The sequence below is a fragment of the Pectobacterium sp. HCp5_1 genome (assembly GCF_032905925.1).
Classification (GTDB): Bacteria; Pseudomonadota; Gammaproteobacteria; order Enterobacterales; family Enterobacteriaceae; genus Pectobacterium; species Pectobacterium brasiliense_A.
Genome location: NZ_JAUMIO010000020.1, coordinates 1 through 57,671, shown reverse-complemented (window position 1 = coordinate 57,671; position 57,671 = coordinate 1). Strand labels below are relative to the sequence as shown.

Below are 57,671 nucleotides of genomic sequence, written 5' to 3'. Positions count from 1 at the left end.
CGTACTGTGGGCGCTGGCAAAAAATGGCACGATAATAGATAAGATGAAAAATAACTGATTAAAAATCAGTGTGATAAAAATATTTTCGGGCTGGCACAAGGCTTGCTCTTCCGTTTTTGCCAATGAGGCACAACAACGGAGAGTCAGCAAATGGAAATGTCTACCCTGAAACACATCGAACAGACCCCTTCGCTTTACCCAGCGTTATCTGTCGATTGGGAACAGGTGTTTCGTCAACACGGAAAGAAATTGCATAACTTTATCCGCAAGCGCGTCAGCAACCGTGACGACGTGGAGGATTTACAGCAAATGACCTATCTGGAAGTGCTCAAACATCAGGATAAATTTGCGGGAGCATCGCGGCCGGAGACGTGGGTATTCGGTATTGCCCTCAACCTGGTTCGCAATTATTTCAAGCAGGCACGCCAGCGCGCTCAGGAAATGGGCGATGAGATGCTGGAACATATCGCGATAGAACTCGATCTCGGTGCTATCACCGAAAGTCAGCGGTCCTTGAAACGCGCGATGGATGCCATCGTCTCACTGCCTGAAGATACCCGTCAGATGCTGATGCAATTGCTGGATACCGATGCCAGCTATCAGGATCTTGCGTTGCAGTTGGAGATCCCGATCGGTACGGTGCGGTCGCGGCTGTCTCGTGCCCGAAGTGTGATTCGTCAGGCTGTTGAATCCTGACGGTATTTCACGGGACGAAAGGACGCGCCTGCACCCGCCGTTTTTCACTGACTGAGGTGGTGACCGCTTTATTTAATGATGGCGGTTGCCGTTCAGTTCGTGGTCGCACGCCGTGATATCAGGTCGCATTGATGCCGTTGCAGGGTTCCCTGTCCATCTTCTGGAATGTTGAGACGCCGTATTGCGCTACCTGCACGGCGGGTGGCTGCACAACAGTCTTAATTCAAATAAGGAGATGGCAATGATGTTCACCCAACCTTTTCGTCCCGATGAGAAAACCAAAGCCCCCGAGCTTGAACTGGTGGATTTTGCATTTGGCCGCATCAAGGACGCGATTTATATCGTCAACGAAGATCAGCGTTTTTGTTACGTCAATGAAGCTGCCAGCCAGACGCTGGGCTACAGCATTACGGAATTCATGCATTTGAGCGTTGCCGATATCGATCCCGAATGGGTCGCTGAGCATAGCTCGCCCGACTGGTTTCATGAATACGCATTGGGCGTCGGCACCACGTTTGAAACTAAGCACCTCACCCGCCATGGCATGACGATTCCGGTCGAGGTCAATCTCACGCATTTCCAACACAGAGGACGTAGCTACAACATGTGTGTCGTCAGAGATATCAGGGAACGTAAACATATCGAGCAGTTGGCTTACGCGCGAGAACAGGAATTTCGCGCGCTGGTTGAGAACACGCCGGATTTGATTATCCGCTTCGATGCCAACCTGAACTGCCTGTACGCCAACCCCGCCAGTCTGAAACATCTGGATTTCACCATAGAGCAACTTCGGGGCCGTATGATTACGGAACTGATGCCCGGCGTGGGCTGTGCGATCCGCATGGAACAGCTGGTGCGGCTGGTTGTCGATACCCGCAGCAGTGCAGAGGGTGAAGTCATGGAAGAGCTGGGGAGAGGTGAGCAGCGTCATCACCATATTCACCATATTCGCTGCGTGCCTGAGTTCGATCAGCACGGCGCGCTGGTGTCTATTCTGACCGTCGGACGGGATATTACGGCGATTCGCTATGCGGAGAAGAAACTGGCCGATTCGCACATGCAACTGCGTTTATTGGCGCGCCAGCGTGAGATTTCACGCGAAGAAGAGCGTAAGCATATCGCTCAGGAAATTCACGATGAGCTGGGGCAGCACCTGACCACGATCCGCATGAGCCTGTCGCTCATGCGCATGTGTTTTGCCAAGGAAAACCCAGAGATGCAGGCGCATTTGCAAAAGCTGATGCAACTGACTGACCAAACGATCCAGGTGGTGCGTAACGTGTCGACCCGGCTCAGGCCGAATGTGTTGAATATGGGGCTGACGCCCGCGCTGGAGTGGCTGTGTGACGAGTTTAACCGGCACTACAGTGCAACCTGTCTGCTGCGAACGTCGGGAGAACCGCTGGCGCTCAATGACGAGAGCACCACGGCGGCCTTCCGCGTCGTGCAGGAGTCGTTGACTAACGTGGCGCGCTACGCCGCTGCCACGCAGGTCATCATTACGCTGGATAACCAGCAGGACTGCGTGGTGCTGTGCACGAAGGACAACGGTAAAGGTTTTGATTCCCGCGCTAAAAATAAAAACGCTTTCGGACTCATGAGCATGAAAGAACGCGGACGGATGCTGGGAGGCGAAGTGGTTATTGACAGCGCGCCCGGCAAAGGCACGTTGGTGCAGCTAACGTTTCCTAAAAATGGCCATACCCGCTAACCGCGGGATAAGAATAACAAAAGGAAGAAATGAGCGATGAGCAAACCAATACGTTTAATGATCGCCGACGATCACGTCATCATGCGTGAAGGTCTCAAGCAGATCTTTGCGCTGGATGACTCGCTGAGCGTCGTCGCCGAAGCGGGAAATGGCGCACAGGTACTGGCGCAGTTGCGCAGCGTTACCCCTGATTTGCTGCTGCTGGATATGTCGATGCCCGGTATCAGCGGTGAAGCGCTGATTTCACGCGTAGTGGCGCAATATCCGCGTCTGCCGATTCTGGTGCTCAGCATGTACAGTGAAGCGCAAATTGCGCAGCATGCGCTGAAGAGTGGCGCCAGAGGTTACATCACCAAAGATAAAGACCCAGAAGCGCTGCTGTCGGCGATCCGACGCGTGGCGCAGGGCGCTCGCTATATCGATCATACGATTGCCGAGCAACTGGTGTTTTCCAGTTACACGGAAGGTGACAGAGCCGCGCACGATGTGCTGACGGCCAGAGAGCACCAAATCATGATTATGTTTGCGCAGGGGATGGGCATCAACGCCATCGCCAATGAGCTGGCCATCAGCAACAAAACGGTCAGCACTCATAAAGCGCGTCTGATGGAGAAAATGCAGTTCAGCACCAATGTGGAAATTGTGAAGTATGTCGTGAGTAAGAAGCTCATTCCCTAGTTGCGGAATAGTAGCGGAAATCCGCTGTGCGAGAAATAACAGATAAAAGGGATTCAACAGTCGGTGAATCCCTTTGCTGAGGTTTACGCTTTCCTGACGATATCTTTTCGTTTTCCTGCTAATTATTCAGGGAGGTAACAGACTGTTTTTACTTATATTGGCCATTTTTTGTAGGCATTTCCCTACAAATTCCTCTGGAATTCCTACCTGATGTTCAGCTATGCCTGATGGTTTCATTATTCAATGGCGGTAATGCTTATCATCGTTCTACCGGAGATGTATAGGTCGACGTTATGCGGAGAAACGCGGCAGATGCACGGTAGGGCACCACGTTATGGAAGGCAGTCAGTTAGCCCGTTTGGGCTTAAGGAGTAGTTAATGAATCATTATTACCGTCAGGATAGACAGCACGATTCGTTATTAGCGCATTCGTTATCGGAACATTCGTCATTAGAAAAGCCATCATTAGAAAAAGCTCGCTCGTCAGTAGACTATTTCCCGCCATCGTCGGGACATTCCACACACACAGCTGATGATATTCATTCATCGCTCGCCCCCATCATCAATGTTATTGCGCCTCTCAATGTCGACATCGTGCTGGAAGGTGAAACCGGTACGGGGAAAGACACGCTGGCGAACCGCATTCATCAACTTTCTCGATGCAGCGGCCCGCTGGTGGCGGTGAACTGCGCTGCCGTGCCGGAAAATTTGGCCGAAAGTGAACTGTTTGGCGTGGTTTCGGGTGCCTATACTGGCGCGAACCGCTCCCGCGCCGGCTATCTGGAAAGTGCAGATAAAGGCATTCTGTTTCTGGATGAGATCGACAGTATGCCCATGACGCTGCAGGCCAAGATGCTGCGCGTGCTGGAAAGCCGTGGCGTAAAGCGGCTGGGAAGCACCCAGTTCACGCCCGTGGATATGCGTGTGATTGTGGCGACGCAAACGCCGCTGCTGCAACTGGTGGAAAAAGGGCTGTTTCGCCGCGATCTCTATTTCCGTCTGGATACCGTAAAGATTCAACTGCCAACGCTGCGTTCCCGTAGCGATCTCATTCTGCCGCTGTTTCAGCGTTTTAGTCAGGAAGCCGCTGTGCGCCTGAAAATGACGCTGCCACCGATGACGGCGGAAATTCACGAACAGCTGTTGACTCACAGCTGGCCGGGTAATATCCGCGAGCTGAAAGCCGCGGCGGATCGCTGGGCGCTGGGACTGTCGCCTTTGGCTGAAATTCAGCCGCTGCTGCATCCGCGTCCTTTGCAGTTGAAAGACCGCTTGAAGCGGATTGAAAAATTTCTGATTCAGGATGCGCTGCGCCGCCACGACCACTGCATTGACGATGTGATTGTGGAGCTGGGGATCCCCAAGCGGACGCTTTATCACCGCCTGAAAGTGCTGAACGTGACGGCGCGAGAAATGTGCGCAGGGGGCGGAGAAGCCTGTCAGGCATGAGGGCAGACTCTCTGCCGTTTACCGATCGGGATACGGTAGCCAATGACGGCAGGCCTACTGGCAACAGTCGGCCTGCTTTCAGGTTATGCCGATTCTATTTACATCGTTTCTATCGGCATTTTTTCTATCGGCGGGCATGGATAGTGATGGATATCCGGTAGATCGTGCAATGCCACGGCCTTACTGAAATACCATCCTTGCATAATCGCCGACGGGCACTGTTGCAAGATATAGGCGGCTTGCTCGCGTGTTTCTACCCCTTCGATGATCACCGGGACGTCGAGTTTTTTGATGAGGGTAAATAACAGGTCGGCCATGGCGGCATTAACCGTGCCTGTGCCGATGGCGTCGACAAAAATCTTGTCGATCTTGATCATATCGAACGGTAAATGGCTCAGATAGTCGAGGTTGGAATAGCCCGTGCCGAAATCATCAAGCGCGACCTTATAACCCGCGCGTCGTAAGGTCTCAAGGCCATCTGCCAGCGTCTTATGGGATGTACTCGACCGCTCGGTGAGTTCCAGCATGATACGCGTTCTGTCTATCCCCAGTTCGTCACACATTTGCTGCAGGAAGTGATGATAATCCGGCGAAACAATGTCGGAGACGGACAGGTTAATACTCAGAAGAAAGGGCGTGTCCTGCGTGAGGTACGGTTGCATGTCATGCAGTGCCTGACGCGTAATGATGCGGGTTAGCTCATCTGAATAGCCCATTTCTTCCGCAATATTGATGAAATATTCCGGCGACACGCTGTCGCCGCGTTCGTTTTTCCAACGCGCTAGCGCTTCTACGCCAATAATGGCGCGCTGGGGCAGACTGATTAACGGCTGATAATGTACCTGAAGGCGCTGATTTTTGATCGCGCGTTTTAACTGTGATGGCAAAGCATGGTGCCGATCGTCATAGAGTTGATAGGACAGGGTAAAACTGGCACCGATGAGCGCCCCGACAAAAAACAGGGAAGCGATGATATACCACGGGCGTGACAGGAGACCGGCGGCGTCCAACTGTGCCAGCACGCAGATATCACGGTTGGGCGAGCAGAAAAACGTCTGACGTTTTCCCATGGTCAGCCACGCATTATGTTCTTGTCGCGTCTCCCTGAACGCCGGCAGGTCGACGTTGCCAAAGGTCTGATAGATATGTTCCAGATTACGCGTGATCAGCATCGCACTGTGCTCGGCTGGTGGCTGAACGAAACGGCGAAATGCGGCGGCAGCGGTGATGGTAACCACCCCGTTGAGGCTTGCCATATCGGCGGTAATCCGTGGATCGATCACGTCTTTCATTGCGGCCCACAGTTGCACGCCATCGGGCGTCGTTCGATTTGGCGGCAGCAGATAAATCGGTGGGTTAAGGATGCCCCAGCCCGCGGAACAGACGAGATAGTTGTCCTTGATACGCCCGATATCGCGCAGATAGACGGAATAAAAGGAAATCAGGCGTAGTTCTTTCAGATCGGCGCTGGAGCAAGGTGCGTTATTCAATGTCAGTACCCGATTCATGGTTTCTCTGCCTTCATTTGCGACGGCGAGACCCTGATCGAGCACTTCCTGACTATAGTGCTGCAACTGCGTTTGTTCTAATCTGGCTAAAATTCCCTGACCAATAAACAGCGCCAGCAATGCGCTGGCAAACGAAATCAAAATAAGTCTGAACCATAATCCGGTGTTGGTAGTTAAGGTGAGCATAGCGACCATCTGGCAGCGTGATGGGAATAGTACGGCATGGGTTCAGAGATCGCATCCTTGCCAGTTGCACAGCATAAAAACGTTTCTGCAAATCAGAAACAACGTACGGCCTTGCGGTAAGGTAATAACGCTTTTTATTATTTTAAAAGAAAATCTATGATAGCTAACGGCCGGAAACACAGCGAAAACTAGGCTAGTTCTTCCTCTTGAATTGCCATTGCTGAAAGAATTTCTTTTTCGTTGGAACTCACTGACCCGCTCTCCCACTTAATGAATGAACAAGATGACTGTATGTACAGCATGACAGTTCACTACCGTAAACTTTCATTATATTTGGAGATATATCATGAGCTTTGGACTTTCCCAGATTGCATCTCAGGCGGCTTCTCAGACTCTGGACACCGCGATGGCTGGCTCTCTGACACGTGCAGCAGGCGCTCAGGCACAGAAAATGGCGATAGATACGGAAAACTCCATTCTGGATGGTCAGATGGATTCCGCGTCCAAATCACTGAACTCCGGGCAGAAAGCGGCGAAAGCTATCCAGTTCTGATCGTGATGAAACGAGCCGGAGCCTTGCTCCGGCTTTATTTTTTACCCCGTCCGCGATGGAATCCACACCATGAAAATCAACCACGCTACCACGCTGCCCCAGCCGGGGGATGCTCCGCTGGCGGACAACGGCACGTTTTTTTCGTATTCTGCGACCAATCAGGATGTGTCCTGGTTTAGCGCAGCAATGTCGTCGGCACCGATGACGGCAGAAAGCGGCAACAGTCAGTGGCTGGGTGCACTGGCGGAAAAATCTCAGGGACTGAACGGCGTTTTTAAATCCGCCGAACGCGATGTGAGCCAGTCGATGCGATCCAATAATCCAAAAGATGTACTGGATGCGACCCGAACGCTGTCGTCGTTCTATCTGGAAAGTTTGCTGAGCGCCAAACTGGTGGCGAAAAGTGTGCAAAGTCTGGAAAAACTCACCAACTTACAGTAGCGGCCTATGAAAATCGATAAGCGAGTGTTTCTTCTGCTGATCGGGCTATTGACTGGCTGCGGCGAGCCGATTGAGCTGAATCGCGGGCTGTCGGAGAACGATGCCAACGAAGCGATTTCGATGCTCGGCCGCTATCAGATCGGCGCGGAGAAACGGGTAGACAAAACCGGCGTCACGCTGGCGATCGATGCAAAAAACATGGAACGTGCCGTCAATATTCTGAATGCGGCGGGTTTACCGAAGCAATCGCGTACCAATCTGGGCGAGGTCTTTCAGAAAAGCGGCGTGATCTCAACGCCGCTGGAGGAGCGTGCCCGATATATCTACGCGCTGTCGCAGGAAGTGGAGGCGACGCTGGCGCAGATCGACGGCGTGCTGGTGGCGCGGGTGCATGTGGTGCTGCCCGAGCGTATCGCCCCCGGCGAGCCGGTTCAGCCAGCCTCGGCGGCGGTGTTTATCAAATACCGTGCCGAGCTGGAGCCCGATGGGATGGAGCAGCGCATCCGCCGTATGGTCGCCAGCAGCATCCCCGGCCTGTCTGGCAAGGATGATAAAGAACTGGCGATCGTCTTTGTTCCGGCGGAACCTTATCAGGACACGATCCCCGTGGTCACGCTGGGACCGTTTACGCTTACGCCGGATGAAATGCGGCGCTGGCAGTGGGGCGCAGGGCTATTTGGCCTAATGCTGGCTGGGCTATTAGGCTGGCGCATTGGCACCCCTTACCTGCGACAATGGCAGCAGAAAAAAGCGGGGGAGTCGTCGTCACCATGATCACACAAGCGCAACGCCAACGGCATGAGTCGGGTGACATCACCCCGCTTGCCTGGCTGATCTGGTGGGCAGAGGATTGCCTGTTACAAGCCGATTCCAGTTGGTGGAATGGGAAGGTGAGGCTGCCGGATTCACCGCTGCGTCGCGATTGGCTGCATGTGAACGCCGTGCAGCTTCATCGCCATTTTTCTCTGCCGTCGGAGTTGCCGCCGGATCCGCTGGCTTCACTGATGCAAATGGGGGCGCTGGATACGGCACAGCGAGAAACGGTATTGCGCTTGATGGCGCGGGTGTGTCAGCCCGTACGCCATCCGGATCGCTCGGGCGCGGAGGACATATGGTGCGAGCGGTTGGCAAAGGCGCTGCGGCCGGGCTTATGGCTGCCGTCAGCGGTCACCTTTTCTGCCTTATCGTCGGCGTCACCCGCTGCGAGATATCAGGATGCGGTGACGCTGCTGCGCATTCGCTATGGTGAAACGTGCTGGCCGCGTCTGCGGCTGCTTTTTCCACGCGATTGGTCCTGTGGTGGGGATAACTCTTGCCATGCCCCGTCGATGTTATTGCCTGCCGCCCGGCTGAATGCGCTGTGCGATGCCCTGATCTGGAAGGCATCGACCCCCACATAACCCTCCTCATTTCTATTCATTTTGCTAAGGACGAAGCATGCTGACGACAAAGACGTTTGCGACATTACCCGGCGGCAGTCGGGATGAAACGGTGATTATTCCGGCAGAGCGCGTCGCGGCGCATCGGCGCAGTCGGACACTCTGGGAAGAGGCCAATGCGCAGGCCGATACCATTGTGGCACAGGCGCACGAACGTGCCCGAATGCTTGGTGAGCAGGCGGTCGAACAGGCAGAAGCGGAATTCTGGCAGCAGGCAAACGCGCTCTTACAGGGTGTTCGGCAAGACCGAATGGATCTGGAAAAGATCATGATTACGCAAGCCGGACAGCTGCTGCGCGATGCGCTGGCGCATTTGCTGGATAAAACGCCTGCGCCGTCGCGCCATCATGCTTTACTGCGGCAACTGCTTAAGCAACAGCAGGGAGAAAGCCGGGGAACGCTGTATTGCCATCCCGCCCAGCTTGCCGATGTACAGCACTGGCTGGATGCACATGCGCATCTTGAGTGGCGTCTCGCCAGCGATGACGCGCTGGATAGCGATGCCATGAAGCTGATTACGGCGCATGGCGTGATGTCGCTAAGCTGGCGGCAGGCGACGGCACAGCTGATTCCTCCTGAATATCCCGCTGCGATGTGAAATCACTGCCCGCGAAAGGGAACTGCTCGCCGGGGTTAACCACTCACTATTGAGTCAATGACGAGAACGCTCAGGTTTACGGCCAACGTTCTCGTCAACGACCCAAACCGTGTTGTGAGGAAAATACCCTATGAGGAGAGCGTGCTATGTCCCTTAACCCCATTCAGCGTCGCCTTGACGCACACCTGGTCGATTCGCAGCAACAGCTGGATGATATTGCGCTGAACGTTGCCGAAGGCGGAGCCAGTCAGGCAGACAGTTATGCCTTTTTTGAAGCCAGCATGGACTATTCCAATGCCAGTTGGGCGGTCGGGCAGCTGCTGAGCGTGAAACACGGTCTGGTAAAGGCCATCATCAATGACTTCAACTGAGTTGGCTGCGATGTTGGAGAGTTGGCTAAACGGCGGGACGCCGACCCTGAAGCTGGACATTGATGGCGGGGCGGTGGCGCTTGTGCGGCAGTCGTCGGGCGTGGCGTGCAACGCGGCTATTCCGCTGCGCATGTTGCCTGATGAGCCGATGCTGGCGCGCGCCTTACAGCTGGCCGATGCCGCCCGCACCCAGTTTCAGGATGACACCGCGATCCTGTCGCTCTCCCCGCAGGATGAACAGCTCTGGCTATGGATGCGGCCCGATGCCGATGACGTCATGCAGCTGTGCCGCAGCCTGGAAACCTTACTTAACCAACGGGACGTCTGGCTGAGCCTGCTCACGCCGCGTGCGAAAACGCCCGTTTCCGCTCCACTGAATCTGAACACGCTGGCTTTTTTGCAAGGAGAACGACATGCGTAAGGGACTGATACGTCATCGATCGTATAGCATTTTTCTGGCGGTCTATCGCTGGTTTTGCTGGGCGGTAGTGCTGATGGGGATTATCCCGGTGAATGGGATGATTTCGCTGGCGCACGCCGCCACGCCAGCTGACTGGAACAAGGGCGCGTATGCCTATTCTGCCGAGCAAACGCCGCTGTCTGCGATTCTGACGGATTTTGCCAACAGCCACGGCGTGGATTTGGTGCTGGGCAATATTGCGGACAATGAGGTTACGGCGAAAATCCGCGCGGATAACCCCACGCTGTTCCTCGACAGGCTGGCGCTGGAGCATCGCTTTCAGTGGTTCGTGTATAACAATGCGCTCTATGTCAGCCCGCAGGATGAACAAGCGTCGGTGCGGCTGGAGATTTCCCCGGATGCCGCGCCCGATATCAAACAGGCGCTCAGTGGTATCGGGCTGCTCGATACGCGCTTCGGCTGGGGGGAGTTGCCGGAAGAGGGGGTGGTGCTGGTCACCGGCCCGCAGGCGTATATCGATCTGATTCGTAATTTCAGCCAGCAGCGGGAAAAACAGGACGAACGGCGCAAGGTGATGATTTTTCCGTTGCGCTATGCCTCGGTATCCGACCGGACGCTGCAATATCGCGATCAAAAAGTCACGATTCCCGGCGTCGCGACCATTCTCAATGAGTTGATGGATGGTCAGCGTGCGGCGCCGGCAGGCGCATCCGGCCCGATGCCCGTGCAGCCGGATAACGGCATGGAAGCGATGCGGGAGAGTACGCGTTCGCTGATGACCCGGCTGGCAACCCGTAACAACCCAGGGCGCAACGGTGAGGCGTCAGGCCGTGTGACGCTAAGCGGCAAGATTTCCGCCGATGTGCGTAATAACGCGCTGTTGATTCGGGACGATGAAAAGCGCCGTGCGGAGTATCAGCAGCTCGTCGACCATATCGACGTACCGCAAAATCTGGTCAACATTGATGCCATTATTCTGGACGTGGACCGAACCGCACTGTCGCGGCTGGAAGCGAACTGGCAGGCGCAGCTTGGCAATGTGAGTGCAGGCAGCACCATGATGATGGGGCGGAGCACCCTGTTTGTCAGCGATTTCAAACGCTTTTTCGCCGATATTCAGGCGCTGGAGGGGGAAGGGACGGCCTCCATCGTTGCCAATCCTTCCGTGCTGACGCTGGAAAATCAGCCCGCTATTGTTGATTTCAGCCGGACGGCGTTCATCACGGCGACGGGTGAACGCGTCGCGGACATTCAACCCGTAACGGCGGGCACGAGCCTGCAGGTGACGCCGCGCGTGATCGGCGAAGGGGCGCAGCGCAGCATCCAACTGGTTATCGATATCGAAGACGGTCAGGTGGAGACAGGCCGCGAAGGTGAAGCATCGGGCGTGAAACGCGGCACCGTCAGCACGCAGGCGCTGATTGGTGAGAACCGTGCGCTGGTGCTGGGCGGTTTTCACGTTGAAGAGAGCGGTGACCGCGATCGCCGCATTCCGATCCTTGGGGATATCCCGCTGCTGGGGCAACTGTTTACCTCGACGCGTCATGAAGTCTCGCGCCGTGAGCGCCTGTTTATCCTGACGCCGCATCTGGTCGGCGATCAAACCGATCCCACGCGCTATGTGTCCTCCGTCAATCGTCAGCAGTTAAATGGTGCGATGAATCGCGTCGCGCAGCGTAACGGTAAAACGGATCTCTATAGCCTGATTGAAGGCGCATTTCGCGATCTCGCCAGCCGCCAACTGCCCGCCGGGTTTCAGGCAGACGCTAAAGGTACGCGATTGGGAGAGGTATGCCGCTCGCAGTCGGGTCTGATCTACGACAGTTCGCGCTATCAGTGGTATAGCAATGGTCAGGTGCGCCTGAGCGTCGGCGTCGTGCGTAACGGCGGCACACAGCCGCAGCGTTTTGATGAAGCAGCCTGTGCCAGTAGCCGCACGTTAGCGGTGGCCGTGTGGCCGAAAACGACGCTGGCACCGGGGGAATCCAGCGAGGTATTCCTTGCGTTGCAGCCCGCGCTAACGCCTCAGCCCGCCCGACGTAACCTGCTGACATCTCAGTAGCGATTCCAATTAAAACAGGAAATGGTCATGAATCATAAAGCACTGTCCGTTGCGCTGATCGCACTGCTGCTGAGCGCCTGCAATACCCCCCGACAGGTGGCCAACTGCGCCTCGGTGACTTGTCGTCCGCAGCCGGAAACGCGGCAGCTCATCATCTGGTGGCAGCCCGATCTGCGCAGCAGCCCGGCGGATTACAGCAGAGTCAGCGTAGATGAATGAACCCGTGGCGGTATTCGATAATCAGCATGACTTCCTCACCGCGCTGAAAACCGCGACGACGGCCTGCTGGCCGGTACAGTCGGGCGTCACGCTGTGGTTTACGGCGGTGTCGGCGGATAAGTCTATGCTCACCTTAACGCTGGCTCCCGCCCGACATTACCCCGGCATGTTGCGGCAAATGCTACAACGCCGCTTTCTGGAGGCTGATGCGCTGTTTGCCTGCGGCCTGAGCCTGGATGAACAGCAACATCTGCGGTTATGTCGCGCGTTATCCACATTAACCGAGTCGGTTGCGGCAATCGACGAACTGTGGCGTTTGGCCGGACTGCCGCCGCGCTGAGCCGTGAAAAAGTCATGCGTTTTCGTGCATAAGGCGGGAACTGAGCACGCAAGGAAATCACTTAATGGGGGAGTGTCACAATCACGCGGGTTGACCGCACATCATTGGCGCTTTCATAACCCATTTACTCATTGAGGAAACATTATGCTTAATTCTCTTGGTGGCGGAACCTCTCTGCAAATCACGATCAAGGCGGGCGGTAACGGCGGTTTATTTCAATCTCAGTCTTCACAGAATGGCGGATCGCCATCGCAGTCAGCGTTTGGTGGCCAGCGTAGCAACATCGCAGAAAAACTGTCCGATATCATGACAACCATGATGTTCATGGGCAGCATGATGGGCGGCGGCATGGGCGGTGGGCTCGGTGGTTTAGGCAGCAGTCTGGGCGGACTCGGCGGCGGTTTGCTGGGCGGTGGCCTGGGGGGCGGTCTCGGCAGTAGCCTTGGTAGTGGGCTGGGCAGTGCGCTCGGTGGTGGATTAGGCGGGGCGCTGGGTGCTGGCATGAATGCCATGAATCCATCGGCCATGATGGGTAGCTTGCTGTTTAGCGCGCTGGAAGATCTGCTGGGCGGCGGCATGTCGCAGCAGCAGGGGGGGCTTTTCGGCAACAAACAGCCGTCGTCGCCGGAAATTTCTGCTTATACCCAAGGCGTTAACGATGCGCTGTCCGCTATTCTGGGCAACGGCCTGAGCCAGACGAAAGGGCAAACGCCACCGCTGCAACTGGGCAATAACGGTCTGCAAGGCCTGAGCGGTGCGGGTGCGTTCAATCAACTGGGTAGCACGCTGGGGATGAGCGTTGGGCAAAAAGCCGGTTTGCAGGAACTGAACAACATCAGCACGCACAACGACAGCCCGACGCGTTACTTCGTCGATAAAGAAGACCGGGCGATGGCGAAAGAAATTGGTCAGTTTATGGATCAATATCCTGAAGTTTTCGGTAAACCGGAATACCAGAAAGATAACTGGCAGACGGCGAAGCAGGATGACAAATCCTGGGCGAAAGCGCTGAGCAAGCCGGATGACGACGGCATGACCAAAGGCAGCATGGATAAATTCATGAAGGCGGTCGGCATGATCAAGAGCGCGGTCGCCGGTGATACCGGCAATACCAACCTGAATGCTCGCGGCAATGGCGGTTCGTCTCTGGGTATTGATGCGGCCATGATTGGTGACCGCATCGTCAATATGGGGCTGCAAAAGCTCGCCAGCTAAAGCGAAAAAAACAACGGGGAGCAGGGCGGAAGCGCTGCTCTCTCGTTATGCATTAGGCCGAAATTATTGTTGCCGTAAGCGGCATTCGCATCGATTAAGCCAATTTCTCCTTATCCCCCGCCATTTATTTTAATAATTTCATCGAGATGAAATGAGAGACATCTTCCCCTCATTGGTTTATTTAATGAATGATTTTTTAAAACGCCATTGATTTTCACTCGACATAAAGTCACGCCCATGATTATTATTGTTATTAATCATTGAGGTTTAATTTCAACTTATTGATAATTAAGGTTAAAAATAATTTATAAAAATAAATAAAAATTACCTTTTCTTAACTTATACCTAAGGTTTATTCGCTAAATTATTCCCCGATGTCACAGATAAATTAATAGTCTTTTTATCAGACTGATTTTATTTATCACATTTCCGTGATTAAGAATAATCTTTGGGGGTGATTTATGAGCATTTTCAAGAATATGAGACTTGCCACCATGCTCGGTACCGGTTTTGTCCTTGTGTTGGGTATTAGTCTGCTTATTGCGCTCTATGGGCAATTTCAACTCCGGCAACAGAGTAATACCACAGAAAAATTGGCTAGCAACCAGATAGAAGGCTTATTGCTGATCCAGGAACTAAAGGACAATTTGAATAGTACAGCGATTGCGGTACGCAATCTGACATTATTTACTGCACCAGAACAAGTCGAGGCGGCAAAACAGCAGATTAATGAAGATTCAATTAGAATTACCGAAATTCTAAAACGTATCGCTGAACGGGCGAACACGCCCCAAGAAAAAACACTGCTTGACTCTATTAATCAGGTGCGACCGATAAGTCGAGCGGCCTCGCAAAAAGCCATTTCACTCAGTCTGGATAACAAACTGGACGAGGCCAAGAGTGTCATCATCAACGAAGCTCAGCCTGCCCAAATTGCCTACTTTAAAGTTATCAATGAGCTTCTGGCTTACCAGAAAAATGATACCCGCCAATCGGTAGATGCAGCCAGCCAGTCCGCTCAGACTGCGGGTATTCTGATGCTGACTTTTACGGGGGTCTCAGAGGTGCTGGGTATTGCCATCGCCTGGTTGATTACCCGCAGAATCAAAAAGTTGTTGGGCGGCGAACCTGCATATGCCTCCGACATTGCTCGTCAAATTGCTAGCGGTAACCTGGCCATTAATGTCGAACTGCAACCGGACGATACCACCAGTTTGCTGGCAGCCATGAATGAAATGCGCGTCGGGCTGGGCGGGATTGTGCGGCAGGTTCATGACAGCAGCGCCTCCATTTCAACGGGATCCAGCGAAATTGCGCTTGGCAGCAATGATTTGAGTCGGCGCACCGAAGAGCAGGCCGCTAGCGTACAACAGACAGCCGCTTCCATGGAGCAGATCAGCCAAACAATCCGCCAGAATGGCGACACCGTTCGCGAAGCGGCACAGCTTGCCAACACGGCTAGCCAAACGGCGACCAAAGGCAACGATGTTGTGCACAACGTCATCACGACCATGGACGATATTAGCTCCAGTTCCCGTAAAATTGGCGATATTATTACCGTGATTGATGGCATCGCCTTCCAGACGAATATTCTCGCGCTTAACGCGGCGGTTGAGGCTGCTCGCGCCGGTGAACAGGGGCGTGGCTTCGCGGTGGTGGCAGGAGAAGTGCGTTCGCTGGCGCAGCGTTCGGCCTCTGCTGCGCGTGAAATCAAAGAACTTATTACCAGCAGCATGGAAAAAGTCGAAAGCGGCTCCCGATTGGTGGCACACGCGGGGGAAACGATGACAGATATTGTCACTCAGGCACAGCATGTCGCCGAACTGATTAGCGAAATCGGCGTTACCACACAGGAACAGGAATCCGGTATTTCACAAATCAATCAGGCTATCGCTCAGATGGACAGTATCACGCAGCAAAATGCCGCATTGGTTGAAGAATCCGCCAGTGCGGCAGAGAGCCTGAACGATCAGTCGGCGAAGTTGGTGCAACTGATGAGCGTCTTTACCATTCAAAGCTCGCCAGAGGCCTCGTCTTCCCGTCGACAGCCTCACACGTCGGTAGTAAAAAAACCGGCTTCCCCTAGACTGGCGCTGGCAAATACCGGCAGCAGTGACTGGGAAAAGTTCTGAATCCTATGCGAGATAAAAAAAGCCAGCACAGGTTTCCCTGGCTGGCTTTTCCCCGGTGCGGTATGGCGCAGGTATTACAGTTGACGCACCGCAATAAAGCGATCGGCGATCAGGCGGGCAACCCAGAACGAGGTCTGCGCCACGTCGCTATGTAGCCCGTTCTTCGTGTGGATATCGGCCTGATGCAGGAAATCCTGCTCCAGCGAATCCACAAAGGCGTCGAACTCGAACTCACCCCGCCGCAGCGATCCTGACTGGCTAAGTACGGTGTTCAGTTGTGCTCTCACCAGATGGATAGCCTGAGTGAATGATTCGCGTTGAGCCGGCGTAATGTACCCGCCTTGTTTAGCGAGATCCGCCCAGCGTGTCGGAGTGGGAGAGGTCATCGTGTTTGGCATCTTAATTCACCTGCAAGTTAGCGGAATTCGGCACTTTGTAGTGATTATTGACATTCGTCAGGTTGATATTGCTGCCTTTAACGTTCAACCCTTCACTGTCGCTTTTCACGAATGAGAACTTGCCGTTTTCTGCATCAATGTTACTCAGGTTCAAATTCCAGTTACCCTGTTGTCCGCCGTTGGTGCGAACAAATGTACCGAAATCTTTCGCTTTGAAATTATCGATGGTCAGGTTGGCGTCTGCGTTCAACTGGAAAATCTTGTCGGCAGCGCCCTGAGCGCTACTGTTAGTGATTTCCACGTTAGCAGGTTTACCGGTATTGGATTTCACCGTCAGCGCATCTTCACCCACGTTGGTCCAGTGTACGTTATCAATTTTGGCATCGCCGCGAACGTGTACGCCATCCGCCGCATTATCACCAAACACCACGTTTTTCAGCGTTGCGCCTGGAGCCAGTTCAAAGACTGGTTTCTGGCCTTCAGCCTGGCCGCCATCGCCTAACTTGCTGCCAGCGGTAAAGGTTTTACCGCCGCCGTCAAAGACCTCTCCGGGGCCGACTTTGATGGTGTCATTGACCACGGTGGCATCACCGCTGGCGGTTGGGAAAGAGACGGGGCCAGCACCTGCTGTTGACGTGCTGGGCGATGCCGCAGAACCACCACCAACACCAGCAGGTGCGGCCGTCAGTGGGGCAGACGCGCCGCCGCCGTTACCGCCAATGGGTGAAGATGGCGCCGATGGTGCAGCAGGTGAACCCCCGCCACCGGCAGAAGGTGCAGACAGCGCGGCAGGCGATCCACCGCCACCGCCGGATGCAGCCTGCGGTGCGCCCACTGACGGCGAACCGCCACCTTGGGATTGGCCGTTACCTTGCGGCTGACCAAACTCACCTTTCTGCGAATCCATCAGATTGCCGATCAATTCCAGCAGCGCTTTTAACAGATCGTTACCGCTCAGTTGGCCGCCGCCGTCTGCCGTTGGGCTAATGGCATTATCTAATGCGCTGCCAGTTGAGTCTTGCAGCAGAGAGCGGCTCAGATCTTCTGGGTTTTGTGCACCACCTGCGCCACCAGGGCCAGATGATCCTGTCAGCGGTGAGGCGCCGCTGTTGCCGCCTGCCGCACCCGACGAACCGGAAGAGAGCGGATTTCCCGCTTCCTGCCCGTTTTTCCCCGGAATTAGCGCTTCCAACAGTTTCATCAGCATATCGGCAGGGTTGCCATTTTGTCCTAATGGCGAGCTGCCACCGTTGCCTGCGCCAGTCTGGCCCAGTGGACTGCCATCGGTTGATGACGGCGTATTGCCCTGCACATTAGGCAAGAGCGCGCTAAGTAAGGTGCCCAGCGCCTCCATGAGCTGGCTATCCTGCTGTGCAGAGCGTGGCGATGCCCCGCCGTTGCTGCCTGAAAGCGGGGAATTCAGACCTGTTGATGACAGGCCTGCGCCGGGTTGTATGCTGAGCGTGATCGTCATATCAGCCATAACATCTCCTTGAAAGTGAATAATGTGGGTCATTAACAGGCTTACGTCTGTTGCGTATTAAGTGAGGGAAGGTGTGATGCGGTTCCCGTTCAGGGAAGAGAAAGATGTCGGGAACCGGAAGGAGAAACTGACCACTTAACCGACACGATCACTTCATCACCCTTGGAACCTGTTATGCAGAAAATCCAGCATGTTCAGCCCGGTCTATCCGTGTCGGAAATTGCGCCCGCTACGCTAGCTAACACATCGCTATCGCAGGGCAGTAGCACCAGCGCGAGCCAAAAAGGCGCGCAATCCCTGATTCAGCAGGGTTTACATGATAAAAACAAACCGCCCGAACTGGAGCAGGGAAGCGGCAGTTCAGTGAAGAGTCAGGACTCGCGCTCGACGACCTTGCGCGAACTATTTTCAGCGGAAGGCGTGAGTCAGAGCGTAGCGCGCGCGCCGCGTGATTCGCTGGCATCGGGGGGGCCGATCCAGAGCCTGCCGCGTTTTGCCTCCACCGAAGCGGCTGAGATCAAAATAAATGGCAGTCATACCGCTACACCTGCCGCGAAACCCGATATCGCGCTGGACAGCCACGGTAAGCTTCAGTTTGGCAAAGGCTTGCCGGAGGCGCTGAGCACGCTGTTACAACAGACCATCGGGAAGAATAGCCAGCCGTTCGTGGCTCATCATGAAAATCAGGATGCACAGCAGCACGCGCTAGCTGACAAATCAGGGCGGCTGTTCGTGATTCAAAGCGATGACAATCAGCATATTGCGCTTCACAGCAGCGGCCGCAGCGCGATGCCAGCGGGCAAGCTGAGCGCGAGTAATGTACAGCTGGACTCCACGCCGGAACGTATTTCTCTGACAGCAACTTCGGGCGAATCTACCAGCGTGCCGCTCTCTGGACGCATGAACCACGAGCTGTTAACCGGTGTCCACCGACAGCCCGATTCAGCTTCAGGCGCGGGCGAGCAACTGCGTCTTCATGACGGCAAGCTCTTTGCACTGAATACCGAGTTTGGCGTCTGGCAGCAAAGCAGCGATATCGCCCACAGCCAGTTATCCCGGCAGGGCGATGGTCAACTGTATGCGGTCAAAGACGACCACACGCTGAGCAATTTGTCGTCAGGCACGGAGTCATCAGCCTTCAGCGATAAAATTACGGCGTTTTCCGCCAATCAAAACGGGCAGTCTGCCGTGCTGACCGAGCAGGATCACCTTACGCAACTGCATCTGATGAGCACGTTGGATGCTGCGCCGCAGCCGGTGGATCTCAAGCTGGACAATGGCGAACCGGTGTATGCGAAAGCAGTGGGATTAACCGCAGAACACCTGCTGATTGCCGACAATGACGGAAAACTTTACCACGCACCGCTGCCCGAGGCGGGTGCGTCGCACGCCACATTAACCCCGGTCAGCACGCCGGAACTGAATGCGGTGCTGGGTGACGACCATCGTATTACCGGATTTGCTCACGATGAACACGGCCAGACGCAGGCTCTCGCCACCGATCGCCAGGGACAAAAGCACGTCGCGCCTCTGGGGCTGAATGGGTTGTCCCCCATGCCGGGGTGGAACCTGAGCGACAGTCTGGTGGTGGATAATAAGCTGGGGCTGAGCACGACAGCACCCGAGGCGAAAGACACCTTAGATCTGGGACGACTGGGGCAAGTCGGTCTACAGGAAGGCAAAGTTCATTTTTACAACGGCAATACCAAAAGCTGGGAGGCATCCAGCGTTGAGGCCAGCCAGCTCAAGCGCGGGCTGGACAATCAGGCTTACACGCTAAAAGACGGTGAAATCAAGCCGCTGTCCATTAACCAGAAATCAGACTCGTTTACGCACGGTGACAATACCGTGTTTACGCTGCCGCAGGTGCGTATGACGCCGTCTGCGGGCACCGCACTCCCGGGAATTGCCAAGGACGATGACGTCTCGGCGATGGCGGTGATCAGCCGGAATAAATTTATTGCCGTCGATAAGCAGGGCGATCTGCATTTCCACCAAATCAAGCCGGGAACAGATAAGCTCGCTGCGCCGCCGCTGGCGCTGCCTAAAAATGGCTTGTCCGGTGAGATACAGGACATCGCGCTGGATCACCAGCAGACGCTCTTTGCCCTGAATAAAGACGGGCAGCTTTTCCAACTGCCGAAAGCCGACTGGCAAAATGCGGCGAATCACGACAGCGCGCACTGGCAGCCGGTGAAGACGCCGGCAGAGGGCAAAGTGAATTCACTGGGCACGAATGCGCAGCATCATGTGCAGGTAGCGCATGACGAGCATGAACTCCATACCCTGCAAGGGAGCGCGTGGAAAACGACGGTACCAAAAGGGGAAGCGCCGTTACCCGCTGAGCCACGTGCCGCAGAAACGGTGTTTGGTCGGCTGGATGTGGCGACCAAAGGGGGAAAAATACCGTTAACCGGGGTCACATTTAAAGCCGATGTTCAGGTTCTCGGTAAAACGGGCGAAGAGTCGCAGCAGGTGAAAAGCAAACTGTCAGATCTGCTGCGAGCCCATCTGGTCTCATTCACCCTGGACGTGCCGCGGCCGTTAAAAACCTTTGCCGACCATGTGCAACATCAGGTCAGCGGACGTGAAGGCCTGAAGCCTGTTTATGACATGCAAACCGAATTGCTGAAAAAGCTGGATGCCACAACGAGTCAACCGCAGGGCGCGGCGATGGATCTGGCAAGTAAGCTAGACAAGCTGGATCTGGGGGAAAAAGGGAAACCGCTGGTGAACCTGCTAAAACAGTTCCATACCGAACTGGAAAGCAGCTCGGCCAAAGCGGCGCTGCTGATCGGCAGGCAACAGGGCGTAGTGAACGATAACGGAGTCATGAACACGGAAGGCAAGCCCGCCAGCCTGCATGGCAGAGAAAAAGATCTGGCCCCGGTGCTGCTGGCGGCGATGGAAAATCATCCGTCATCGAAAACGAGTACGGCCGGTACGTTGATCAAAGCCTTTGTCGACAGCAAAACGCCGATAGCCCAAAAGCCGAATAGCGAGTCATTTGGGCAGCAGCGAGATACCAGCGATGCACTGTCACTGGCAAAAACGCGACTGGTACTGGATACCCTGGTGCTGGGAGACTTGCATAAGCTGACCGATCGCATCGATACGCTATCCGGTACGTCGCCGGGTGAGGCGGAACTGGCCTCGATGATGAAGGAGCTTAACGCGCTGCGACAGGGAGATTACGGCGAAAACCCGGTGAAGAAGATGACCGACATGGGGTTCACCAATCATAAGTCGCTGGAGGCGGATTACGATTCGGTTAAAACCTTTATGAAGGCGTTCAGGAAAGAGGACAACGCCATCAGCGTCACCTCGAAAACCGTGATGCAGGCGGCCAACCAGACGGACATGATCGATAAAATGAAGGCGACCGTCCTGTCATTGGACAGCAACGAAAGCATCGCGTTTAACCGGACCTATGGCGGCGGGGCATCTATGTCGTTTGTGGTCAGCGGCACGCCATTACCTTTCCCTCCGGTGCCGGGCGGCGGCGTCAGCGGCGAGCGCAATTACAATCTGAGCTTTTCTCGCGGTGAAAATGGCATCAACGTTGCCTTCGAGCGTTCAGGCGGAATTACCGGGAAAGTGAGTTACTCCGGCGGGTATGACGTCAGCCAGTATCTGACAGGAAAAACGTCGGCGCAGATGACGCAAAACATCAACAGCAAACACAGCTTCACACCGGACGTTCGAGCCTCCTTCGGCGTATCCGCCAGCCTGCAAATGGCGCAGCAAAATGCCTTGAACTTTACCCTCAGCGAAGAAGAACTGCCCGGCTTTATTGACGGCCTGTCGAGCGGCACGATCAACCCACTTGCCCTGCTGGATAAAGGGGAACAGCACAGCGTGAAGGCGGGAAAAACGGTCAGCTTCAATCTGGATGGCAATGCGGCGCTGGAGCTGCGCGGCGGAATCAACCTGACGGAAAAAGGTGCGGCGCCAACCAGCGCGACGCTGCGCGGATCGGTTGGCGTGACGGCGAGCGCTAACGTGTTGTCTGGCACCAGTTCGTCCAGCGTTTCACAAGGGGAGAAATCCACCACCTATACGGAATCCGACAACCGTCTGCGCTTCATGAATCAGGCTGCTGTGGGGGCAAACGCGACTCTCAGTGCCGGGGCGGCCAGAACGACACCGGAGGGTACCGTCCCGTTCTTCACTGCGGCCAGCGTTGGGGTGAATGTGGCGACCGATTCGCGTACTAACCAGTCAATTAGTCTGGGCATGAAAAAGGCTGAACCGTTGGAGAACAAAGACATTGAAGCGGTGACCAAGACGCTGGCTTCCGCCTTTAGCGATCCGGCCAGTCAGTTGTTGATCGACAGCGTGAAAGGCATGGAGGAACCGGGCGATCAACTGGCCATCCTGAATGCGCATTTTGCGGATAAACCGGCAAAAACCGACGATCAGCATCAGGGATTAATGAGTTTGAAAAAGCTGAACGTGCAGCAGGATGTTGCACAGCGCGACGGGGCAACGCTGGATAGCGTCAAACACACGACGTCCTATACCAACCTCAGCAAACTGACGGAAAATGGGCTATTTCAGGTGATCGGTAATCATTTGTTTTCTTCGCTGCCGCCAAGTAATGCCGATCGCATCAATCAACTGATCGCGGACAATCCGGCGCTGAAGGATATCGTGAGCCGCTTGCAGGATAACGACAGAGCGTCGGTGACGGTCTCGTTGGAACTGAAAGACGATGTGCGGGAAAAGATCGAGAAGGGCATTCAGAACAAGACGCACGGCAAGGATGACGTCATCGCGCTATTTAAAGACGGCAATAATTTGCGTCTCGCCAGCATTGAAGTCTCGAAGGCGGTGAAGAAGAGCGAAGGGTTCAATACCCCAGCGGTCATCATCAATGCGTCAAGCAGCGCGGGCGTTAGCATGAATAAACTGCTCGGTAACGTCAGCTTTAGCTACGGGCAGGATCAAACCGTACCGCAAAGTTACAAACTGAGCGGTGAGATTGCAAAAGCCAATCCCGCGACCGCCAACGCGTTGCAGCAGCTCCAGCAGGAAGGCTTGCAGCTAAACAGCTAATCGTAAATATCATGCGGTGATTACAGGAGAACAGAATGACACCCACACAACAGCATATTACTCGGCTATTACGCCATTACGGCGCGCTCAGCCGTACCCAACTGGGCTTGCAGGACGGCATCTGTGCGCTACGCGAACCGGGCGGTCAGGAGGCGGTGGTGTTGGAAGTCCCCGCCAGCAGCGGCATACTGCTATTACACAGCGATGTGATGCGATTTCAGGGGGAGGTTAGCACGGCGGTGTATCAGTTCATGCTGATGCTTAACTTTGAAATGGCGGCGATGAAAGGCTGCTGGCTGGCGCTGGATGAGAATGCGACGCTGCGTTTGTGCACTCAGCACACCGCTGAATCGCTCGATGAACCCAGCTTTACCGCGCTGCTGCCCGCATTTATCAGTCAGGCAAAAGAAACCCGACTGCTGATTCGCGGCTTGTTGCCACGACTCATGGCGGCGTAGCGCGGTTGAGCCACGTCATGCTATTGATCGATGGCAATAAAGGCCAGCATCGTTTCACTGCCGTCCAGAATATCGGATTGGATGGCCTGTCGAGCGGCGCTGGCATCGCGCTGCTGTAGCGCCGCGAAGACCTCTTCGTGATGTTCGATCGCCATTTGCACGGAAAAATGCGCATAGACCTGTGCAATCAGCGGGCCGGTGCGCATCCACAAGCTACCGATAAACTGCGTCAGCAGCGGCATACGCGCCGCCTGCGCCAGAAACAGGTGAAATTCGCTATTTAACCGCAGCGCTTCGCGTAGATTTTTCTCGTCAATCGCCAGACGATTCTGGCGAATATTCTCTTCAATCTGCTCCAGCATCTTCGGCGTAATGTGCGCAGCAGCCTGCTCGGCTCCCGTGCCTTCCAGCGCCAGCCGCAATGTGCGGATCTCGATAAACTGGGCCTCGGTCAATTGAGGGACGCGGATATCGCGCGGCGTCTTGAGCACCAGCGCCTGTTCTTTCGCCAGTTGCAGGATCGCATCTCGCACCGGCGTGACGCTGGTGCCCACCTGTGCGGCGAGTTCCCGTATTCTCAGGCGATCGTCCGGTTTGAGTTGGCCGGTAATTAACGCCTCACGCAGCATGGTATAAACGCTGGAACCCAGATAGCTGTGATTGATCTGCCCAATTGGATAATTCACTGTTCCCCCCAGAGAGAAGCGCTGCGCAACGTGATGAGATAAACATGAGTTCGCACCGCAACGACCCGCGGCGATGAGGCGTTAATATACAATATGATGCATCAACGAGGCTACGGGGAGGAGAGATCGCATGGGTGAAGAATCGACAAGAAAAGGTCATGAAATACGCAGTAGGGTATGACAAGGCGTAACCAACCTAAAATTATTGGTTAAGGAAGTATTTTATCGCGACTTAACGCAAACCCATTGTCATAAAATTATATATTACCTGACATATTGAGCTTGGTAATTAACGGTTCTACTATGCCGAAAAAATTATTATCAGGGATGAAACCATGCGTGGTTTTTTCAGGCTGATTTTTATCATGCCTGCGCTATTTTCTTATACCGTATTTTCCGCGTCGCTTAATCCGGCAGACCGAAATGACATTCAGCAGCGGCAGGCCGAAGTGATCGACCAGTCTCGGCAGCAGCGCGATGCCTTATTACAATTAAATCAACCTCAAACGACGATAAATCCCAATAGCAGAAGCGATGCCGGGCACTGCTTTTTCATTAAGGATATTACTTATCACAATAGCTCCCTGCTGCGTGAAAAAGATAAAAATAGGTTAAATAAAGATTATATTAATCGTTGTCTTAATGTTAATGATATAAATCAGCTGATTCATGACGTCAGTAATTGGTATATCGAACAGGGTTATATCACCAGTCGAGCCTTTATTGCTGAGCAAGATCTTTCTGGCGGCGTATTGCAGATTGATATTCTGGAAGGTCGCCTCGAATCTATTAATCTTAATAACCAATCAACGTGGGCATTAAAACTGGTTTTCCCAGGGCTGGAAGGCAAAATTCTCAATCTCCGGGATATCGAACAGGGCATGGAACAGCTCAACCGCATGCCGACGCAGCAGGTGAGCATCGAAATTCAGCCTGGCAGCCAGCCCGGCTATTCCATCGTCAACCTGACCAGTAAGAAACAGATTCCGCTGACGGCAAACATCGGTTTTGATAATAGCGGGCAGAAAAGCACCGGAGAGCGGCAGCTAAGCGGCGGTCTGTGGGCGGATAACGTGCTGGGGCTGGCCGACCAGTGGTTTGTCAACGGCGGGCACAGCAGCGAGTTTCGCGATAGCCGCAATGTCGAGAGCTTACAGGCGGGCGTGTCGTTGCCCTATGGTTACTGGACGCTCAGCTATGACTACTCGCAAAGCCGCTATCGCAATGACTTCATCAACCGGGATTTTCTCTGGCATTCAACCGGCGACAGCCAGACGCACCGCGCCACGCTGTCACGCGTGGTGTTCCGTAATGGTGACATGAAAACGAGCCTCTCGGCGGGCCTGTCGCACCGTATCGGAAAGAACTACCTGAACGATGTATTACTGCAAATCAGCAGCCGTAAACTCAGCAGTGCGATTATTGGCATCAATCATAGCCAGAAACTGTGGGGCGGGCTGGCGACGCTGAATCCGGCTTATAGCCGGGGAACGCGCTGGTTCGGTGCAGAAAGCGATGAAGGTAAATCTGACGATGCGTTCCGCGCTGAGTTCAACAAGGTAACGCTGGCGGCCAGTTATTACTACCCGATCGCAGACAACCTCCATTACCTCACCAACCTCTACGGCCAGTACTCACCGCAGCGCCTGTATGGCAGCGAACAGGTCACGCTGGGCGGGGAAACCTCCGTACGGGGTTTCAAGGAACAGTATATCTCAGGCAATCGCGGTGGTTACTGGCGCAACGAACTCAACTGGCGGGCGGCGCAGCTGCCGCTGTTGGGCAGCGTCACCCTGACGGCGGCGGTGGACGGCGGGCATCTCTCTTCACATCAGGCCGAAAGCGAATCGGCGGGTACGCTGTGGGGCGCGGCGGTAGGGGCTGGTGTCGCGAATCAATATCTATCACAACAAATCACGGTTGGCTGGCCATTGGCACATCCTGACTGGCTAAAACCGGATAGTGCCGTGGTGTATTACCGCGTTGGGCTGTCTTTTTAACTACTTTTCATTTTTCGTTGTTAATCGTTGAGACCGGGGTTCAGGGATGAAACCAATAAAAACCACACAGCGCCTGCTGGCGTATACGCTGATCCACCTGATTGCATTTCAGCCGCTGCTGCCGGCGATGGCGGCGGGCGTGCAGGTCGCGACGGGCAATACCGCGCTGGATCAGGCCGGCAACGGCGTCCCGGTCATCAATATCGCCACGCCAAACAGCGCGGGGATCTCCCACAACCAGTACCACGATTTTAACGTCGACAAGCCCGGTCTGATCCTGAATAACGGCACAGAACAGCTCAATCCCACCCAGCTCGGCGGGCTGATCCAGAACAACCCTAACCTGAAAGGCAAGGCTGCCGACGCCATCATCAACGAAGTGGTGTCCAGCAACCGCAGTACGCTGGCGGGCTACCTGGAAGTGGGCGGCAAGCAGGCCAGCGTGATTGTTGCCAACCCCAACGGCATTACCTGCGACGGCTGCGGCTTTATCAACGCCCCGCAGGTGACGCTGACCACCGGTAAACCACAGCTGGACGCGCAGGGGAACCTGCAGCATATCGACGTGAAGCGTGGCGATATCACGCTGACCGGGCAGGGGCTGGATGCGAGCAAGAGTGACTACCTCAGCCTGATTGCCCGTACCGCGCAGATTGATGCCGGGCTGAATGCTAACGATACCCGGATTGTGCTCGGTGCCAATCAGGTCGATGCCAATGGTACGGTCACCGCGCAGGCGGCGGACAGCGATGTGGCTGGCAGTCATGTAAAAGTCGCGTTGGATACGGGCGCACTCGGCGGGATGTACACCAACCGCATCAAGCTGGTTTCCAGCGATAAAGGCGTGGGCGTTAACGTCGGCAATCTGAGCGCGCGCAGCGGCGATATCACGCTGTCGGCCAACGGCAAGCTCAGCCTCGGCGATGCGGTGGCGAAAGGCACTATTCAGGCGGATGCGGACGCGCTGGCGCTGCGGGGCAAGCAGCAGGCGGGTGAAGCCCTGACGCTAACCGCGAAGCAGGACATTACGCTGCAGGACGCCACGCTGCGGGCCGGGAAGGATATCGCTCTCCGGTCTGACGGGACGCTGAACGCACAAAACAGCGTCATCAGCGCCGGTGTCGATGCGCAGGGCACGGTCAACGCCGCCAATCAACTCTCTCTCAAAGGTGACGGCGTCACGCTTAGCAATACCCGGCTTGCCGCGGGCAAGGTGACGGTCGGGGCGGGTCAGTCGCTGCAGCAGGATGCGAAAAGCGGCATCAAAGCGGAGTCGGCGCTCGATGTGCGCGGCGACGCGGTGTCGCTGGCGGGTAGCGCGGGCGCTGAAGATGTGCGACTGGAAGCAAAGACCCTTAACGGTGCCAGCAGCGCCCAGCTTCAGGCGAAAAACAATGCCACAGTGCGCGTCACGCAGCAGGGCGACTGGCAGGGGAACCTGACGGCCGGTAATGTGCTGACCGTTGACGGTGGGCGTCTGATGCAGCACGGCACGCTGGCAGGGAAAACCCTCACGCTGACGCTGGATGTGCTGGATAACCAGGGCGATATCGCTGCGTTGCAGGCACTGACGTTCAGCGGCGGTGACATAACGAACCGCGGCACATTAGCGGCGGCCGAGCGGTTGACGGTTAACGCGCAGCGCCTGGATAACAGCGGATTGCTCAGCGCCCGGCACGAGGTGAAACTTGAGCTGCAGACGGCGCTGAACAATCAGGGCAACATTCTGACTGATAATCAGCTGTTTTTGCTGGCCGGCAGCATCACCAACGGCGGGACGCTGCAGGCCGACACGCTGACCGCACAGGCTAACCAGTTCACCAGTCAGGGCGAGGTGACCGCAAACGCACTTGACCTGACCAGCCAAACGACAGAGAACCACGGCGTTATCAACGCCCGGCAGATGCTGGCGCTGCACGGCGGCAGTCTGGTGAACCGCGGCACGCTCAGCGCAGGTGAAAAACTGGCGCTGACGCTGGGTGATTCACTGGATAACCGCAGCCTGATGCAGGCGGGCAACACCCTGCAGATAACCGCCGACCGTCTCAGCAATGACGGCACGCTCACCGCCCCTGACTTACAGTTGCACACCGGCACGCTCGCCAATCAGGGGACGCTCCAGGCCGACAACGCGCTGCAGCTGGACGCCACGCGTTCACTGACGCAATCCGCCAACGGCATGCTGCTGGCGGGCACCGGCCTGACGATAAACGCGGGACAGGCGGAGACCGATGGCGACATTCAGGCGCAGCAGTTCCTGTTGAATGCCGAACGCTGGCTCAATACGGGCAAAACCAGTATTACCGGTGACGGACAGATTACCGCCGGGCAACTGGACAACCGCGGCAGCCTGTTGACGGCAGGCAACTGGACCATTCACAGCGATGTCGTCAGCCAGGCCGGGGCGTTGCAGGGCAATACCCTGACCCTCCAGGCCAGTACCCTCACCAGCAGCGGACAGGCACAGGCGCGGGGGGCGGTGAACCTGACCGTCGCCGATACCTTTACCAATAGCGGCGACTGGCTCAGTGGAGAGGCACTGCGCCTTCAGGCGGCGAAGACCGAGAACCGGGGCTCGCTGCAGGCGCTAACCCTGACGACAGACGGCGCGTCTTTCGACAACCGCGGCACGGTCAGCGGTATCAATAACCTGTCGCTCTTCCTGAGCGGCAACCTGACTAACTCCAGCACACTGCAGGGCAACCAGCTCCGGGCCGAGGCGGCACAACTGACCAATCAGGGCACGCTTCACGGCACCGACGCGCTGACGCTGGCGATAACCGGCAATCTGACTAATCAGGGAACACTGCTGAGTGACGGTGACAGCACCACGACGACCAAACGGTTTGATAATCAGGGCACCTTGCAGGCGAAAAACGTCACGCTGCAGGTCGATGAACTCGATAACGCGGGGAAAATCTTTGGTGTGTCCTCACTGGCGCTGACGGTGGCCAATCGGCTCACCAACCAGCAGGCGGGCAAGCTGCTGTCTCAGGGCGCTGCGGTGCTGACGGCGGCGGAGGGGGTGAATTCCGGAGAGTGGCAGGCGAAAGCGCTGACGCTGACGGCGAATAATCTCACCAATGACGGCCAGATCCAGGGCGATGATGCCTTATCCCTGACGCTGCCAGCGACAGACGGCAAAGGGACGTTAATCAACCGCGGCACGATGACGACGGGTGGGGACGCCACGCTGTTCGCGCGGTTGATGGAGAATCAGGGCACGCTCTCCAGTCTGGGTAACACTGCGCTGACTGGAACGTCGCTGATTAACGACGGCCGAGTGGTGGCGGCGACGGGGCTGTCGCTGCGCGGCGACTATCAGGGCCGTGGCCTGCTGAACACGGCGGGCACACTGACGCTGCACGGCGACACGCTGGTTAACGGCGGGCACTGGGAAAGCCGGGCGCTGTCTCTGCAAGGGAAGCACTTGACCAATCAGGGCACGGTGCTGGGGAACACGGTCGCGCTGTCTCTGGATCAACTGACAAACCACGGTGACATCACCGGTGTCGCTGCGCTAACGCTGTCGCTCGGCGACAGCCTGAATAATATCGGCACGTTGCGCAGCGACAGCCTGTCGGTTGCGGCGGCGGAGGTGAATAACCGCGGCGACATGCAGGGCATCAACACCCTGCAACTGAACACCACCGGGCTGCTGGATAACACGGGCGTCATCAGCGGCAGCCAGTCTGTGGCGGTGACAGCCGGTGACGTCAAACAGCGCGGCACGCTGGAAGGAAAAACCGTCACGCTGGACGCCGCCTCGCTGGCCAATCAGGGCAAGATACTGGGCGTGGATGCGCTGACACTCGCCATCGTGGGCACGGTCACGAACAGTGGTAGTGTGCTGACGCAGGGCAACGGTTCGGTTGCCGCCCAGCAGGTGGACAATAGCGGCCTGATGCAGGCGGGGAGTCTGACGCTGCAGGCCGACGATATCGTGAATGCCGGACAACTGCTGGGAATTGACGCGCTGTCCATCACCGCACAGCACGGGCTGACCAACCAGCAAACCGGTACACTGCTGACGCAGGGCGCGGCGGTGTTACAGGCTGCGCAGGCGGCGAACCACGGCGAGTGGCGGGCAGATAACCTGTCGCTGCAAACCGCCCATTTTAGCAATACGGGACGGGTTCAGACCGAAGGTAATCTGGACATCGCCGTAGAGCCTGCGGGTGCCCCTCATCAACGTTCATTCCTGCCGATGGTGCTGTCGCTGGCGGCAGATATCCAGCAACTCAACGCGCCATCCTCACGCCAGAGCGGCGGAGCAACCGACGGTGTGCTGGACAACCGCGGCACGCTGGTCTCCGGAGGCGACACGCAGTTACGCGCCACGCAGTTGGCCAATCAGGGCTCCCTCGCCAGCAACGGTACGGCAACCTTTATCGGTGAGACGGTGGCGAATGATGGCGATATCGTGGCCGTCACTGGGCTGTCACTGGCGGGCCATTATCAGGGCCGCGGGTCGCTGCAGACTGACGGGCTGCTGGACTGGTCCGGCACCACGCTCACCAACCGCGGGCGCTGGCAGGCGAATGCCATTCAAGCGAAAGGACTCACGCTGGATAATCAGGGCACGCTGCTGGGGCAGCGCACCGACATCACGGCCGCTAGCCTGTTTAACAGCGGTGAGATTGCCGGGGTTGACGCACTGCAACTGACCTTTGCCGATAGCCTGACCAATCAGGGGCAGATCTATGGGGCGACGCTGGGGCTGTCGGCGACTGACCTGTTCAATCAGGGGGAACTCTCCGGTGATACGCTGCACCTGACGCTGCAGGAGACGGTGCGCAACCGCGGTCTTATCAGCGGCAGCCAGCGGGTACAGCTTGAGGCAGGTCAGGTCGAGCAGTTGGGTTCACTGGAAAGCCGCCAGCTGCAGGTGCAGGCGAACGCACTGGACAATCAGGGCACGATGCTGGGCGTGGATGCGCTGACGCTGGCGATTAACACCACGGCGCGCAACAGCGGGAAGTGGCTGAGTCAGGGCGACAGCACGCTGACCGCCAGCCGACTGGAAAACAACGGACAATGGCAGGCGAAGACGCTGACGCTGACGGCCGATGACGTCGGGAATGCCGGCCAGCTGTTGGGACTGTCGGCGCTGACGCTGACGGCGAAAAACCGTCTGGACAATGCGAAAACCGGCCAACTGCTCACTCAGGGGCTGGCAGTGCTGAACGCGGCCGAGGCGATCAATGACGGTGAATGGCAGGCAGACAGCCTGACGCTCGACGCGCAGAACCTGATTAACCGCGGGCACCTTCAGGGCGACCAGTCACTGAAGATGACGCTGGCAAACGGCGACGTCACTAATCAGGGCACACTGTGGAGCAAGCTCGCCACGATTGCTGCCCGCACGCTGACCAACGCGGGTGAGATGACCGGCGTGAACGGTCTGCAACTGACGCTGGATGACGCCTTAACCAATCAGGGCACGCTGAGCAGCTATCACCTGACCGCGCAGGCCAACAAACTGGTCAATAGCGGGAAAATCAACGGCCTTGACCGGCTCGAACTGACAGTCGGTGACAGCCTCACCAATACCGGCACGCTGTACGGGGCGGCGCTGGCGCTGAACGCGAACGATCTGACCAATAGCGGTGCGATCACCGGTGTCAACAGTCTGTCCCTGGGGCTGAACGGAACGCTGAATAATACCCGTGACATCAGCAGTAATGCGCTGACGCTCAGGGCCAATGACGTATTCAACCGCGGTACCCTGACGGGCGTGAACGGGCTGACGCTGGAGCTCGGCAATCATCTGGATAATCAGGGTGCGCTGAACAGCCAGGCGCTCGCCATTGCCGCCCGCGATGTGACCAACGGCGGACAGCTTAACGGCACACGCGACCTGAAACTGTCGCTGGACGGCACCCTAACCAACACCGGAGACCTCACCAGCCAGCGTATGGGCATCACTGCGCAGGACGTGCTCAACCACGGGCAGGTGCTGGGCTCAGACAATCTGCAAGTCGATCTGCGTAATAAACTGGATAACCGCGGGCTTATCAGCGGCAGCACCGCGTTGGGTATCGTTGCGAACCATATCGACCAGCAGGGGACGCTGGAAGCGCGGGCGCTGACGGTGGACGCGCAGGCGCTGGATAACCACGGCAAGATGCTGGGCGTCGATGCGCTGACGCTGGCGATTACGGGGACGGCGCGCAATCAGGGGAAATGGCTGAGTCAGGGCGCCAGCACGCTGACGGCGGATCGGGTTGACAATCACGGGCAGTGGCAGGCGAGTGACATCACGCTGCAGGCCAGTGAGCTGACTAACCGCGGACAGATTTTTGGTCTCAATGCGTTGTCGCTGAGCGCCACCAACGGCCTGACGAATCAGCAAAACGGGAAACTCCTGTCGCAGGGTATTGCGGTTTTACGCGCCGCGAGCGTGACAAACGACGGCGACGCGCAGGCAGACCGCCTGACGTTTGACGCCCAGCAACTGACCAACCGAGGGCGGATGCAGGGTGACCACGGGTTAGCCGTTACGCTGGATCGCGCCAACCCCGCCAGCCAGTTAACCAATCAGGGCACACTGCTCTCCGGCGGCGACGGCTGGCTGAGCGCCAGCCTGCTCGATAATCAGGGCACCGTGTCCGGCGTGGGTACGCTGACGTTCGACAGCGGTGCGATAAACAACGCGGGCACTGTGATTGCCGACGGGGCGCTGTCGCTCAATGGTGACTATCAGGGCGCAGGCCTGTTGCATACCGCCGACACCCTGACGCTGCGCGGCAATCAGCTGAACAACAGCGGACGCTGGGAAAGCCGGGCGCTGACGCTGAACGGCGGTTCGTTCAGCAACACTGGCACGGTTATCGGTGAGCGTAGTATCACGCTGGAACTGCGTGATGGCCTGATGGTCGGCGACACCGGCCAGCTGCTGACCAACGGGGCTCTGCAGGCACAGGCGGGCACGGTCATGAACGACGGGCGCTGGCAGGGCAACACGCTGGCGCTGACGGCCGATGACGTCGGGAATGCCGGCCAACTGCTGGGGCTGTCGGCACTGTCGCTGACGGCGAAAAACCGTCTGGACAATGCGAAAACCGGCAAGCTGCTCACACAGGGCCAGGCGGTGCTGAACGCGGCCGAGGCAAGCAACGAGGGTGAATGGCAGGCGGACAACCTGACGCTCGACGCGCAGCAACTGACCAACACCGGTCATATTCAGGGCGACCAGTCACTGACGCTGACGCTGGCAAACGGCGACGTCACCAATCAGGGCACACTGTGGAGTAAGAACGCCGATATTGCAGCCCGCACGCTGACCAACGCGGGTGAGATGACCGGCGTTGACGGTCTGCAACTGACGCTGGATGACGCCTTAACCAATCAGGGCACGCTGAGCAGCTATCACCTGACCGCGCAGGCCGGCAGGCTGAACAACAGCGGGAAAATCAACGGCCTTGACTATCTCGAACTGACAGTCGGTGACAGCCTCACCAATACCGGCACGCTGTACGGGGCGGCGCTGGCGCTGAACGCGAATGACCTGACCAACCGCGGCACGATGACGGGCGTGGACAGCCTGTCTCTGAACCTGAACGGAACGCTGAATAACACGCGTGACATCAGCAGCAATGCGCTGACGCTCAGGGCCAATGACGTCGTCAACCACGGCACCCTGACGGGGGTGAACGGACTGACGCTGCAGCTTGGCAATCATCTGGATAATCAGGGCGCGCTGAACAGCCAGGCGCTCGCTATTACTGCCCGCGACATGACCAACGGCGGACAGCTGAACGGCACCCGCAGCCTGCAGTTAACGCTCGATGGTGGCTTGACGAACACCGGTGACCTCATCAGCCAGCGCATCGATATTACCGCGCAGGATGTGCTCAACCACGGGCAGGTGCTGGGCTCGGCCGATCTGCAAGTCGATCTGCGTAATGCACTGGATAACCGCGGTTTAATCAGCGGCAGCACCACATTGGGTATCGTTGCGAACGATATCGACCAACAGGGGACGCTGGAAGCCCGCGCGCTGACGGTGGACGCGCAGACGCTGGATAACCACGGAAAAATGCTGGGCGTGGATGCGCTGACGCTGGCGATTACGGGGACGGCCCGCAATCAGGGGAAATGGCTGAGTCAGGGCAGCAGCACGCTGACGGCGGATCGGGTCGACAATAACGGCGGCCAGTGGCAGGCGGGCGACATCACGCTGCAGGCCAGCGAGCTGACTAACAGCGGACAGATTTTTGGTATTGATGGGTTGTCGCTGAGCGCCGCCAACGGCCTGACGAATCAGCAAAACGCGAAACTCTTGTCGCAGGGCGTCGCGGTATTGCGTGCGGCGACGGTGGAAAACGACGGTGACGTGCAGGCAGACCGCCTGACGTTTGAAGCACAGCAACTGACCAACCGCGGGCGGATACAGGGGGATAACGGGTTAGCCGTTATGCTGGACCGTACCAACCCCGCCAGCCGGTTAACCAATCAGGGGACGCTGCTCTCCGGCGGCGACAGCTGGCTGAGCGCCAGCCAGCTCGACAATCAGGGCACCGTGTCCGGCGTGGGTACGCTGACGCTCGACAGCGGTGCGATAAACAACACAGGCAACGTGATGGCCGACGGGGCGCTGACGCTCAACGGCGATTATCAGGGCGCAGGTCTGTTGCATACTGCCGACATCCTGACGCTGCGCGGCAATCAACTGCGCAATAGCGGACGCTGGGAAAGCCGGGCGCTGGCGCTAAACGGGGGGACGTTCAGTAACGCTGGCACGGTTATCGGTGAGCGCGGTATCACGCTAGAGCTGCGTGACGGCCTGACGGTTGGCAGCACCGGCCAACTGCTGACCAACGGGGCCCTGCAGGCGCAGGCAGGCAGTGTCAGTAACGACGGGTTCTGGCAGGGCAAGACGCTGGAACTGTCCGCAAACGACCTGACAAACGGCGGCTCGCTGCTCGGTCAGGACGGACTGCGTCTTGAGTTGCCGGGCACCTATCAGGGGAATGCACAGTCACGTCTGCTGAGCGACGGCGAGGCTGTTATCACGGCTGACCGTCTGAGCCAGAGCGGTGAGATAGCCGCGGGTACGCTGCACCTGACCACCACCGCGCTGGATAACAGCGGGCGCGTGCTGGGCAGCAATGGTCTGACGGTCACCAACCGTGATGAACTGATTAACCGCGCCGGAGCGGAACTGCTGACCAACGGCGCAGGCCGCCTCGACAGCGGTTCGCTGCGCAATGCCGGTACGCTGCAGGCCAACGACCTGCAACTGCGCGCGGGTGAAATCGACAATCAGGGTCGCATTCAGGGTACCGACGCGCTACGTCTGCTCGACGTGCTGCGCTATGTCGGCAATAAAAGCAGTCAGCTGCTCAGCAAAGGCGTCGCGACACTGAATGCCAAACAGACGGACAACGCTGGTTTATGGCAGGCGGGCACGCTGACGCTGGACGGTGACACGTTCCGCAATAGCGGCACGGTGGCGGGGCTGAACCGCCTGTCGCTCAGCGGCGACGCACTCAACAATCAGGGCGAACTGTTCTCGCAGGGCACGGTGTCGTTAACCGGCACGACGCTGGAAAACGGCGGCACGCTGACGGGCGTTGGCGGCTTTACGCTGAATCTCACTGAACGCGTGGATAACCTGACTACGGGGCGATTGCTGAGCGGCGGCACGGGCGAACTGACGACCGGCGTGCTGCGCAATCAGGGGCTGTGGCAGTCGGATGAATTACACCTGACCGCCCGTGACCTTGAACAGCAGGGCAATCTGCTGGGCGTACAGCGCGGGACGCTGCAGCTGAGCGGCTCGTATCAGGGCGCTCAGGGCAGCCAGCTGGTCAGCGGCGGTGACCTGAGTCTGACGGCACATGACATTACCAACCGCGGGCAAGTGCAGGGCAACACCCTGACGCTGGGCGCGGAGACGCTCGACAATCACGGCTCCCTGCGCGGCGACCGCGCGCTTAACGCCACCGTCACCGGTCAGTTTACCCATGCCTCGCAGTCGCGTTTAAGCAGCGACGGCACGCTGAGCGTGCAGGCAACGGCGCTGGACAATCAGGGCGACATCAAAGCGGCCACCACCACGCTGACGGGCAAGACGCTGGAAAACGGCGGCACGGTGCAGGGCATCGCGGCATTGCAACTGGACGCAACAGACCGCATCGTCAACCAGCAGGGCGGGCAGCTGTTGTCCGATGGCACCACCACGCTGAACTCGGCGGCAGTCGACAACCTCGGCTGGCTACAGGGGCGCGGACTGGTGGTGAACACCACACAGCTGACCCAGCAGGGCAACCTGATGGCGCAGGATAAACTGACGCTGAAAATTCCGCGGTGGGTGAATAACGGGCTGGTGCAGGCCGGTGAACTGGAGATTATCGCCGATGAACTCGACAACCACGGCACGCTGCTGGGGCTGACACAGCTGGCGCTGCAGACGCAGCGGCTGATTAACCGGCAAGGGGCGAAGCTCTACAGCGCGCAGGACCTGCGCCTGAAAACGCAGGAGATGCAGCAGGACGGACAGCTGGTGGCGCTGGGTAACCTGAGCGCCGACATTACCGGGCCGCTGACCTTCACCCAAAGCATGGCTGCCGGGAAACAGCTGACGCTGAACGTGGCGGGTGACCTCGACCAGCGCGGCACCCTGCAGGGGCAATCGGTCCAACTGACCAGTACTGGCACGCTGACCCATCAGGGCAATATTCTTGCGGGCGGCGGCGAATCGCGCCTCAGCGCCAAAGACATTGTACAGGCAGAGGCGGGCAGCATTCAGGCGGGTGGCAATCTGACGCTGGTCACTGATAACACGCTGAATAATAAAGGACTGATTGGTACCACGGGTGACCTGCTGGTGCAGGCCGGCGGCGTGTTACACAACAGCAGCATGCTGTATGCGGGCGGCAATATGCGCCTGCTGTCGGACTCGCTGACCAACGTGTTCGGCACCATTCTGGCGGGCAATAATCTGTGGGTGCAGCGCGATGCGCAGGGCAATGCCAGTACCTCGCTGCTCAACAGCTCCGGCACTATTGAAACGCAGTCTGGGGATATCACAATAAATACCGGTACGCTGACCAATCAGCGCGAAGGGTTGGTGGTGACGGAGAGTGAATCAAGACCCGTTGATTTACCTAGCGGTGTCGGTGGAACTTCTATTTTAGAATATATTGATGTCTATAACATAGACCAAACAAAAATCGGATACTACGTTAGCAGTGAATATTTTCCTGGTAATGCTGATGAATCATCATGGTATGTAGATACTTATTATTTTGCACCATATAGAGACTACTCTTTGAAGAAGTTTCTTGTTAACTCTAAAGGTGTGAAATTTAATAATGAGATTTTAAACAGGCAAGCCGTTATTTCATCTGGAGAAGGGGTTTCTATAAGGTCTGACTATTTTAGTAATGTTATTTCAACTATTAATGCAAATGGAAATATTTTATTAAAAGGTAGTGTGCTAGATAATAAATCCTATCAAACGGGAGAGGTTAATGAGTATCTAACTTATAGTTATAAGGGATATAGTCCTATTATATCTATAAAAGAGGGAGAAGAATGGATGGATTATGGGGGGATGTATATTTACCCCAGAGATCGTTATATAACATATACGCTAGATGGCACCCCAACCTATGAAAAAACCGTTGGTGAAAGCTATAACGCGTTAATTCAGGCGGGCGGCACCATTACCGCCGACATTAAACAAGACATCAGCAATACCACGTTGCAGCCGGGCAGCGGCGGGTTTATGCCAGCGACCACCAAACCGGTGCTGGATGCCATCACCACGCTGTCGCCATTGCAGAAACAGACCACGCGCCAACTGGTCAGTCAGGATTCGTCGTTTAATGCCGGGGCGGTCGACGTCACCCAAGCAGGAAGCGGACCGGCGACGCTGGCGGGCAATGCCGCAGGCGTGGCGGCGACGGGCAAAACTGTCACGCTGACCCAGCAGTCTGGCACCGCATTGCAAACCGGCGCGCAGGCGGCCAACATCACCACGGCCATCGCGGCGCCGAATACTGCCGGGCCGCTGACGCTCAACACCGGTGACGCAGTGGTGTTATCGCCTTCTGCTTCCGGCCACGTCAGTAATCCTGATGCGGTCACGCTGACGCCACAGTCTGGCACTGCGCTGCAAACCGGCGCGCAGGCGGACAACATCACGGCGACGATTACGGCACCGAATACTACAGGGCCGCTGACGCTGAACACCGGTGATACAGTGGTGTTACAACCTTCAACCTCCGGCCACGTCAGCAACCCTGATGCCGTTGCGCTGTCGTCGACGGGTCAACGGCCTGATGCGGGCAAGAGCCTGACGCCGGTTAACGTGGACAACACCGCAACGGGTGTAACGATAGCAGGCACGGTAGGTACTCCCGCCACATTGACCACACCGGGCATGGCCGCGATTGATGCACCGAAGCCGACGGTCAGTGCAGACACCCCGCCGGGCGGGGCGACGCCTTCTGCGCCACCACTGCTTTCTGCCGCAGACCTGCTGAGCGCCATCGGCAACGGCCTGCAAAACCTGAGCACCAACCCGCTTGCCGAGTACCCGCTGCCGACCGGCAATAACGGGCTGCTGGTTGTCGATCCAAATGCCGACAGCCGCTACCTGATCCACACCAACCCGAAACTGGAACAGCTGGGACAGGTCGACAATGCGCTGTTCAGCGATCTGCAGACGCTGCTGGGGCAACAGCCGTCAACGGTGGTGCCGGTTGAGACGCGCTCGCAGTGGACGCAGGCCGACCGGGTGCTGGGCTCGTCCTATCTGCTGGACAAGCTGAATCTGGATGCGGATCACGATTACCGCTTCCTCGGGGATGCGGAGTTTGATACCCGCTACATCAGCCAGGCGGTATTAAAACAGAGCGGACAGCGTTACCTGAACGGCACCGGCTCCGATTTGGCACAGATGCAAATGCTGCTGGATAACGCGGCGGCAGCGCAGAAAGGCATGAACCTGCAACTGGGCGTCAGCCTGACGCCGGATCAGGTCGCGAACCTCAGCCAGAGCCTGGTCTGGTGGGAAAATATCGAGGTCAACGGGCAGACCGTACTGGCACCGAAGCTGTATCTGGCGCAGGCGGATAAAAGTAACCTGCAGGGCAGCGCGATTGTCGCGAACAAGGTTGAACTGAACGCCGGCGGCAGCGTCACCAACAGCGGTACGCTCAGGGCGGTCGACGTGCTGGCAATCGCCAGCGGCGACAGGATTGATAACCACGAAGGCGGCCTGATCAAGTCAGACGGCGGCCTGAATCTGGTGGCGCTCAACAACATCACCAACAGCGGCAGCCGGATTGAAGGCAGCACGCTGCAGCTCGCCAGCATCAACGGCGATATCATCAACCGCACCGAAAGCCGCAACTTCCAGACCGCGCAGCCGACCTCATCGCGCAGCGGCACCGGCTCGCTGGTCTTCACCGAACTGGGCAAAACCGCCGAAATCGTCGCGGGCAACAGCCTGACGCTCAGCGCGGGCAAGGATATCCGCAACGTGGCGGCCACGCTCAACGCCGGGCAGGACATGGCACTGAACGCCAAAGGCAATGTGGCGATGGAGGCGCTGACGCTGACCAACAACCGTGTCGATATCGGCTGGGGCAGCAGCACCGCGCTGAATACCTCTGTTTCAGGCAGTACCGTCACGGCGGGCGGTGCGCTGAAAGCCGTCGCGGGGCAGGATATTCAGATTGATGCCAGCGCGCTTTCCGGCGGCACGGCGCTGTCGCTGGCAGCGGGTAACGATATTCGCCTGACGGCGCAGGACACGCTGAAAGAGACGCTGTATCAGGGCGGCAGCACCGCGCAGCGTCGCACGCAGGACGTGGCAAACAGCCAGCTCCTGACCGGCGGCGATCTGAATCTGGTGGCGGGACGGGATGTGCTGTCCGAAGCAGCCAGCCTGAACGCCAAAGGCAATGCGACACTGGCGGCCGGACGTGACCTGAATCTGCTGTCTGAAACCGAAGAAACCTACAGCGGCAACTGGTGGAACCGTCACGCCGACTGGCAGCAAAACATCACCCAGCAGAGTACTGAGCTGACGGCTGGAAAAGGTCTGAACCTGCAGGCGGGCAGAGATATCAATCTGCAGGCGGCACAGGGCGTGGCGAGCGGCGCGGTGACGGTACAGGCGGGTAACGACATCAACCTGCTGTCGGCCACCGAAACGCAGCACACCTTCTTTGAAGAAACGAAGGTCAAGAAAAAAGCCTTCTCGAAGACGGTGACGCATACGCTGCAGGAAACGTTGCAAACCAATGAGAAAGGCAGTCTGTTGTCGGGTGACAGTGTCACGATGGCGGCCAATCAGGATATCAACCTGCAAGGCTCCTCCGTGGTCGGTGACAAACAGGTCTCGCTGCTGGCGAATAATGATGTCAACACCGCTGCCAGCGTCGAGAACTACCAGAACTATGAAGAGCACAGCAAGAAAAAAAGCGGGCTGTTTAGCGGCGGCGGCATTGGCTTTACCATCGGTTCAACCTCGACGAGCCAGAAACTGCGCGATCAGGCCGCGACACAAAGCCAGAGCATCAGCACCCTCGGCAGTACGACCGACTCGGTGACGGTGAAGGCCGGGAACGATGTCACGATCAGCGGCACCGATATGGTGGCCGGAAAAGACATCTTCCTGCAAGGCAACAATGTCACAATCGATCCGGGCTATGACACGCGTAAACAGCAGCAGGAGTTTCAGCAGAAAACCGCGGGTCTGACCGTGGCGCTGTCCGGAGTGGTGGGCTCGGCGCTCAACAGCGCGGTGCAGAGCCTTCAGGCGGCGAAAAGTGAAAGCGATGGCCGGCTGGCGCTGCTTCAGGGTATGAAGGCCGGGCTGGCGGGGTATCAGGCCTATCAGGGCAGCCAGTCCGAGCTGAACAACAAAGGGGAAGCGTCTTTTGTTGGCGTCAGTATTTCTCTCGGGGCACAAAACTCACGCTCCAGCCAGACCAGCGAGCAGAAGCAGAGCTTTGGCTCGACGCTCAATGCGGCGGGGGATATTGGCATTGAATCGCGCACCGGGGATATCACGGTCGCGGGCAGCCAGCTTAAGGCGGGCGGCGATGTCCTGATGAACGCGGCGCAGGATATCCACCTGCTCTCGGCGCGTAACAGCGAGGATATCAGCGGTAAAAACAGCAGCAGCGGCGGGAATATCGGCATCAGCCTGGGCTTAAGCAACGGGAGCGCGGGGCTCAGCATTTTCGCCAACGTTAATGCGGCGAAAGGGCGAGAAACCGGCACGGGCAACACCTGGTCAGAAACCACGGTGGATGCGGGCAACCACGTCACGCTGAAAAGCGAGCGCGACACGCGGCTGACTGGCGCGCAGGTGAACGGCGGGCGCATCGATGTTGACGCCGGGCGTAACCTGCTGCTGCAAAGTCAGCAGGACAGCGACCGCTATGATTCCAAACAGACCAGCGTGGCCGCCGGCGGCAGCTTCACCTGGGGATCGATGAGTGGCAGTGGTTACCTCAGCGCCAGCAAGGACAAGATCCACAGCAACTATGACAGCGTGCAGCAGCAGACCGGGTTCTTTGCCGGTAAAGACGGATTTGGTATAAAAACCGGTGAACATACCCAGCTTGACGCTGCGGTAATTGGCTCCACTGCCAGCGCAGAGAAAAACCGGCTGGAAACGGGGACGCTCGGCTGGAGCGGGCTCAACAACAAAGCCGAGTTCAAGGTGGAGCACAGTGGCATCGGCCTCAGCGCGAGCCCCTCTATGAGTGGCAGTATGCTCTCGACGCTGGCGATGACGGTCCCGTCGGCGCTGATGTCGCTGGGTAATAGCGGCAGTGCCGCCAGCACCACCTATGCGGCGGTGAGCGATGGCACCTTGTTGTTGCGGGATACGGCGAAGCAGGTGCAGGATATCGCTACGCTGAGCCGTGACGTTGAGCACGCGAACAACGCGCTCAGCCCGATCTTTAACAAAGAGAAAGAGCAGAAACGCCTGAAACAGGCGCAGCTGATTGGCGAAATCGGCGCGCAGGTGATGGATATCGTGCGCACGGAAGGCGAGCTGAAAGCGCAGAAAGCGGCGGAAGCCAAGGGCGACGCCAAAGTCAAGCGTCCGCAGGACGGTGATTCGGTGCAGGAATGGGAAGTCTATAAAAAGGCGCTGACGGAATCGCCGACCTATAAAGCCGAGATGCAGAAATACGGCACAGGGAGTGATTTCCAGCGTGCGGCACAGGCGGCCACGGCGGCAATTCAGGCCCTGGCGGGCGGGGACATTCAGAAAGCGATTGCCAGCGGTGCATCACCGTATCTGGCGCAACTGGTGAAAGACGTCACGCTACCGAAGGACGAAAGCAAAATCACGGCGTCGGATATCGCGGCCAACGCGATGGCGCACGCGGTGGTGGGTGCAGTAGTCGCGCAGCTGTCGGGGCAGGATGCGGCAGCAGGGGCGATTGGTGCCTCCAGCGGCGAACTGGCCGCCCGTGCGATTATGGCTGATCAATACCCCGGCAAGACGGCGAACGACCTGACGGAAGAGGAAAAGCAGTCGGTCAGCGCGCTTTCCACGCTGGCCTCCGGGCTGGTATCCGGTCTGGCAAGCAACAGCACCGCTTCCGCCGCCAGCGGCGCGCAGTCCGGGCGTAATGCGGTGGAGAATAACTCGCTGTCGCTGGTTGCGCGCGGTTGTGCCGCTCTCTCACCGTGCCGGACTAAGGTTGCAGAGCAGTTACTGGAGATAGGTGCTAAAGCCGGAATAGCTGGTCTTGCCGGAGCGGCCATCAAGGATGTTGCTGATAAGATGACCTCTGACGAGCTGGATCATCTTGTTACCCTAGAAATGATGGGCAATGATGAGATCACCGTGAAGTATCTGAACTCGCTTCAGGATAAATACGGTTCTGAAAATGCTTCCAATCCGAATTTAGGTAAGGATCTGACTAACGAGCAAAAAGCGGAACTGGGCGGTACAGGTTCAGGTACGCCGGGCGGTTGGGAGCCTCAGGATGAAGAGAATGCCCGTAATAGTGACTCTTCATCAGATCCTAAAAGTAGATCACAGTATGAGCAATATGTGGATTCGTTACGTGCATCAATGGAAAAGCCCAATGTTAAGGATGATAATCTTAAAAACATAATCAATGATTTATATAGGCCAAATGCCAAAGTTGGTAGTGGAAGTACCGCGGATGCTGTTCGCTATGAATTAGCTACGGGCGAAAAAGTTGGCGGAAGGGGGCATGTTGAAAAAGCGCAAACATACTCCAAGGCTCTTCAAGATTGGTTGAATAAAAATCCTCAGGCCTCTTCAAGTGATAGAGCTGCGGCGGAAAACGTTCTGAAAGATATGCAAAATGCTCTTAAGGGTAAGAAGTGATGGATAAGCATGTTAATGAGTATCTGAGTATCTTTACTCAGAAGTCGGAATATATAAAAAATGAAGTAAATAAGAGTGTCGAATATTGGTACCCAGATCCTCCGCCGACAATTTTATTATTTTCGCTAGTAGGTAAAGCGCTAGTGAGCCAATTAGCCTCATTAGAGCAGTCAGACAAATCAATTTTTTTCCAGCACATCGAAACCGGAATGGTGTCAGATAATGATGATTTGGCAACGGCGGTAGCAACTGGTCTTATTGAATCTTTAGTTACAGCTACCGATGAAAATGAGTCTGTGTGGAAAGAAGTTGAAAGTTGTCTCCATACTGAATCAAAAAAGCACGCACTATCGTGGAAAAATTTTGGGCAGTAATAGAATTTACCTGACTCAATAAAAGTAATCGTAAAAATCCCGGCCCCTAAAAAGGCTGGGATTTTTTTGCCTGTCACTCAGCCACAATGCGTATCACCAGTTGCCCCTGTTCAACGGTGATGATGACCGGGGTATCGGTCGCAAATCCTGCCGCGTCGAGCCAGTTGCCCTGAAGGTGCAGGCTGGGGCTGTAATAGCGCGTCATATTGTTGCGGTCGGCGTGACGACGGCACCTTGTTGTTGCGGGATACGGCGAAGCAGGTGCAGGATATCACTACGCTGAGCCGTGACGTTGAGCACGCGAACAACGCGCTCAGCCCGATCTTTAACAAAGAGAAAGAGCAGAAACGCCTGAAACAGGCGCAGCTGATTGGCGAAATCGGCGCGCAGGTGATGGATATCGTGCGCACGGAAGGCGAGCTGAAAGCGCAGAAAGCGGCGGAAGCCAAGGGCGACGCCAAAGTCAAGCGTCCGCAGGACGGTGATTCGGTGCAGGAATGGGAAGTCTATAAAAAGGCGCTGACGGAATCGCCGACCTACAAAGCCGAGATGAAGAAATACGGCACAGGCAGTGATTTCCAGCGTGCGGCACAGGCAGCCACGGCGGCGATCCAGGCACTGGCGGGCGGGGACATTCAGAAAGCGATTGCCAGCGGTGCATCACCGTATCTGGCGCAGCTGGTGAAAGACGTCACGATACCGAAGGATGAAAGCAAAATCACGGCGTCGGATATCGCGGCCAACGCGATGGCGCACGCGGTGGTGGGTGCAGTAGTCGCGCAGCTGTCGGGGCAGGATGCGGCAGCAGGGGCGATTGGTGCCTCCAGCGGCGAACTGGCCGCCCGTGCGATTATGGCCGCACAATATCCCGGCAAGACGGCGAACGACCTGACGGAAGAGGAAAAGCAGTCGGTCAGCGCGCTTTCCACGCTGGCCTCCGGGCTGGTATCCGGCCTGGCGAGCAACAGCACCGCTTCCGCCGCCAGCGGCGCGCAGTCCGGGCGCAATGCGGTGGAGAATAATCTCTTTGGTAAAGTGTTGGTTGAAGGATGTGCTATAGCGGCACCATGCCGAACTAAGGTAGCGGAGCAGTTACTTGAAATCGGCGTAAAAGCGGGTATTACTGCTGTTGTAGCGAAAGAAATCGCAGACAAGCTCTCGACGGAGGAACTGGAGCATCTCATCACACTGAAAATGATGGGTAATGATGAGATCACAGTGAGATATCTGAGCTCGCTTCAGGATAAATATTTGCCTTCTCATACAGGTGGTGACCAGATAGCGGAATCAGGTCCAACCAATACAGGAGGAAATCAGTTACCTGAACAGGGAGCAAATCATACTGGTAATGATAATGGTCAGATTAATACCGGGCCCAACCATACTGGTGGTGATCAGATTGTAGGGCAATTACCTAATAATACGGGTAATACTGAAGGTGCTCCTGATTTACCGAATAATATGATAAGTGATGGGCTTGATAATGGAGCAGAAAAACCATCTAATATAAAAGTGGCTGATGATAAATATTTGAAAAAAAATGGGGTGGATGCCCATCAAATTAAAAAAGACTTTTTGGGTTCTAAGGCCGAAATTAAGTTGTATGACATTTATGTCGATAAAGATAGTGGGCAGTTGTGGATTTTCAGGAAAGGTGGTAAAGGTGAGGGTGTTCCAACTGGTGAGTTCATAAATAATTAGGGTAATCGGATGGATAAGACAAAGGTAAAAGCAGAGTTCTCTGTTTGTGGTGATGTTTTTGACCCTGGTGAGATAACTAAGTTATTAGGGATTGAACCAGCAGAGGTTAATATAAAAGGTATCATCAGTGGAACAAGAAAAAGACCGAGTGTCGAGACTAGTTGGTCAATATGTACAGAGAAAGAAGAGTCATATGATGTCAATGAACAAACGAAAAAATTGTTGTTTTTACTGAAGGATAAAACTGATGTTTTAGATGAAATAAAAGAAAGATATGATGTCACATTCATCCTTTCACTTTTAGTCGAAATAGAGAATGGTGAAAAACCAGCAATTTACTGGACAGCAGAAACAAATCGATTCTTAGGGAAGATAGGTGCGGAAAGTTCAGTTGATTTATACATCTATAGCTAGAAATTAAAATCTTGTCCTCTAAAAGGGGCGGGATTATTTATTCACAATACGGATCAGAAGCTGGCTGTACTCAATGGTGGTAACTACCGGGGGATCTGTCCAATATCCTGCGGTTTCCAGCCAGTACCTAGATGAGTTGCAGCCTTGGTTGTCTGGATGAAAGACATTTGATGGTATTTCTGAATCTGTAGTGGATTTCTCACATAAATCAAAGGTCCAGCTTATTGATTTAAATAAATATAATGATGGTAGTGAATTAACGATATGAGTAAATATTATACAGAGAAACTATTTTCATATCCCGACAACGCGCCACTGGGAGATGATGAATTCTCAACCGCTGATTGGTGGAGAGTCAAAAAATTAAATGAACATCAATATATTTTTTCCTGTTTGTCAGGAGCTCAGGGAGTTGGAGAACAGAAAGTGAAAATTATAGAGAGTGAATATAATCAGTTGGTTAATGGTGAGTTAACAGCAAATGACATCTGTATGAAATATAAAATTGGCTAAGCTAATGTGTGTGACAGTAAGAATCCTGTTTGTGGTTATTACATCTAAGTTCTAAATTTTCAAATTTTCCTGCTCAGTGGCCGGTAATGTGCAGGATATCACCACGCTGAGCCGTGAAGTTGAGCACGTGAAAAACGTGCTTTAACAAAGAGAAAGAGCAAAAACGCCTGAACAGGCACATCGGTGCGCAGGTGATGAATGTCGTGCGTACAGAAGGTTAACCTTGTCTCAGGCAGATAAGGCAAAGATTGTTATCTTGAGGTAAAAATGGCTGGATTTTTGTATTTTTCAAAAAATAACGGTGTGTCATTGGGGTCTTCAGCAATTGATGTTATTGCTGAATATTTACGCTCCTACATCAGCCAGATAAGCAAAGAGATTATGGAGGAAATCTATGAAACATATGATTTATACGATCAAACCTTAGATTTCTCTAAACTATCGAAACCTGACTATATGCAATGCTATAGGAATATAGAAAAAGCAATAGAAATCGATCTTAAGGCCAATCCTGTGATAAATAATCGTCCACAAGACTGGATTTTTAAGGCTTGGCATGAAGAAATCAAGCCCAAAATGCAGGCATCACCTTTGTATGATCCTGAAATATTGGATAAGTAATTCTATATATAACAAGGTCATTCGCTAAAAATGGCTAAAATATCCTAATTGGCCATCATTTTTATAGTTTTCTATAGGTATGGTTCTCTTCAGTCGAAGGATGGAAATAATATGATCCCCATCGGATATTTAGCTAAAAGAGTCGCGTTAAAGCCGGACTGGCTTAACGCCGATCAGGTAAAGGACATTTACTCGGTGAGCTGCTGTGTCTCTGATGCCTTTTGTGAATATATTCAGTTTTGGCGACATAATGGCTACTGGCTGTTTGATTCACCGGAGGTAATTTATTCTCTTGCAAGAGAACAAGGAATTGATCTGGCTGATACTACGATGTTTTATTACGAGGCATACGAGTATCAGTATGATGAAGATACAGTAGAATGGAGTCTGTTCGAGCCGGAAGCATCTTTTGATACCGATGTGAAGATACCACAGCAAAAAGTGTTGCAGGGTTTTGATATTGTCTCTTTCCACCTTGAGCAATCACCGGAGTGTTCCTATTTATCCTGCAACCATATGGCACAGGATCTGGAGGTCAATGAGCATTGCCTGCTGGCGTCTTTTGATGAGGCAAAAAAACATCTGGAAAGTGGCGTTTTTTACGGCTGTGAACCGGGCCCATGCAGAATATTTGCAGTGTATTCGGTGCCGTACGCGCAATAAGTTGATATAGAATATGACGAAAATCAGACAGATTAGGGATGTGCATTATATGAATAGGGGATTGGTTCAGCAGGCATTTAACGCTTTTTTTAATCGAGCTGCCTGTGCCACCGTGGCTGATTTTGATCTGTTCCAGCGTTATTTATCTGAGCTTCGAACCTATATCGCCGAGCTTGAACTGGCTTACGATCCCGTCGACCAATGGTCGTTAGCGGAACTGGAAAAAACGGCGGAGTTTTTACGGTATAATCAGCAGTGGATTGCCGGTGCAGAACAAATAAAAGCGCCGTTGCAGCAAGCGTTCGCAATTATTGCGCAGCATCGGGTGTTTCTGGATGAATATGGTCTGCTCCCGGATTATCTTGACTTGACGTTATGCCAGAAAATGTATTCTCCGGTAATGTTTTTCCCTCTGTGTGAAAATAAATTACAATCCTAATATTATCATTTTGGCATGGTATTAATCAATATCATTGGAATTGAAATAATTTTATAAGATAAATAATTCCATCCTATGTTTTTATATTGCATCTATCCCTACCTGAAAGTGTCATCTCATTTTAGCTATTCAATATTTTTAACTATATTGTTCGCTTTTTCTTCGTATGTGTTTTTATTTAATCCTGTAAACTCAAGGCTAAATACCCCAATGGAAACGGGGGAGATGATCCTCGGATGGGAGATATATCAATGAAGGACTATGCGCTTTCTATTCTGATTTATTTTTGACGATCCTCTAACGTCGATCCAATCCTGCGCGTCGCTGACTCGCGATTCGCTGGCTACACCGTTGCCGTTTTAACGGCTGCTATCTGTCGTTTGTCGGTACGGGTTTTATTCATTAAGTGAAGGAAATCACAATGCAATACACTGGGAAGTACCTGAAGAAAACAGTGCTGATGCTAGCCATGATGGCCGGTCTCAGCGTCGGACAAAGTCAGGCGGGCGTCGAAATTGAGACGCGTTCGCTGGATCAAATCTATCAGAGTGCGTTGAGAGAAGGCGGTACGGTCACCGTGTATGCCGGTGGCGATGTGCAGTCACAGCAGGCTGGCTTCAAGCGGGCATTTGAGACGCGTTTTCCTGGCATGAAACTGAATGTGATTGTCGATTACAGCAAATACCATGATGCCCGTATCGATAACCAACTGGCGACCGGCACACTGATTCCTGATGTGGTGCAACTGCAAACGGTGCAGAACTTCCCGCGCTGGAAAAAGGAAGGCGTGTTGCTGAACTACAAAGCGCGTGGCTGGGACAAAATTTACCCGGAATTTCGTGATGCAGATGGTGCCTGGACTGGTGCCTATGTCATCGCATTCAGTAATTTGGTCAACACCCAGCTTCTCGATGAAAAATCCTGGCCGCGCGAGGTTAATGATTACCTTCGTCCCAATCTGAGAGGTAATTTGATTCTGGCTTATCCGAACGACGACGATGCGGTGCTGTTCTGGTACAAGCTGGCCGTGGATAAATACGGCTGGGATTTTGTTAAAAAATTGCAGGAGCAGGATCCCGTCTACGTGCGCGGCACCAACGTACCTGGTGCTGAGATCGCGACAGGAAAATATAGCGCGACGTTTACCAGTTCCGGAGCGCTCGTTCCGGCAGCCGATGCTGTGACCCGCTTTGTTCTGCCGAAGTCCGATCCTTTTGTTTCCTGGGCGCAACGTGCCGCTATCTTCAAACAGGCTAAACACCCGGAAAGCGCCAAGCTGTACCTAAGCTGGGTGCTGGATCCGCAAACGCAAACTCAGGTCTCGCGTATGTGGTCGGTGCGTACCGATGTTGAGCCGCCAGTGGGCTACAAACATATCTGGGAATACCGTAACACCCGCCCTCAGGCTTTCGCTGATTTCATGTACGATCGCGGTGCCGTAGAACGTTTTCGCTCACAGCTGAGTTTGTATGTGGGGGAAGCAAAAGGCGAACCGACTCCGGGATGGCTCGGCGTGCACCCAGAGGTGCCTCTGGTTAACTAACGCTTAAAATTATTGCGTTACTTCATGCTGGTCACGTTCATCGTGGCCGGCATTACGTTCTGTAAGCTCCACATGTTAAGCAGCATATGATTAAGAATTACATGATTAAGAATCACACCTGATAATGACGGTCTTGTTCGGTGAATAATTGAGCAGGATAACAAGAGGGGATTGCCAATGGCAGCGAACCACCATTGGCATGTTGAGGGTTAACGCTTATTTCTTGTTGTTGGGTTTCAAGGTTTCGCCAACGTTCAACAGAAAGATCTCGTTATCGCGAGTGGACACGCGGGTTGAGCCATCTTCCATACGGTAGCCGCCTTCGGTGAAGCCCGCACCATTCAGGAATGGTGCAACGGACTGTGGTTTATTGCGTACCGCCGCTTCCAGCGCTAACAAAGCGTAAGGCTCGATGGTATCGACATCGGCATATTGTCGGTTGGGATCGGCCATGAAGAAACCGTTTTGATAACGCGTGCTGATAATGTTATCGCCCACTTTTTCCGCCAGCGACAAATAGTCTTTCACTTTACTCGCCTGATACAGATCCAGCAGCGCGAACAGGGCGTAAGGATCGTTGTTCTTGGTAGCGAGATCCACTTTGACATCGTTACCCGGCGCTGAACCTAACTCACCCAGCCCCTGTGCGCGAGCGATGCCGCGTGCGACACGCCACAGCTCGGCGTCCGGTAAAACGGTATAGGCACGAGAATACGAAAGCAGGAATGAATTATCCGCAGGATAAGGCTTGATCACGGTGCCTTTTTTGCCGTAGTAGCCATCACGCGGCAGAACGTAATTGGAGAGATCTTTGCCGTTAGCGAGCATCGGGCGGAACGTATTATCGGACTCGTTGTAGGCATACTTGGCAAAGGCTTTCAGGCCATCGGTTGTCCACGTCAGAAGTTCCTTGCCTTCCGCCCCTAAATCTTTACCCAACTGGAGCTGCATGAGCGCATTTTCGGAATAGATCGTGCTGGTGCGTCCTTTCAGCATCATATTGCCTTCCAGCGCGGTAGGACCGAACTCTGGGCCGAATTGACGCTGGGCGCGATCGCCATATTTGGAATGCGTATCGGCATCGTCGGTGGTTTCATCGCGCTTCAGCGCCTGCGTAAACTGATACACGCCGAGTCCAGTCGCTTTATCCCGCGGCAGCACATACTGCTGTGCCAGACGTTTTGCCCAGACCAGCGCGCCGTCTTCTTTATTGTATTTGTACAGCAGCGAGGCGGAATAGATCAGATCGTTACCCGCATTCAGGAAGCTGAGGCCTTTGGTGGCGAAGAAGGGCGGCTGTTGCTCAAACGGGCTTTGCCAGAGCGCACCCATTTTTTGTCCGTATTTACCGTGGCGACTGGTTTCCATGATATTCCAGTCATAAACGTGCGCATTCCAGAAACCGCGAATAAAGCGTGCGGTTGCGTCTTTATCGACGCTGAACATCAAATCGTAGTAGGGATAGGCATTTTTCAGCTCATGCACCATCTCTTTTTCGCTCGGGCCTTCCGGCTGTAGCGTTTTTAGATCCACAAAACGGTGGCCGCCCCAAATCAGCAGGCCGCTCTCATCCTGATAATGTTGAAAGTGATACTTCACTATCGCTTCGGCACGCTGCTTATAGCTAGGGTTGCCGCTCAGGTTGCTGAGCCCGACCAGTACGCGCATCAGGTTCTGTTGTGCGGAGAAGTTGGAGAGCACGGCCTGACGACCATCAGGGAAAATCCACTCCATCTGTTTGCCCGTACGCGGATCGACACCATCCGCAAGTAATGGCGTAGGCGACTGACCGTGATAGTGGTCGCCAGCTTTGGTCAGCACGTTATCAACATACTGATTGACGATGGTGAGACGGTCAGGCGTAGCGGCGCTGGCCTGTAAAGCAACCAGACCCGCAAGGAGTGACAGCGCAAATCTTTTCATTTTATCTACCTGTAACTGTAACGATGATTCATCCAGAGCTGTAATAAAGGGATCCCGCTATGAACAGGATCCCCGAGAAAGATGGCATAGCAGTAAGCTGTTGTTAGAAAGGTAAGCCGTGGTTAGAACGTATAGGTGAAGCCGACTTTTCCTTTCCCTTCACGTGATTTCACATCGCGTCCGCTGGCCACATCTTCAACGCCAACGTGTGCAGTCCAGTTGTCGTTGATGGTGTAAGACACGTCGAAATCCTGTTGGTAGTCATGCTTTTTGTTGTTTTGCAGCACGTAATCCGCGTGATAGTAGTAAGCGGTGTACGCCAGCGTGAAATTGTCGAAACCTTTGTAGGCCACGCCCGCTTCATAGCGGTGACGGTGAGTGTCATCATCCGTGCTGGTACGTTTGCTGCGGGTAATTTTTCTGAGGTCATAGCGATATTGCGCATGAAGATCCGTCTTATCAGTCACAGCCCAGGTCAATTTCAAACCTGGCGTATAGCGTGCGCCGGAACTCTGGCTAGCGCCGATATCACCCACGGTGCCTTCGCCGCTGGTGCCGCCGGAATAGAAGCGCGCTTCCAGATTCGGCGTCAGGGTTAATTCAGGCGTTAAGTTGTAGGCATAGCCGGTATAAAAAGCATAAGAATTCGAGACGACATCATCGATGGTCAGATCTTTATTCTTATTATAAAAATTCAGCTCAACGCCAACATACAGGCCATTATCCATAAAATGCCGCATACCGATTTCATCACCGTGATAGCGATTCATTGTTCCCCAGCTATGTTCATAGCTGAGTTTGGTATCAGAGGCAGACGCGGAAATAGCATAAATTTGGGCAAAGAGAATACCGGCCACAAGGTAGCGTTTTTTCATTATGGGCACCATTAATATTGATCGTTAATTATGAAAATTGTGCGCTGATAGACAAAATTCATTCATGAATTCATTTTCTTCATCAACACGGCACGAAATACGGTATATTTCCTTTATAAAATTCTGTGTTTGTTAGAAAACGTAGTTGAAACCAACTTTGATTTTCCCCTGACGGCTTGATGATGTGCTGGATTGGCTAATATCATCATACTCAATGTAAGGAGTTAGCTGTTTGTTTAACTTATATTGAACTTTGAACTGATGTTCATAATCCGTTTTCCCATTATCGTAAACCGCGTATTCTCTTTCCGTGAATTCACCCTTGCTGTATTTATACGATTTTGTGGTGTTATCACCGATGTAGTAGTTAAAGACGTAAGTCAGATTAATTTTATCCAAACCGGAATACGTTACCCCCGCATCCAGGCGATGACGTCCGGTGTCCGATTTTGACAAATAAGATTCCCCTGCGTAACCATATTTGTCAGATGCGGAAATGGTCGAATAACGCGAACTGCGGGAAGGCTTTTTATATTCATAGCGGTAGCGGCCATAAGTGGACCAGTCGCTGTTAATTCGGTAGTTATATTTCAGCCCCGGCTGATACATCATGGTTGAATTGCCGATGGAGAATTCGAAGCTCGGCGTTAAGGTGGCAGCCTTGCTTAACTTGAAGTCTTTGCCGATCACCATGCCGCCAGAGCCGCCCTGCATGTCATCATAGGCAACGTCGTAGTTGCTGTTCCCGCCCGCTGACGTACTGAATTTGACTTCGTACGACCAGCCGTTAGTTTTCTTATGAATCAGCTTGATAGAGTCTGAGTGGCGGCGGTCTTCCGTCTTCCAGTTGTGTTCATACTGGAAGGTGGTTTTGCCGTCGGTTTCTGCCTGGACGAGGAACGGCGTGAATCCGGCACAAACGATGAGTAGGTTACGTGTGTATATTTTCATTCTGTCTTTCTCTTTTTTGATGAATAAATAATATTATTGGCGAGCGCAGTCTCTATCTTTAAAACCAGACAGTTGATGTCATTTTTTGGGCGTAAAAATAGAATCACCAGGAATGATGATGACGCCATTTATAATGTCAGGCAGGGCTTTCTCCCTGGTAAATCAGGTTGCTATCAATGCATTGATGACTCCTTATATACGACGTAGCTTATGCGTATTTCAATCAGCGAAATGGCTTATGCTGATGAGTGAATGTTGATAATTCCCACCGTTTACCGGTTAGTCTAATTATCAGCAGACTTGATAATTAGGGTGAGTGGCATTATGGTGAAAAGGAAACGTTGTTTCATTTATGTGGATCACACATTTGGTTACTCTTTGAAATTTTTTGTAATCATTTGGTCTGGTTATTGTAAGCGTCAGGAATAGACGTAACGGAGAAAATGGTTTTCAGAGAAGAGGAGGTGTCTCTTGAATGTTAATGATGATAGTGATATGTAATTGAACAACACTTAACCTGTGATCTGCCTTATTTCCCCACCATCATTCCGAGAATATTCTGTGGAAAGCGATTTCCATAAAAATGAATAAGCGGTCAATAGCCATCAAATGCCCCTAAATATCGTCAGGAACTTATCGTAGTTTTACGCCACTCAACGCTTAGTTATCTCCGTCATGCTGCGATCGGCACGTTTGCAGGCCTTTCTGTGTTTGCATGATGCGGGAGATCCGTTTGTTAATCCTGACGACAGCAGAATGGGGACGTGAATGATCAATCGTATTGAGGGCGGAAGCCGTTGGGGAAGTGCCGCGCCTTTGCCTGCGCAACATAATACAGAGGCTAGCAGTCTGGGTGGACAGCAGGCAGCATCGCCAGCTATGCGGTCGGGTTCACGTTCCATCGATTTTGGCGCTGTGTCGCCAAACATACCGCAGATTCCCTCTGATTTGAGAACGATGGCACCCACGCGCGCGCTGCCAACCATGCAGATTGCAGACAGCTCGCTGATTGCGGAGCCGAAACCGATCGTCGATCTTCAGGCGATAGATAGCTCGGAGTACAGTAACGCGAAGGCATTGGAAAAGTGGTCGGCGCTTCTGAGCGATCTGCCAGAAAATGAACGCGAGAAGGCGGCAAAGGCGCTGAATCGCCCGCTGGCAGCGGCGAAAATGCTACAGGATGGCGGGACTAACGCGGAAAAAGCGCTCATCTACCTGCGTGAAAATCCTGCAATCTATACGGCGATGGATACGGCAAAAGATGGCGGCAGAGCCGACGGACATATCTCGAATCGTGATACCAAATCCTTTATTAAAAACATGGAGCGGCGCGCCAACGATGCCAGCCACGCCGTAAAGGACTATAGGGAGAAAAATCCGGCAGCCGATGCACAGTCGCTGCGGTTAGTGCAATCGTCCGCGCTGTTACTGGCTAACGAGTCGCTGCTGAATGCCGCCGATGCCAAAAAATCCTATACGCATTCTCCGCCGCAAAAGAACGATCGCACCAGCACCCTGGCCGATCTGAACGCGATCGTCACCGATAACCCGACGCTAGCGCCCCAGCTAAAAGCGGCTGCGAGGATCTGGTCGCACCCTGGATTATTTGGGATTCTGGAACATGCGGATGTCAAAGGGGAGAAGCTGGCACGAGTCCCGCATGATGGCAAGCTGATGATGAAGGATATGAAAAGTTGGATTCGCGAGCAGGCACCGGCGAACAGCCAGGACGCGGCGGATACGCTACATAACGCGGCGTCATTGGGGCTGGCGGCAAAAACCGATATCAGCAAGCTGAATGACGCGGTTTTTACTCAACCGCAGCAGTACAGCGGAGCGCAAAAATCGGCGGCGCTGGTTAAACTGCAACAGACGCTGGAACAAGTGGTCGCGGGGCGTGAATATCGGAATACCGAAGAAACAGAAAAGGTGCTGAATCAACGTATTGAAACGCTACAGAAAGATGGAGATGTGATTCAGCATTTTGAGCAGGCGGTACCGCGCGAGATCAACACCATTTTGCTGTCCGATCCGTCGCTGGCGCAGGCGGCGATGAACCAACGTTTCTCTACGGCGTCACCGGCCACACCGCGGTCTGTTGGGTTGGATGCCTCGCCCTCGGCTGCAACACCTTCGGGAGCCGGAGCAAAAAGCGATGCACAAGCGGTGAAAGAGGCCGGACGCAGCGTAATGAATTTTGCTAAATCGTCGCTACACGCAGAGGATTTAACCAAGGCGGCGGGGAGCAAAACGGCCATTGGGCTGGCGGGTAAAGCTGGCGCAGCGATTGCCGGAAAGGTGGTGGGTGCCATTGCGGGTGAAGCCGCCGGTGCGGCTGCCGCCTCTGCCGTTGGTGCGGCCGCAGGTCCGGTGGGTTGGGCGGTAAGTGGGGCGCTCAGCATCGGTATGGGGATTGCGGAGCTGGTGAATTTCTTCAATGCCAAAAGCAAGCTCCAGAACCGACGGGAAGATTTTGCCAAAACGGTGAATCCCGCGCTGGAACAGTTCAACATTCCCAAGCCGCGCTAATACGCCTGCTTAAATTTCAAAAGTTTAAATTTCAAAGCCCGGGGCGACTTCTTTCACTGGTTTTTTACACTCTTCGGGCTTGGGTTGATTCGCCGGGAGGTTTTTACAGTCAGGAGCAAAAGGATTCAGCGCATCGCGATTCAGATAGAGTACAAACAGGATCAGAATGATGAGAGGGATCAGAATACGTTTTCTTTTCATGATTATCTTTAGTTGCGTTGCGGAAAATGTGGATATGTTAAAAAAACAGGAAAAATTCTAACGTGTTACGTGGCTTTTGTCTTTAGCCGGCTCGGTTTCCGCCTTATTGTAGTGGTTCGGCATGACGATATCGGCAGAGGTGGAGATGAAAAAGATTCGATTTGCGGCGATTGGGTTAGCGCACAACCACATTTATGACATGTGTCGGCAACTGGTTGATGCGGGCGCGGAACTGGCTGGCGTATTCGAGTCCGATCCAAATAATCGGGAAAAATTCATCTCACTGTTCCCCGCCGTTTCTTTTGCCGATTCTGCGGAACAGCTGATTGCTGACGCGTCTATCGATCTTATTGCCTGTGCGGTGGTTCCCTGTGACCGAGCCGAACTGGCGCTGCGCACGCTGGATGCGGGTAAAGACTTCTTCACCGCGAAACCGCCGCTGACCACGCTGGAGCAGTTAGATGCCGTCCAACGTCGGGTGGCCGAAACCGGCCGCAAGTTTGCTGTGTACTTTAATGAGCGAATCAATGTGGATAGCGCGCTGTTTGCCGGTGAACTGGTGCAATGGGGCGAGATCGGGCGAGTCATTCAGACGATCGGCGTTGGTCCCCATCGTGAACGCGGCGCGCGGCCCGACTGGTTTTATCAAAAGCGTCAGTACGGCGGGATCCTCTGCGATATCGGCATCCACCAGATCGAACAGTTTCTCTATTTTACCGGCAATACCAACGCGCGAGTGGTGACCAGCCAGACGGCGAATTATCACCACCCGCGTCAGCCAGAGTTTGAGGATTTTGGCGATGCTATGCTGCTAGGCGACAATGGGGCAACCGGCTATTTCCGCTGTGACTGGTTTACGCCGGACGGGCTGAGCGTTTGGGGCGACGGTCGCCTAACGATACTGGGGACGGAAGGCTATATCGAAATCAGGAAATATGTCGATCTGACGCGCGGCGAAAGCAATGTTGTTTATCTGGTGAATAGCGAGGGCGAACAGCGCTTTACTCCCGCAGGCAGCGTCGAACGCACCTTTTTCCCAGATTTCCTTCGTGACTGTCGTGAACGCACCGAAAGCGCGATGTCGCAAGCGCATATCTTCAAAGCGACGGAACTGTCGATTCTGGCGCAGCAGGCCGCGAAGAAGATCGCCTGACGATCATAAAACGTCAATCCGGCAGACACGGTGTCATCTGAACCGGGGCTGCCAAATTTTGTGATGCCCAGATCCTGTGCCTAAAAGTGGCAGGGCTACAGCCCATGACGATCTTAAATTTCATGCAAAAATACGCGCTGTCCGTAAAACCGGCATTCTCCGCAATCTCTGCGATTTTCAACTCTGTCGAGGAAAGTGGTCACGTATTCAACTCGGTGATCGTCAGGTAGAATGTTCATCTGTTTTCCTAAATATTTAGAAGAAGAGCCTGATGGCAACGGTTGAGGTAAAATGCCCGTTTTGTGAGCAAACAGACCCG

General features: G+C 54.8%; 41 protein-coding genes. 30 read left to right on the top strand and 11 right to left on the bottom strand.

Features of this window, described 5'->3' with window-relative positions:
• Positions 1 to 150 precede the first annotated feature (150 nt).
• The 4 genes from Q3A88_RS14520 (at position 151) to Q3A88_RS14505 (ending at position 4,534) form a co-directional block, all read left to right on the top strand.
• Entirely contained in the window at positions 151 to 696 is a 546-nt protein-coding gene (locus Q3A88_RS14520; RefSeq protein ID WP_317178174.1) for an RNA polymerase sigma factor, read from the top strand.
• Positions 697 to 937: 241 nt separating this feature from the next.
• Positions 938 to 2,407, top strand: coding sequence for a PAS domain S-box protein (locus tag Q3A88_RS14515; protein ID WP_317178173.1), 1,470 nt, complete (start codon positions 938 to 940; stop codon positions 2,405 to 2,407).
• A 36-nt stretch (positions 2,408 to 2,443) separates the two neighbouring features.
• On the top strand, positions 2,444 to 3,085 hold the full coding sequence (locus Q3A88_RS14510) for a response regulator transcription factor (protein WP_317178172.1): 642 nt from the start codon (positions 2,444 to 2,446) through the stop codon (positions 3,083 to 3,085).
• Between the two features lie 378 nt (positions 3,086 to 3,463).
• A complete protein-coding gene (locus tag Q3A88_RS14505; RefSeq protein WP_014915548.1) occupies positions 3,464 to 4,534 on the top strand; it encodes a sigma 54-interacting transcriptional regulator in 1,071 nt (356 codons plus the stop codon).
• 98 nt (positions 4,535 to 4,632) lie between these two features.
• On the opposite strand, the gene Q3A88_RS14500 is transcribed toward Q3A88_RS14505, so the two are convergent.
• Positions 4,633 to 6,228, bottom strand: coding sequence for an EAL domain-containing protein (locus Q3A88_RS14500; RefSeq protein WP_110163256.1), 1,596 nt, complete (start codon positions 6,226 to 6,228; stop codon positions 4,633 to 4,635).
• Positions 6,229 to 6,574: 346 nt separating this feature from the next.
• On the opposite strand from Q3A88_RS14500, the gene Q3A88_RS14495 reads away from it, so the two are divergent.
• The 12 genes from Q3A88_RS14495 (at position 6,575) to Q3A88_RS14440 (ending at position 16,019) form a co-directional block, all read left to right on the top strand.
• Positions 6,575 to 6,781, top strand: coding sequence for a hypothetical protein (locus Q3A88_RS14495; RefSeq protein ID WP_014915546.1), 207 nt, complete (start codon positions 6,575 to 6,577; stop codon positions 6,779 to 6,781).
• A gap of 69 nt (positions 6,782 to 6,850) precedes the next feature.
• Positions 6,851 to 7,222 (top strand): EscI/YscI/HrpB family type III secretion system inner rod protein, encoded by a 372-nt coding sequence (locus Q3A88_RS14490; RefSeq protein WP_317178171.1) that lies wholly within the window; start codon positions 6,851 to 6,853, stop codon positions 7,220 to 7,222.
• Positions 7,223 to 7,228: 6 nt separating this feature from the next.
• Entirely contained in the window at positions 7,229 to 7,996 is a 768-nt protein-coding gene (sctJ, locus tag Q3A88_RS14485) for a type III secretion system inner membrane ring lipoprotein SctJ (protein WP_317178170.1), read from the top strand.
• Entirely contained in the window at positions 7,993 to 8,622 is a 630-nt protein-coding gene (locus tag Q3A88_RS14480; RefSeq protein WP_317178169.1) for a type III secretion protein, read from the top strand. The genes sctJ and Q3A88_RS14480 overlap by 4 nt, the downstream gene beginning before the upstream one ends.
• Positions 8,623 to 8,659: 37 nt before the next feature.
• Positions 8,660 to 9,259, top strand: coding sequence for a type III secretion system stator protein SctL (gene sctL, locus Q3A88_RS14475; protein WP_039509557.1), 600 nt, complete (start codon positions 8,660 to 8,662; stop codon positions 9,257 to 9,259).
• A gap of 146 nt (positions 9,260 to 9,405) precedes the next feature.
• The gene (locus tag Q3A88_RS14470) at positions 9,406 to 9,630 is read left to right on the top strand and encodes a type III secretion protein HrpF (protein ID WP_317178168.1); all 225 of its coding nucleotides are present in this window, start codon (positions 9,406 to 9,408) and stop codon (positions 9,628 to 9,630) included.
• Positions 9,617 to 10,051: a type III secretion system chaperone gene (locus Q3A88_RS14465; protein ID WP_317178167.1), complete on the top strand. Its 435-nt coding sequence runs from the start codon at positions 9,617 to 9,619 to the stop codon at positions 10,049 to 10,051. The genes Q3A88_RS14470 and Q3A88_RS14465 overlap by 14 nt, the downstream gene beginning before the upstream one ends.
• Positions 10,044 to 12,113: a type III secretion system outer membrane ring subunit SctC gene (gene sctC / locus Q3A88_RS14460; protein ID WP_317178166.1), complete on the top strand. Its 2,070-nt coding sequence runs from the start codon at positions 10,044 to 10,046 to the stop codon at positions 12,111 to 12,113. The genes Q3A88_RS14465 and sctC overlap by 8 nt, the downstream gene beginning before the upstream one ends.
• Positions 12,114 to 12,140: 27 nt before the next feature.
• Complete coding sequence (hrpT, locus tag Q3A88_RS14455) at positions 12,141 to 12,332, top strand: HrpT family type III secretion system protein (protein ID WP_039277617.1); 192 nt, start codon at positions 12,141 to 12,143, stop codon at positions 12,330 to 12,332.
• Positions 12,325 to 12,672 (top strand): type III secretion protein, encoded by a 348-nt coding sequence (locus tag Q3A88_RS14450; protein ID WP_110163263.1) that lies wholly within the window; start codon positions 12,325 to 12,327, stop codon positions 12,670 to 12,672. The genes hrpT and Q3A88_RS14450 overlap by 8 nt, the downstream gene beginning before the upstream one ends.
• 144 nt (positions 12,673 to 12,816) lie before the next feature.
• Positions 12,817 to 13,887, top strand: a complete 1,071-nt coding sequence (locus tag Q3A88_RS14445; protein ID WP_317178165.1) for a type III secretion protein HrpN — start codon at positions 12,817 to 12,819, stop codon at positions 13,885 to 13,887.
• 461 nt (positions 13,888 to 14,348) lie between these two features.
• A complete protein-coding gene (locus tag Q3A88_RS14440) occupies positions 14,349 to 16,019 on the top strand; it encodes a methyl-accepting chemotaxis protein (protein WP_317178164.1) in 1,671 nt (556 codons plus the stop codon).
• A gap of 74 nt (positions 16,020 to 16,093) precedes the next feature.
• On the opposite strand, the gene Q3A88_RS14435 is transcribed toward Q3A88_RS14440, so the two are convergent.
• Entirely contained in the window at positions 16,094 to 16,417 is a 324-nt protein-coding gene (locus Q3A88_RS14435) for a DNA-binding protein (RefSeq protein ID WP_317178163.1), read from the bottom strand.
• A 1-nt stretch (position 16,418) separates the two neighbouring features.
• Positions 16,419 to 17,900 (bottom strand): pectate lyase, encoded by a 1,482-nt coding sequence (locus Q3A88_RS14430; RefSeq protein WP_317178162.1) that lies wholly within the window; start codon positions 17,898 to 17,900, stop codon positions 16,419 to 16,421.
• A 174-nt stretch (positions 17,901 to 18,074) separates the two neighbouring features.
• On the opposite strand from Q3A88_RS14430, the gene Q3A88_RS14425 reads away from it, so the two are divergent.
• Both Q3A88_RS14425 and Q3A88_RS14420 read left to right on the top strand, forming a co-directional pair.
• On the top strand, positions 18,075 to 22,958 hold the full coding sequence (locus Q3A88_RS14425; RefSeq protein ID WP_317178161.1) for an AvrE-family type 3 secretion system effector: 4,884 nt from the start codon (positions 18,075 to 18,077) through the stop codon (positions 22,956 to 22,958).
• Positions 22,959 to 22,993: 35 nt separating this feature from the next.
• Complete coding sequence (locus Q3A88_RS14420; RefSeq protein WP_317178160.1) at positions 22,994 to 23,416, top strand: type III secretion system chaperone; 423 nt, start codon at positions 22,994 to 22,996, stop codon at positions 23,414 to 23,416.
• A gap of 20 nt (positions 23,417 to 23,436) precedes the next feature.
• Here the strand turns inward: Q3A88_RS14420 and Q3A88_RS14415 are convergent, their stop codons facing one another.
• Entirely contained in the window at positions 23,437 to 24,102 is a 666-nt protein-coding gene (locus Q3A88_RS14415; RefSeq protein WP_317178159.1) for a GntR family transcriptional regulator, read from the bottom strand.
• 335 nt (positions 24,103 to 24,437) lie between these two features.
• Here Q3A88_RS14415 and Q3A88_RS14410 point away from each other — a divergent pair, with 335 nt between their 5' ends.
• Genes Q3A88_RS14410 through Q3A88_RS14400 form a run of 3 tightly spaced genes read left to right on the top strand, consistent with a single transcriptional unit; the run spans position 24,438 to position 43,826 of the window.
• Positions 24,438 to 26,102, top strand: a complete 1,665-nt coding sequence (locus Q3A88_RS14410) for a ShlB/FhaC/HecB family hemolysin secretion/activation protein (RefSeq protein ID WP_317178158.1) — start codon at positions 24,438 to 24,440, stop codon at positions 26,100 to 26,102.
• Between the two features lie 46 nt (positions 26,103 to 26,148).
• Positions 26,149 to 43,452 carry a hemagglutinin repeat-containing protein gene (locus Q3A88_RS14405; RefSeq protein ID WP_317178157.1) on the top strand — a complete coding sequence of 5,768 codons (17,304 nt, stop codon included), beginning with the start codon at positions 26,149 to 26,151 and terminating at the stop codon, positions 43,450 to 43,452.
• Positions 43,452 to 43,826, top strand: coding sequence for a hypothetical protein (locus Q3A88_RS14400; RefSeq protein ID WP_317178156.1), 375 nt, complete (start codon positions 43,452 to 43,454; stop codon positions 43,824 to 43,826). The genes Q3A88_RS14405 and Q3A88_RS14400 overlap by 1 nt, the downstream gene beginning before the upstream one ends.
• Before the next feature lie 73 nt (positions 43,827 to 43,899).
• Here Q3A88_RS14400 and Q3A88_RS14395 read toward each other — a convergent pair whose 3' ends face one another.
• A complete protein-coding gene (locus tag Q3A88_RS14395; protein ID WP_317178155.1) occupies positions 43,900 to 44,031 on the bottom strand; it encodes a SymE family type I addiction module toxin in 132 nt (43 codons plus the stop codon).
• Positions 44,032 to 44,060: 29 nt separating this feature from the next.
• Here Q3A88_RS14395 and Q3A88_RS14390 point away from each other — a divergent pair, with 29 nt between their 5' ends.
• The 7 genes from Q3A88_RS14390 to Q3A88_RS14360 all read left to right on the top strand — a co-directional run bounded on the left by Q3A88_RS14390 (position 44,061) and on the right by Q3A88_RS14360 (position 49,720).
• A complete protein-coding gene (locus Q3A88_RS14390; protein ID WP_317178154.1) occupies positions 44,061 to 45,527 on the top strand; it encodes a VENN motif pre-toxin domain-containing protein in 1,467 nt (488 codons plus the stop codon).
• A gap of 9 nt (positions 45,528 to 45,536) precedes the next feature.
• A complete protein-coding gene (locus Q3A88_RS14385; protein ID WP_317178153.1) occupies positions 45,537 to 45,941 on the top strand; it encodes a DUF4279 domain-containing protein in 405 nt (134 codons plus the stop codon).
• 264 nt (positions 45,942 to 46,205) lie between these two features.
• Positions 46,206 to 46,454, top strand: coding sequence for a hypothetical protein (locus Q3A88_RS14380; RefSeq protein WP_180791786.1), 249 nt, complete (start codon positions 46,206 to 46,208; stop codon positions 46,452 to 46,454).
• A 267-nt stretch (positions 46,455 to 46,721) separates the two neighbouring features.
• Positions 46,722 to 47,075: a hypothetical protein gene (locus Q3A88_RS14375; RefSeq protein ID WP_180791788.1), complete on the top strand. Its 354-nt coding sequence runs from the start codon at positions 46,722 to 46,724 to the stop codon at positions 47,073 to 47,075.
• Positions 47,076 to 47,186: 111 nt separating this feature from the next.
• On the top strand, positions 47,187 to 47,738 hold the full coding sequence (locus tag Q3A88_RS14370; protein ID WP_317178152.1) for a hypothetical protein: 552 nt from the start codon (positions 47,187 to 47,189) through the stop codon (positions 47,736 to 47,738).
• Between the two features lie 112 nt (positions 47,739 to 47,850).
• Positions 47,851 to 48,177, top strand: a complete 327-nt coding sequence (locus Q3A88_RS14365) for a hypothetical protein (RefSeq protein ID WP_317178151.1) — start codon at positions 47,851 to 47,853, stop codon at positions 48,175 to 48,177.
• A gap of 421 nt (positions 48,178 to 48,598) precedes the next feature.
• Positions 48,599 to 49,720 carry an ABC transporter substrate-binding protein gene (locus tag Q3A88_RS14360; protein ID WP_014915523.1) on the top strand — a complete coding sequence of 374 codons (1,122 nt, stop codon included), beginning with the start codon at positions 48,599 to 48,601 and terminating at the stop codon, positions 49,718 to 49,720.
• 216 nt (positions 49,721 to 49,936) lie between these two features.
• Here the strand turns inward: Q3A88_RS14360 and Q3A88_RS14355 are convergent, their stop codons facing one another.
• From Q3A88_RS14355 to Q3A88_RS14345, 3 genes are all read right to left on the bottom strand, one after another.
• Positions 49,937 to 51,643 carry a pectate lyase gene (locus Q3A88_RS14355; RefSeq protein ID WP_317178150.1) on the bottom strand — a complete coding sequence of 569 codons (1,707 nt, stop codon included), beginning with the start codon at positions 51,641 to 51,643 and terminating at the stop codon, positions 49,937 to 49,939.
• Positions 51,644 to 51,765: 122 nt separating this feature from the next.
• Positions 51,766 to 52,518, bottom strand: coding sequence for an oligogalacturonate-specific porin KdgM family protein (locus Q3A88_RS14350; RefSeq protein WP_039286334.1), 753 nt, complete (start codon positions 52,516 to 52,518; stop codon positions 51,766 to 51,768).
• Positions 52,519 to 52,650: 132 nt separating this feature from the next.
• Positions 52,651 to 53,469, bottom strand: coding sequence for an oligogalacturonate-specific porin KdgM family protein (locus Q3A88_RS14345; protein WP_039467361.1), 819 nt, complete (start codon positions 53,467 to 53,469; stop codon positions 52,651 to 52,653).
• 768 nt (positions 53,470 to 54,237) lie between these two features.
• Here Q3A88_RS14345 and Q3A88_RS14340 point away from each other — a divergent pair.
• The gene (locus Q3A88_RS14340; protein ID WP_317178149.1) at positions 54,238 to 55,998 is read left to right on the top strand and encodes a type III effector HrpK domain-containing protein; all 1,761 of its coding nucleotides are present in this window, start codon (positions 54,238 to 54,240) and stop codon (positions 55,996 to 55,998) included.
• 24 nt (positions 55,999 to 56,022) lie between these two features.
• Here the strand turns inward: Q3A88_RS14340 and Q3A88_RS14335 are convergent, their stop codons facing one another.
• A complete protein-coding gene (locus Q3A88_RS14335; RefSeq protein WP_010285665.1) occupies positions 56,023 to 56,199 on the bottom strand; it encodes a hypothetical protein in 177 nt (58 codons plus the stop codon).
• Between the two features lie 145 nt (positions 56,200 to 56,344).
• Between Q3A88_RS14335 and Q3A88_RS14330 the strand changes: the two genes are divergently transcribed.
• The gene (locus Q3A88_RS14330; RefSeq protein ID WP_317178148.1) at positions 56,345 to 57,352 is read left to right on the top strand and encodes a Gfo/Idh/MocA family oxidoreductase; all 1,008 of its coding nucleotides are present in this window, start codon (positions 56,345 to 56,347) and stop codon (positions 57,350 to 57,352) included.
• Between the two features lie 13 nt (positions 57,353 to 57,365).
• On the opposite strand, the gene Q3A88_RS14325 is transcribed toward Q3A88_RS14330, so the two are convergent.
• The gene (locus Q3A88_RS14325; protein ID WP_317178147.1) at positions 57,366 to 57,533 is read right to left on the bottom strand and encodes an AraC family transcriptional regulator; all 168 of its coding nucleotides are present in this window, start codon (positions 57,531 to 57,533) and stop codon (positions 57,366 to 57,368) included.
• Positions 57,466 to 57,671 (bottom strand): hypothetical protein (locus tag Q3A88_RS14320; protein WP_317178188.1); only part of this gene is annotated, 206 nt, incomplete at its 5' end. The genes Q3A88_RS14325 and Q3A88_RS14320, both read right to left, overlap by 68 nt.

Excerpts from the sequence above, each read along its gene's own strand:
- Q3A88_RS14445 (WP_317178165.1), top strand. The coding sequence starts at position 12,817 with ATGCTTAATTCTCTTGGTGGCGGAACCTCTCTGCAAATCACGATCAAG.
- Q3A88_RS14335 (WP_010285665.1), bottom strand. The coding sequence starts at position 56,199 with ATGAAAAGAAAACGTATTCTGATCCCTCTCATCATTCTGATCCTGTTT.
- Q3A88_RS14410 (WP_317178158.1), top strand. The coding sequence starts at position 24,438 with ATGCGTGGTTTTTTCAGGCTGATTTTTATCATGCCTGCGCTATTTTCT.
- Q3A88_RS14450 (WP_110163263.1), top strand. The coding sequence starts at position 12,325 with ATGAATGAACCCGTGGCGGTATTCGATAATCAGCATGACTTCCTCACC.
- Q3A88_RS14400 (WP_317178156.1), top strand. The coding sequence starts at position 43,452 with ATGGATAAGCATGTTAATGAGTATCTGAGTATCTTTACTCAGAAGTCG.
- Q3A88_RS14345 (WP_039467361.1), bottom strand. The coding sequence starts at position 53,469 with ATGAAAATATACACACGTAACCTACTCATCGTTTGTGCCGGATTCACG.
- Q3A88_RS14375 (WP_180791788.1), top strand. The coding sequence starts at position 46,722 with ATGGCTGGATTTTTGTATTTTTCAAAAAATAACGGTGTGTCATTGGGG.
- Q3A88_RS14420 (WP_317178160.1), top strand. The coding sequence starts at position 22,994 with ATGACACCCACACAACAGCATATTACTCGGCTATTACGCCATTACGGC.
- Q3A88_RS14395 (WP_317178155.1), bottom strand. The coding sequence starts at position 44,031 with ATGACGCGCTATTACAGCCCCAGCCTGCACCTTCAGGGCAACTGGCTC.
- Q3A88_RS14380 (WP_180791786.1), top strand. The coding sequence starts at position 46,206 with ATGAGTAAATATTATACAGAGAAACTATTTTCATATCCCGACAACGCG.
- Q3A88_RS14405 (WP_317178157.1), top strand. The coding sequence starts at position 26,149 with ATGAAACCAATAAAAACCACACAGCGCCTGCTGGCGTATACGCTGATC.
- Q3A88_RS14330 (WP_317178148.1), top strand. The coding sequence starts at position 56,345 with ATGAAAAAGATTCGATTTGCGGCGATTGGGTTAGCGCACAACCACATT.
- Q3A88_RS14465 (WP_317178167.1), top strand. The coding sequence starts at position 9,617 with ATGACTTCAACTGAGTTGGCTGCGATGTTGGAGAGTTGGCTAAACGGC.
- Q3A88_RS14440 (WP_317178164.1), top strand. The coding sequence starts at position 14,349 with ATGAGCATTTTCAAGAATATGAGACTTGCCACCATGCTCGGTACCGGT.
- sctL (WP_039509557.1), top strand. The coding sequence starts at position 8,660 with ATGCTGACGACAAAGACGTTTGCGACATTACCCGGCGGCAGTCGGGAT.
- Q3A88_RS14385 (WP_317178153.1), top strand. The coding sequence starts at position 45,537 with ATGGATAAGACAAAGGTAAAAGCAGAGTTCTCTGTTTGTGGTGATGTT.
- Q3A88_RS14340 (WP_317178149.1), top strand. The coding sequence starts at position 54,238 with ATGATCAATCGTATTGAGGGCGGAAGCCGTTGGGGAAGTGCCGCGCCT.
- Q3A88_RS14355 (WP_317178150.1), bottom strand. The coding sequence starts at position 51,643 with ATGAAAAGATTTGCGCTGTCACTCCTTGCGGGTCTGGTTGCTTTACAG.
- Q3A88_RS14495 (WP_014915546.1), top strand. The coding sequence starts at position 6,575 with ATGAGCTTTGGACTTTCCCAGATTGCATCTCAGGCGGCTTCTCAGACT.
- Q3A88_RS14505 (WP_014915548.1), top strand. The coding sequence starts at position 3,464 with ATGAATCATTATTACCGTCAGGATAGACAGCACGATTCGTTATTAGCG.
- Q3A88_RS14370 (WP_317178152.1), top strand. The coding sequence starts at position 47,187 with ATGATCCCCATCGGATATTTAGCTAAAAGAGTCGCGTTAAAGCCGGAC.
- Q3A88_RS14515 (WP_317178173.1), top strand. The coding sequence starts at position 938 with ATGATGTTCACCCAACCTTTTCGTCCCGATGAGAAAACCAAAGCCCCC.
- Q3A88_RS14520 (WP_317178174.1), top strand. The coding sequence starts at position 151 with ATGGAAATGTCTACCCTGAAACACATCGAACAGACCCCTTCGCTTTAC.
- Q3A88_RS14470 (WP_317178168.1), top strand. The coding sequence starts at position 9,406 with ATGTCCCTTAACCCCATTCAGCGTCGCCTTGACGCACACCTGGTCGAT.
- hrpT (WP_039277617.1), top strand. The coding sequence starts at position 12,141 with ATGAATCATAAAGCACTGTCCGTTGCGCTGATCGCACTGCTGCTGAGC.
- sctC (WP_317178166.1), top strand. The coding sequence starts at position 10,044 with ATGCGTAAGGGACTGATACGTCATCGATCGTATAGCATTTTTCTGGCG.
- Q3A88_RS14480 (WP_317178169.1), top strand. The coding sequence starts at position 7,993 with ATGATCACACAAGCGCAACGCCAACGGCATGAGTCGGGTGACATCACC.
- sctJ (WP_317178170.1), top strand. The coding sequence starts at position 7,229 with ATGAAAATCGATAAGCGAGTGTTTCTTCTGCTGATCGGGCTATTGACT.
- Q3A88_RS14490 (WP_317178171.1), top strand. The coding sequence starts at position 6,851 with ATGAAAATCAACCACGCTACCACGCTGCCCCAGCCGGGGGATGCTCCG.
- Q3A88_RS14350 (WP_039286334.1), bottom strand. The coding sequence starts at position 52,518 with ATGAAAAAACGCTACCTTGTGGCCGGTATTCTCTTTGCCCAAATTTAT.
- Q3A88_RS14510 (WP_317178172.1), top strand. The coding sequence starts at position 2,444 with ATGAGCAAACCAATACGTTTAATGATCGCCGACGATCACGTCATCATG.
- Q3A88_RS14435 (WP_317178163.1), bottom strand. The coding sequence starts at position 16,417 with ATGCCAAACACGATGACCTCTCCCACTCCGACACGCTGGGCGGATCTC.
- Q3A88_RS14430 (WP_317178162.1), bottom strand. The coding sequence starts at position 17,900 with ATGGCTGATATGACGATCACGCTCAGCATACAACCCGGCGCAGGCCTG.
- Q3A88_RS14500 (WP_110163256.1), bottom strand. The coding sequence starts at position 6,228 with ATGCTCACCTTAACTACCAACACCGGATTATGGTTCAGACTTATTTTG.
- Q3A88_RS14360 (WP_014915523.1), top strand. The coding sequence starts at position 48,599 with ATGCAATACACTGGGAAGTACCTGAAGAAAACAGTGCTGATGCTAGCC.
- Q3A88_RS14425 (WP_317178161.1), top strand. The coding sequence starts at position 18,075 with ATGCAGAAAATCCAGCATGTTCAGCCCGGTCTATCCGTGTCGGAAATT.